The following is a 57,395-nucleotide window of genomic DNA, read 5'->3' as shown; positions in this document are numbered from 1 at the left end:
ACCCTCGCGCGTCAGTCGCTCGCCGCCGCCGCGCACGCGGCGCAGGAGATCGGCGGCGAAACCGGGGCCGCGCTGCTGACCGCCGCCAGAGTCGCGTTCGTCGGCGGTCTGCACTCCACGATCGTGGTGAGCGCGCTGCTGCTGGGCGCGACCGCGGCGCTCGTCACCCTGCTGCTCCCCCGTGGCACCGTCCCCCCTGAGCACGGTCACCACTGACGGGTTCCAAGACCGCGGGCCGGTGATCACCCGTCCGTCCGGCGGACCGGTGACCGCCCCCCTTCCGGCCGGGCCCCTCCGGGAGGGGAACAGTCCGGCCTGACGGCCCGCGGTCTCGGCCGTCACCCGCGGCAGCACGGCCCGGGGCCGGCTACGGCGTCCGGCTACGACATCCGGTCCGAGGTGTGGCGGCGCTCACCCTCCAGATCGCACCGCCACACCCGGCATACGGGGTGTCGTGTGACGGCCTGACCGTCCAGATCACCCCTGCTCTGTCGGCGGGATCCGCCGGTTTCCGTCCGCCGCGGCGCCGTACGGGCGTCTCGTGGCGCGGGCCACCCCCACCCCCGGGGCGGCCATGTGACCATGTGACGGCGCTCCCGAGCCGTCCAGCGATGTGTATGGCAGACGGTCGGGTGGTCGGATTGGAAGCATTCATTGCTGTTTTCTCCTTTCGGCGCGGGAGGGGTGCGCGGTCGTTTCTCCTCAAGGGTGCCTGAGAAGGACTCTTTCGGCAGCCACATGATTGCGACGATCTGTTCGCACATTGAGTTTCGGTTTCTGTAGGACGCACACAGGTTTATGTAGGACCGTGAAGGATTCTTCGCCGACGGCGCGAATATATTTCACAAATCCCACATAACAGGCAGCCTGCACAAGCCCTGACCTGCACGGGACCCGATACCACGGCGCGACCCCGGTCGAGCTTCGTTGATCACGTGCCGGTTTGCGGATAGGTTCCCCCTGACCGCGAAGCGCGAGAGAAAAACAAAGATATCCGACAATTAGAACATTGCCCACAAATCATAATTTGTCATTTATGCCCTTTTTCTTGCGCCGTCTGCCGCCGCGAACCCACCAGCGGAAGGACTCGCCTTGCTGGATCGCCTCCTGCCCTCCCTCGTCACGCCGGCCGCATTTCTCACCGTCTCGGCGATCGCCTGCGCAGCCGTCTGGGCCGGGAGCGCCGCGGCCGGGGACACGGGTTCCGTCGGCGACTGCGGTCCCTCCCTGACCTTCTCCGGCTCCGCGTTCGGCTACCTCGACAACGGCACGCTCAGCGCCGGGTTCTGCGTCAAGGGGAGGTCCCTGCGCCGGATCAACGTCGCCTACGACAAGGCGCGGGGAGGGGCGACGAACGTCCGGCTCGGCTACCAGCAGACGAACAGCTCGGGCGTCGGCATCAAGAGGCCCGTCTACGGCCCCGCCGTGACGGCGCGGGCGGGCGGCACCACCTTCAGGAGTTTCTCCCTCTCCCTTCCCTCCGGGTGTTACCACGGGATCATGCTGAACACCGCGACCCGTTTCCAGTACGTCACGAAGGTCTGGGGCGACTGCTGATCCCCCTGCCCGTCGAGGTCTTCCTCGCCAACCGTGACCTCTGGCTGCCGGTCGTCTGCCTGCTGACGGTCCTCACCGGACTGTGCGTCCCGCTGAGCCGAAGAGTCTCGGCGGTGTTCCGCGTGCGGCGGCCGACGGCGTTCCTCTGGCTGTTCTCCCTGGCCGTGATCCCGGCCCTCACGATGCCGACGCGTCTGACCACGCACGGCCTGGCCTTCTGCGCGACCAGCGGCCCGGCCTCCCTCACGGAGGCCCAGAACCTCCTCAACCTCCTGCTCTACGCCGCGCCCGCCCTGCTGGGGGTCCTCGTGACCCGCCGCCCGCTGGCGGTCGTGACGGGGCTGGCGGCGGCCTCCCTCACCCTGGAGATCACCCAGGCGTTCTCGGAGGGGCGTAGCTGCGACGCGGCGGACGTGCTCTTCAACGTCCTGGGCGCCCTCGCGGGAGCCGGGACGGCGCTGCCCGTCCTGCGAACGGCTCCCCGCTCCCCACGCGGAACGCCCGCGATCCCGGTCGAACGGCCGTCCCGGACGCCCGAGGGCACCGGGTAGCCGGGGACTTCAGCCGCGCGCGGCGGCCACGAACTCCCTGATGAGCCCGGCGTCCTTCACCCCGGGAGCGGTCTCGACACCGCTTGAGACGTCGACCCCCCACGGCTGGGCGGCGGCCACGGCCTCGGCGACGTTCGCCGGGCCGAGTCCTCCGGCCAGCATCCAGCGGCCCTGCGGGAGGCCGCGCACCGCCGCCCAGTCCCACGGCTCCCCCGAGCCCGGGCGGGGGGCGTCGACGATGAGCATGTCCTCGTCGAAGGCTCCGCAGCGCAGGTCGGCGCCCGCCGCCGCCCCGGCACGGACCAGTGTCAGGCCGAGGTCCTTGAGCGCGGTGAAGTCCTCGTGCGGATGGGCGCCGTGCAGCTGCACGGCCCGCACCCCCGACTCGGTCGCGGCCCGCCGTACCTCCTGCGGGGTCTCACCGGCGAAGACCGCGACGGTCAGCACATGGGCGGGCACCTCGGCGGCCAGCTCACGGGCGAGCTCCGGGGTGATCCGCCGGGGGCTCCGGGTCAGGACGAAGCCGATCGCGTCGGCTCCCGCCTCGACGGCGGCCGTGACGTGGCCGGGCTCTCGCAGCCCGCAGATCTTCACATACACCCCTGCACCCTAGCGGTGCCCGAACGGTTCAGGCTCCCTGCTGCATCGGGATGCCGACCCGGTCGACGATCGCGTCCTCCCCCTCCTGACGGGCGCAGTGCGCGCAGCAGAACCAGCTCCTGCCCACCTGGACCCCGTGGCCGACGACCTTCACCCCGCAGTGCTCGCACACCGGGGCCATCCGGTGGACCGCGCACTCGAAGCTGTCGAAGACGTGCACGGCCCCCTGCGCGTGCACCTCGAAGCTCATGTCGTAGTCGTTGCCGCAGACCTCACATCGCGCCATGTCTTCCCCCCGAAAAACTCACGGCGTACTCCCGGCTATGCCTACCCGCCGGGGGAGGGCTCAGACAGGTCAGCCGCCGGTTCCGAGGGCGGCCACCAGGGCCGCGACCAGGGCGAGGGTCAGCAGTACCGTCAGCCCCAGCCAGTACAGGCGGTCGCGGGCCGTGCGGGCCCGCGCGTCACGGTCCGCCTCGATCCACCCGGCCAGCCTCGGCCAGGCGTACGGCAGCGCCGGATCGGCCAGGCGGGCCAGGTCCCCCGCACGGACGACCAGCGGCCCGAACGCCTCGGCGATCCGTTCCTCGGCCTCCCCCGCGCCACGCGGTCCGCCGCGCCCGTCCGCCAGCCTGAGGAACATCGCCGAGGCGAACGGCCGGTCGGCCGGGTCGAGCGTGACGTAGGCGTCCTCCGCGACCGCGCCCAGTCCCGGGTCGTCGTACGGGGTCCGCAGCCTGGCCGCCATGGCGTCGCCCGCCGCCAGCAGGAAGTCCAGGGTGAGCGGCACGCGGGCGGCCAGCAGGGCGTCGGCGAGACAGACCCGCCCGCCGAGGACCGTCTCCGTGGTGAGCGGCGCCTCCGCGGTGAACGTCTCCGCCGCCCATCCGGGGATGTCGCCGCCCGAGGGCACGAGACAGGCCGCCGGCAGGCAGGCCGCGGTGGGGGAGGCGTGTGTGAGGCAGTCGGGGGCGAGGCAGGGGGCCTTGAGCCGGACGGTCGCGTCCGCGGAGACCAGGGCCCGCAACAGGTCCCGGGCCCCGGGCCTGCGCTCGGGGTCCTTGGCCAGGGAGTCGGCGACCAGGGCGCGCAACGGCTGCGGGATCGGGTCCAGGTCGGGATCGACCGACAGCACACGGTGCATGACCGTCCCCAGACTGGTGCCCTCGAACGCGTCCCTCCCCGTAGCGGCGTAGAACACGACCGCGCCCCAGGCGAACACGTCCGCGGCGGCGCCGGGCTCCCGTCCGGTGAACGCCTCCGGCGCGGTGTAGGCCGGGGCGTTCATGGCCAGCCTGGGCCAGGTCAGCGTCGTCTCCGTCGGGGAGAGCGGCCCGAACCCGACGACCCTGGGACCGTCGGGGCCCAGCAGCACGTTGTCCGGGGTGAGGTCACGGTGGACGACCCCGGCCTCGTGGAGGGCGGTCAGCGCGGTGGCCAGGGCCGCGGCCAGGTGGAGCAGGTCGGGCCCGGCCAGGATCCGCCCCGCCCCACGCAGGCTCGGCCCGGCCACGTACTCACTGACGACGTACGGCCGCGCCCCCACGCAGTCGGCGTCGATCACCTTGGCCGTGCAGGACGGCGCGGCGGCGCGGACCGCGGCCACCTCCCCGGCCAGTGGCCGCCACAGTTCGGGGTCTCCGTGCGGCACCTTCACCGCCACCCGCCGCCCTCCGGAGTCGTAGGCCTCGTAGACCACGCCCCGGCGGCCCGCCCCAAGACGGCCCGCCAGCCGGTAGTCCCCCAGACGGTGCGGGTCCCCCTCGATCAGCCTCGCCGCGACTCTCATACGGTGTTGGATGCGATCTCAGACCGGAAAGTTCTGGGTCATCGAGGGCATACATCACGGTACGGCGTCTCCCCCAGGTAGGTCCGCCACTCCTGCGCCGAGAGCGTACGGCCCGCCCTCGCGCAGACCGCGTTCGCCACGGCCTCCGGCTCCACCGGGTGCTCGGCCAGGACTCCCGAGGAGTCGGCGACGACCAGGCGCGTCCCGTCTCCGGTGAAGGCCAGCGCCTTCGGCTCTCCTGGCCCCGTCGCGATCGGCTCGCCGAGGCGGCGCCCGGTCTCGACGTCCCACAGCGCCACGGAGCCGCCGTCCACCCGGCCCGCGATCACGTCGCCGCGCGGCGAGTAGGTCAGCAGGGGGGTCTCGCCAGCCCCCGTCCTGACCGTCTCACCGACCTGCTTCCTCGACGAGGTCTCCCAGACCGACAGCCGTCCCGCCTGGTCGGCGATGGCGAAGCGGGAGCCGTCCCCGCCGAAGGCGAGCGAGAGGACGGGGACGCCGACGGTCGGCGAGCCGTACGAGGGGCCGAAGGGTTTGCCCGTGCGGGTGTCGAGCAGGCGCTGTTCACCGCCCGCGACCGCCAGGGCCCTGCCGTCCGGGGCGAAGCGGAGGCCGTCGGGGTAGCCCTGCTTCCTCGCCCAGCGGTGCCGGCCGCCCGGCACGTCCCACAGGTGGATCTCCCCGCCGTCCCCGGTCGGGGAGTCGGGGTAGGCGACGTATCCGGCGAGGGCGGTGCCGTCGGCGTTCACCGCGATGGCGGTCACGTTGCCCTGTTTCGGGGCGGTGACGGTCATGACCTTCTCGAACGTCCTGGTGTCCCAGATCTGCACCTCGCCCGCCATGTCGCCCGTGACGACCGCCAGCCGTCTCCCGTCGCCGCTGAAGGCCATCTCGAAGTAGCCACCGGGGTCCTGTGAGCCGACGTCCAGGGCCGCCGGGGACCTGCGTCCGCGCACGTCCCACAGGACGACCTTCCCCGGCCCCTCCCCCTTCGAGGCGAGCAGGCGGCCGTCGGGGCTGAGCGCCGCCCTGGCGAAGCCCGCCTTCCCCAGCGGCGCCGGGGCGGTCGCGAAGGCGATGTCGAGGCTGGTCACCGAGTCCTCCGACAGGTAGCGCAGGGTGCGCCCGTCGGGGTCGAAGGCGGCGACCGGCCTGAACGCGGCGACGGCGTGGGTGAACAACAGGGCACCGTCCGCGACGCGCCAGAGCCTGATGTTGCGCTCGCTCACCGACGCCAGGAACCGCCCGTCGGGGCTGAAGACCAGCGTGTCCGCGTCTCCCTCGTCGAACGAGCGCTGCACGTCGGCGTCGGTGAAGGAACGTTGCAGATCGGCGCCGGTCGAGGCGTCGTGGAGCCGGATGAGCGCTCCGGTGCGGACCGCGACGACCTTGCCGTCCGGGCTGTAGGCGACGCGCCGCACGCAGGTGCACCGCTGTCCGAGCGACACCTTGCGGCCGTCCGCGAGGGTCGTGACCGTCGCGTCCCCTCCGAGGTCGGCGACGGCGAGCCCGGTGCCGTCCGGCGAGGTGTCGAAGCCCATGCCCGCGGTGAACGGGGCCGCCTCACCGCCCGTCCGCCGGTTCCAGACCATCAGCCCCTCGCCCCTGCTGACCAGGACCAGGTCCTCCGAGCGGCCGAAGGCCACCTGGGATATGCCGTCGACGCCCCGGCCCCGGACGGTGAGGGTCGCACCGGTCGGCTTGCCGGTCGTCATGTCCCAGATCGTGAGTTTCGTCCCGCTGACCACGGCGAGCAGCCTGCCGCTCGGGCTCAGCGCGATCCCGGTCAGCTCGTCGCCTATCCCGTCGAACCCGCCGGCGCGTCCGCCGGTCCGCACGTCCCAGACGCGCGCCTGTCCGTCGCCGGCGCTGACGAGGACGCGCCCGTCACGGCTCAGCGCCCGCAGCGTGTGCACCCCGGCCGCCGGGTCGTGGAAGGCGGCCGTCTCACGCTGGGCCAGCGAGCCGGTCAGGGCGGCTCTCGCCTCGACCACCGGGTTCAGCCGCCAGGCGGCCACGCTGAGCAGCATGGCCCTGACCGGCTCGGAGACGCGCAGCGATTCGGCGGTCGCGGCGAGCTGACGGGCCTGCGCCTGGTCGCGCTGGTGCGCGATGGTGACGCTGCGCGCCTCGGCGACCCTGCCCTGCTGTACGGCCAGCACCCCGGCGGCCAGCGCGACCGCCAGCAGCCCGGCCAGCGTCACGGACAGCAGCCTGCCCCTGCGTGCGCGGCGCCTGGCCAGGGCGGCTCCCGCTTCCAGGAAGTCGCGTTCGACCGGACTCAGTGTGATGTTGCGCCGTCCCGTCGCCGCCCAGTTCATGGCGTTCTCCAGGTTGCTGCCCTGGAACAGGTCGCCGTCCCTGCGGCCCTGGCTCTGCCAGCGCCAGGCCGCGGTGAGGATGTGCCGGTGCACGACCAGGCCGTCGCGGTTGGCCCCGACCCACTGACGCAGCCGGGGCCAGGCCTGGGTCAGGGCGGGCCGCGAGAGCCACAGCGCCTGCTCGTCGCGGCCGACCAGATAGGTGAAGGCCGCGAGCACCCGGTGGACGGCGGCGATCTCCTCCTCGCCCCTTCCCTGGAGGAGTTCGGCCAGCTGGGCGCGCCGTACGGTGAGCTCTCCGTCGTCGGTCACGGTGACGAGCCGGAGGAACACCTCGGGGGCGATTTCCCGTTCGGCCTGCCCGAGCGCGCCGAAGGCCTCCTCGGCGAGGTCGCCGAGCGCGGGGTCGTTCGAGCCGGTGTGCATCCGGCCGCCCGTCTCGCTGCCCGCCGCGAGCAGCCGCCGGGTGTCGAGCGAGCCGCCCCCGCTGATCAGGGCGAGCAGCAGTTCCCTGGCGGCGGGCCTGGCCGTGGGGTCCTTGGCCAGGGAGGCGGCCACCAGCGGACGGAGCTGCTCGGGCAGTACGTCCAGCTGCGGCTGCACGGAGAGCACCCGGTGCATGACACCGCCCAGGCTCTCCGCCCTGAACGGGTCGAGTCCTGTGGCGGCGAAGACCATGACCCCGCCCCAGGCGAAGACGTCGACGGCCTCGGTCGCGCGCTCCCCCATGAAGATCTCGGGGGCCATGTAGGTGGGGGTCCCCGCGACCATCCCGGTCGCGGTCAGCGACATGTCGGCCATCCGGGCGACACCGAAGTCGATCACCCGGGGGCCGTCGGGGCCGAGCAGCACGTTGTCGGGCTTGAGGTCTCGGTGGATGACCCCGGCCTCGTGGATCGCGGTCAGCGCGGTGGCGACGGCGGTGGCCAGGCGGTGCAGGTCACCGCCGGTGAAACGGCGCCCGTCGACGACGGCCCTGCGCAGGCTCGGTCCCTCGACGTACTCGGAGACGATGTACGGCCTGGGCCCTTCGAGGTCGGCGTCCACCACGGCGGCCGTGCAGAAGGAGGCGATCCGCCTGGCGGAGGCCGCCTCGCGGCCGAACCGCTCGCGCAACTCGGGGTCGGCCGCCGCGTCGCCGTGCAACACCTTGACCGCGACCCGTTCGCCCCGTGCGTCGTAGGCCTCGTAGACCACTCCCTGTCCGCCCGCGCCCAACCGGCCCGCCAGCCAGTAGCCGCCGAGCCGTTGCGGATCTCCGTCGACCAGTCCGGTGCTCATTCCCGCCTCCGTTCACCGGCTTGTTGGACGCGCCGCTGGACACCATAGTTCGGCCGATGTCACACACTCAGGCGTTCCCCAGGTCAGCGGCGTCGTCCGGCCGCGATCAAACCGGTTGATAGGGCTCACCGGGGAGAACTAGGTTGGCAAGCGTGGGCGGGCTCCCGCCGACCCCCGGCCGGCGAGCCCGAGCAAGAGGAGGGACGAGCCATGCGTCACGCGAAAGTCGCCCGTTCGCAGCACCGGCGTCGCCGTACCCGCGCCTTCGACCTGGACCTTCGCACCCCGTCAGGCCGCAGGCTTCCCTACTGACGATCAGTTCTTTACGACGGTTTTACGGGACGATCTGTAGACATTTCGTGTAACGAAAGCGTCACGCGGGGGGCTCAATGAAGAGACTTGTGCTTGTGCCGCCGTCCGTCGCGCGGCTCAAGATCAGAGACATCCGGTCGGTACGGCGCCGCGGCGGCGCGTCCGACACCAAGGTCGTCGATCTGCGCGCCTACACAGGACGCAACGTCCTGCGGTTTCCGGCCACGAGCGGCCCCACTCCCGCGGCCTGACCGACCGCCCGGCCGGCCGGGAGGACCCGCGACCCGCGGGTCCTCCCGCATTATCCGGACACAGTGTCCACCTATACTCTGGGGGCATGGAGAGAGCAGACGCCGCGCGTAACCGGGCGCGCATCCTGGAGGCCGCGGAGCGGCTGTTCGCCGCCAAAGGGGCGCCCAACGTCACCATGGAGGACATCGCCAGGGCGGCGGGAGTCGGCCGGGGCACCCTGTACCGCCGCTATCCCGACCGGGCCGCGATCGCGACCGCGATGCTCGACGAGCACGAGAAGGCCCTGCAGCGCGAACTGATCGGAGGCCGGCCGCCCCTCGGCCCCGGTGCCACGCCCGCGCGGCGGCTGGCCGCCTTCTACGCCGCGATGGTCGGCCTGCTCGAATCCCACTCCCACCTGGTGCTCGGCGCGGAGACGGGCCGCTCGCGCTTCGCCACCGGCGCCTACGGTTTCTGGCGGGCGCACGTGCGCTCGCTGCTGGTCGCCGCCGACGTGCCCGACCCGGACGCGCTCGTCGAGATCGCGCTCGCCCCGCTCGCCCCCGAGGTCTACACCTTCCAGCGTGAGGGTCGCGGGCTCGGACCCGAGCGGATCACAGCCGCGCTGGAAGAACTCGCCCTGCGGCTTCTCGCAGGACACGCGCCACCCGCCGGGGATGGGTGAGCTGGGGGTAGTGCCCCGCTCCCTCGATCACGACGTCGGCCTCGCCCACCACGAGCGGGTCGGCCGCCCCCGTGACGATCGTCACCGGGACCTCGACCCGGCCGAGCGCCCGCCGCAGTTCCTCCCTGGCCGCGTAGCCCGCGCGCATCGCCCCGATCACCCGCCGGGCGGCACCGGGGCGGCGCAGGTCGGCGAGCGCGCCCTCGGGCACGCCGAGTCTGCCCGCCAGCCGCGCCGGGGACGTCCGGCGCAGTACGGCGGCGCCGAAGGCCGAGCGGGCCGGCCACCCCGCCGGAGCCTGCAGGAAGGCCGGGGCCAGGAGCACGACCGCGGAGATCCGCTCAGGACGTGCGAGCGCGTAGCGCAGGACGGGCCCGCAGGCGAAGGAGTGCCCGACCAGCACCGGGCGCGTCCCCGCCGGTTCGAGCAACGCCTCGGTCCACTCCCCCAGTGAGCGGGCGGGCGAGGAGCGGCCGAGTCCCGGCAGGTCGGCGGCCAGGACGGGACCGTCGAGCGACTCGCTCACCTCCGCCCAGGAGCGGGCGTCGAGCGGCAGCCCGTGCAGCAGCACGTACCGGGGACTCTCCCGCTCCCCCGCCACCCAGGTACGGCTGCCCGCCACGTCCCGGAACCCGTACGGCCCGCGTGGCGCCTCCCCCTCCCCGAACCCGGCGCCGACCAGCCCGTCCGCCCAGGTCCTGAGCATCTCCTCCACCGGGGGCATGCGCAGACCGGCCCGCTCGGCGAAGGCCAGGGCGGGGGCCGTGTCGTAGCGGTCGCCGGACATGAACGACAGCGTCTCCGGGTCGGCGCCGGTCAGGGCGCGGGGCAGCCGCCGTACGAGAGGGACCGGGATCGTCGCGCGCGGAGGGCGGACTCCCAGGTGGGCGGCCAGGAGCCCGGCCAGTTCCGGCAGGTTCGGCGTCCGGTCGTCGAGCACCCAGTAGGCCTCGCCCGCCGTCTCCTCGTGGCCGGGCACCTCCGCCATGAAGCGGGCCAGGTAGCCGATGTCCACGACCGGCAGGAAGGTCCTGCCGTCCCCGGGCAGCAGGGGCAGCCGGCCACGCCACAGGTCGCGCACCACCGAGGCGAGGCCGATGAACTGCCCCTCACCGGTGACCGAACTGGGGTTGACGACGGTCAGCGGGACGCCGAGTTCCGCGGCGCGGGCGCGCACCGCCGCGTCGCCCTCCCGTTTCGAGGCCTCGTAGGCCCCGTCACGGCGGTAGTCGGGAGGACCGCCGCTGACACGGTAGCCGCTGACGTGCACCAGGCGCCGCAGCCCCTGGCGGGTGGCCGCCCAGTCGGCCACGTTGACCGCCCCGGTCACGTTGGCCGCCCTCGCCTCGGCGATGCCCAGTCCGAAGGCGAAGCGTGCCGCGGTGTTGTAGACGTCGCGCACCCGCCCGAGGTCCGGCGCGGCGCCGAGCCCGAGCCCGGGGACGGCGATGTCGGCGGTCACGACGGTCAGCCGCGCGGTGTCCACGCCCTGCCCGGCGAGCCAGGAGGTCAGCCGGTCCGCCGGTCCGCGCAGGGCGGCGGCCACCACGCGCTCCCTGCGCAGGAGTTCGGCGACCAGGGAGCGGCCGATGAATCCCGCCGCGCCGAAGACGATGGAGTCGGGGGTCACGCGATCACCTCATAATAGATCGGTCTACATATTTCATGGGCATACGAAGGGAGCCGGGGAGGGGTCCTGGCGTTACGGCCTCAGCAGCGTGGCGATCCCGCGCGCCACCCGGTCGAGCGGCTCCCGGCTGCGATGCGCCCTGGCCAGCAGCAGCGCGCCCTCGATCAGGGCCAGGACCGTGGCGGCCGTGTCGGCGGGCTCCGGGTGCCCGTCCACGGCCAGCCGGTGACGCAGTGCCTCCTCCCACGAGCCGTAGACCTCGGCGCAGACCTCCTGGAGGGGGTCGCTGACGGCCGCCATCTCCAGCGCCACCGTGGCCACCGGGCAGCCCTTGCGCCACCCGGAGGCCTCAAGCCGGTCGCCCAGCAGTGCGAGCACCCCGGTGACCAGGCTCACGGCGTCGGGCGCGGACTCGGCAAGCTCCCGCACCATCCGGCCGACCTCGTGACCCGCCCGCCGTACGGACTCACCGACGAGCTGGTCCTTGCCGCCGGGGAAGTGGAAGTAGAGCGAGCCGCGCGGCGCTCCGCTGGCCGCGACCACCTGGTTCAGCCCGGCCCCGAAGTAGCCGCCGCCCTCGATCAGCTCCCGCGTCGCGTCGAGCAGCCGCGTCCTGGTCTCCTCACCCTTGCGTCCCATGGCCCAAAAAATAGACCGGTCTGCTTATTCTTGGCAACCCGGGGCGGTGAAGCGCGAGAGCTTGTCCGGATTCAGCACGGCCCGCACCGCCGTGATCCGCCCCTCCGTCACCTCGATCGCGAAGACCGCGACGACCACGTCCCCGGCCCACACCACGATCCCCTCCTCGCCGTTGACCTCGGTGTGGGCGAACCCACCCCCGGGGCCGAACTTGGCGGCGATCCCGGCCAGGAAGCGGACGACCTTGTCCCGGCCCTCCACGGGGCGCAGCGCGGCACCGACCCGGCCACCGCCGTCGGACCAGACGACCACGTCGACGGCGAGCAGCCGCTCAAGCCCGGCGAGGTCGCCGCCCCGCGCGGCGTCGAGGAACCGCTCGACGATCCTGCGCCGCTGCTCCCCGGGCACGTCGAACCTCCGGGGCTCGCCCATCCGCTTCCTCGCCCTGATCAGGAGCTGGCGGCAGTGGGTCTCCGAGAGGTCGAGCACCTCGGCGATCTCGCGGTAGCCGTACGAGAAGGCCTCGCGGAGCACGAAGACGGCGCGCTCCGGAGGGGTGAGGCGCTCAAGCAGCGTCAGGAACGCCATGGAGACCGCGTCACGTCGCTCGGCGGTCTCCAACGGACCGAGCGCCGCCGACTCGACGGGCTCGGGAAGCCAGGGGCCGACGTAGCTCTCACGGGTGGCACGGGCGGCGGTCAGCCGGTTGAGACAGAGGTTGGTGACCACCTTGGCCAGCCACGCCCCCGGCGTCTCCACGTTCCGCCTGTCGGCGGTATGCCAGCGCAGGTAGGCGTCCTGGACGACGTCCTCTGCCTCCGCGGCCGAACCGAGCATCCGGTAGGCCAGGCCGAACATCCGCCGCCGCAGTTCCTCGAACTCATCGACCATCCGTCCAGGGTCCCAGAGCTCAGCGGGCGCCCGGCTCACGGGGACTCCCTGAAGGCCCTGCGGTAGGCCGAGGGCGAGGTGCGCATCGTCCTGGCGAAGTGGTGCCTGAAGGTCACGGCGCTGTCGAAGCCCACCGCCGCCGCGACCTCCTCGATCGAGGCCGAGCCTGACTCCAGCGGCTCCAGGCTGGCCGCGATCCGCTGGGAGATCACCCAGCGCAGCGGGCTCGTCCCGGTCTGGCGGGCGAAGTGCCGCAGGAAGGTGCGTTGCGACATGCGGGCGGCCCCGGCCATCCCGGCGACCGTGATCGGCTCGGCCAGGTGCCCGAGCGCCCAGGCCATCGCGACGGCCACCGCGTCGTCCCCCTCCGCGGGCGCCACCGGGGCCTGGACGAACTGGGCCTGCCCGCCCTCCCGGTGCGGCGGGACGACCAGCCTGCGCGCGACCGAGTTGGCCACGCCGGGGCCGTGGTCGGTGCGGACCAGGTGCAGCAGCAGGTCGAGGCCCGCGGCGCTGCCCGCGCTGGTCAGCACGTCCCCGCCGTCCACGTACAGGACGTCGGGGTTGACCCTGACCAGCGGGAACCTCTCCCTCAGCAGGTCGGCGTACCTCCAGTGGGTGGTCGCCTCACGCCCGTCGAGCAACCCCGCGGCGGCCAGCGCGAAGGCCCCCGAACAGATCGACACGATCCTGGCCCCACGCTCGTGCGCCGTCCGCAGCGCCCTGACCAGCTCCGCGGAGACCTCCCCCCGCACGTCCGCGACCGCGGGCACGATCACCGTGTCCGCCGCCGCGGCCACGTCGAGCCCGTGCCCGGCCCGCATGGTGAACCCTCCGACGACCCGCAGGTCGGCCGGGGTCTCGGCGCAGACCGTCAGCTCGTACCAGGGGACGTCGAGTTCGGGCCTGGGAATGCCGAAGATCTCCACCACGCAGCCGAGTTCGAAGGGGGCCATGCCGTCGAAGGCGACGGCGGACACGGTGTGCGCCCGCCACGCCGGGAAGAGAAGCGACATGGCGGGATATTAGCGATAAGCGGCGTTCACGCCACTGGCCGGAGGGGCGCCGTGCGCGAAACCATGTCTCACGCACGGCACCGTTCTCCGAGAAAGGCATGTGATGTCCGCCCCCTCATCCGCCGTCACCGCGGTCCCCGCCGCCGGGAGCACCACGGCGATCGCCCACTTCGCCGCCCGGCTCGCCTTCGAGACCGACGTCTCCGACGTGGCCGCCGACCTGGCGGCCGGAGTCCCGGACGTCGTCGTGGTCGACACACGTGGCGTCCAGGCCTGGCTTCAGGGCCACGTCGCGGGAGCCGTACACCTGCCGACCGGCGAGATCGCCGCCCGCGCGGCCGAGGTGGTCCCCACGGGGGCGACCGTGGTGACCTACTGCTGGGGACCGGGCTGCAACGGCGCCACCAGGGCGGCCCTGGAGTTCGCCAGGCTCGGTCACCCCGTCAAGGAGATGATCGGCGGCTTCGAGTACTGGGCCCGGGAGGGCCTGCCCGTCGAGACCTCGGAGGGGGTCTCCCGGCGTGCGCCCGACCCGCTGACCGCCCCTGCCCTCGGCGTCTCCTGCGCCTGCTGACGCCCTCAGCCGTTCGCGGCGAGCAGATCGACGCCGTTGCCGTCGGGGTCGTGGACGATGGCGTACCGCTGCCCCCAGAACGCGTCCCAGGGCTCCTTGTGGCCCTCGTAGCCCAGGGAGACGAGTTCGTCGTAGGCGGCGTCCACCTCGGCGGGGGTGTCGAACTCGAAGGCGAACGCCGTCCGGGAGCCTCCGGTGGGCGGCCGCCAGCCCGGGTCGAAACCGTGGAGCGTCTCGACCGTGTCCCAGACGAGCTTCAGCCCCCCGGGCAGTTCCGCCTCGACGTGCGGCTCCCCGTCCGCCTCCGGCGGCAGGTCCAGGCCCAGCCGGCGGTAGAACGCCAGCGACCTGGCCATGTCCTTGACGACGATTCCCACGAAACTCAGACGTGCCCGCATATCAATGTCTTTCCGGTTGAGGTGCCGTGCTCGGTGCGCGCGTCCCGGGGCCGCGCACGGCCCAACCTAACCGGAGGTCACATCCACGGTCTTGCAGGAATCAGACGACTCACGCCTCGGCGGACGCCCTGAGCGCGGCGGCCAGCCAGAGGAAGGCCGCCACGGCCGGAGGGAACGGCGGGCGCCCGTTGATGGCCCCCACCAGCTGCCAGTACCGCTCGACCCGCAGGTCGCTGAACAGCTCCACCTGCTCGGCCAGCCGTACCCGCTCCTGTGCCCGGGTCTCCGGCGCGACGATCAGGTCGAGTACGGCCCTCCCCTCGGCCGAGTCCGGCGCGACCCCCGCCGCCTGGGCCGGGACGGCGTGCTCCATGACGGCCTGGTGGTCCAGCGGGTCTGCGGGGCTGTCCGCGTTCTGGCCCGCCACCACCATCTCCCTGACCCGGCGCTGGAAGTCCTCGTCCTCGACGAGTTCCGCCAGCTCCATCCAGGCGTCCACCTGCTCCGGGCTCGGCTCGTCCGGCAGTTCGGTGTTCACCTGCCGCATGCCGTTCGCGATGCCCAGCGCCGGGCCCTCGCCGGGGTCGACCCCGGCGAGGACGCGGTCCACGAAGTCATCGATGATCTGCTGCCGCTCCCGCGCGGACAGCCTGGCCAGTCTGTGCATCAGTGACACCTCCTCGATCGTGCTGCCGCGCTTGGCGACCGTGCTCAGCACGGCGCGGCGCAGCCGCAGGGTACGGATCTCCGCCTCAAGCGCCGCGACATGCGTCTCGGCGACCTGGGCGACTGTCGTGGCCCGGCACAGGACCTCCTCGACCGCCTCAAGACCGAACCCGAGTTCGCGCAGGGTCCTGACGAGGTCGAGCCGGGCGACCGCCCGCGCGTCGTAGAGACGGTAGCCGCCCGCGGACCGCCCGGTCGGCGGCACCAGACCGCTGTCCGACCAGAAACGGATCGTCCGCACCGGCAGTCCCGTACGGCGGGCGAGCTGCCCGATCGTGAAAAGCTCCGTGCCTTCGCTCACGGCACCACTGTGCCGTCTCCACTCACTGGAGACTCAACTCCCTTTTCCCGCGATGCTCCCTTTCCCCGCGATCGGGAGAGACGACGGGGAGCCGGTGAGCCATGTGGCTCACCGGCTCCCCGGTTCAGGCCGTGTCAGCTGCAGCCGCTGGTCGAGCCGCAGCCCTCGCAGACGTAGCAGCTGCCCGCGGGACGCATCTTGGTGCCGCAGGTCATGCACAGCGGCGCGTCGGCGGTGCGGCCCTGGTGCGACTCCAGGGAGCCCGCGGCGCGCTCGGGGGCGGCCACCTCGACGGTCTGGGCGCGGGTCTCGGAGCGGGGCTGGGGCCGCTCGATGGGCGCGGAGGTGGCCAGCTCGGCGATGACCTCGTCCGCGGCGATCGGGGCCGGGTCCTCGCCCCGCTGCTGGGCGGCGCGCTCGGAGGCCGAGAAGATCCCCAGGGCGGCCCGCTCGTCGTAGGGCAGGTGGTCGAGCGCCAGGCGGCGGAAGATGTAGTCCATCACCGAGGCGGCCATCCGGATGTCCGGATCGTCGGTCATGCCCGCCGGGTCGAAGCGCATGTTGACGAACTTGCCCACGTAGGTCTCCAGCGGCACGCCGTACTGCAGGCCGATGGAGATGGCCACGGAGAAGGCGTCCATGACGCCCGCCAGGGTGGAACCCTGCTTGGACATCTTCAGGAAGACCTCGCCGAGACCGTCGTCGGGGTAGGACGAGGCGGTCATGTAACCCTTGGCGCCACCCACCGTGAAGCGGGTGGTGGTGCTGGGCCGCTGGTTCGGCATCCGGCGCCTGGTCGGACGGCTGACCTCGACGACCTGGACCTCGGGCTCGGCCGGCTCGGCCTTCTCCTCGGTCTTCTTGCCCGCCGCCGACAGCGGCTGGCCGACCTTGCAGTTGTCGCGGTAGACGGCCAGGGCCTTCAGGCCGAGCTTCCAGCCCTCCATGTAGACCTGCTCGATGTCCTCGACCGTCGCGGACTCGGGCAGGTTGACGGTCTTGGAGATGGCACCGGACAGGAACGGCTGGGCCGCCGCCATCATCCGCACGTGGCCCATCGGCGCGATGGCCCGCTCTCCCATGGCGCAGTCGAACACCTCGTAGTGCTCGGGCCGAAGACCGGGGGCGTCCACGACGTGGCCGTGCGCGGCGATGTACTCGACGATCGCCTCGACCTGCTCCTCCTGGTAGCCGAGCTGGCGCAGCGCCCGCGGGATCGTCTGGTTGACGATCTGCATGGAGCCGCCGCCCACGAGCTTCTTGAACTTGACCAGGGCGAGGTCGGGCTCGATGCCGGTGGTGTCGCAGTCCATCATCAGGCCGATGGTGCCGGTCGGCGCGAGCAGCGAGGCCTGGGCGTTGCGGTAGCCGTTCTTCTCGCCGAGCTTGAGGCAGTCGGCCCACTGGCGGGAGGCCTCGGTGTGGATGACCCGGTCCATCCCGCCCAGGGTGCGCAGGTCGTCGTTGGCCGCGGCGTGCTTGCGCATGACGCGCTTGTGCGCCTCGGCGTTGCGGGCGTAGCCCTCGTACGGCCCGACGACCGCGGCCAGCTCGGCGCTGCGGCGGTAGGAGGCGCCGGTCATCAGCGAGGTGATGGCCCCGGCGATGGCCCGGCCGCCCTCGGAGTCGTAGGCGTGGCCGGTTGCCATGAGCAGCGCGCCCAGGTTGGCGTAGCCGATGCCGAGCTGACGGTAGGCCCGGGTGGTCCGGTCGATCTTCTCGGTCGGGAAGTCGGCGAAGGTGATGGAGACGTCCATCGCGGTGATGATCAGCTCGGTGAGCTTCACGAAGGCCGCGACGTCGAAGGTGTCGTCGTCCCTGAGGAACTTCAGCAGGTTGATGCTGGCCAGGTTGCAGGAGGAGTTGTCCAGGTGGAGGTACTCGGAGCAGGGGTTGCTCGCCGTGATGCGGCCGGTCTCCGGGCTGGTGTGCCAGTCGTTGATCGTGTCGTCGTACTGGACGCCGGGGTCGGCGCACTCCCAGGCGGCCTGGGCCATCTTCCTGAACAGGGACTTGGCGTCGACCTTCTCGATCACCTCGCCGGTGAGGCGTGCGCGCAGCCCGAAGTCACCGCCGTTCTCGACGGCCCGCATGAACTCGTCGGAGACGCGCACGGAGTTGTTGGCGTTCTGGTACTGGACGGAGACGATGTCCTTGCCGCCCAGGTCCATGTCGAACCCGGCGTCGCGCAGCGCGCGGACCTTGTCCTCCTCGCGCGCCTTGGTCTCGATGAACTCCTCGATGTCGGGGTGGTCGACGTCCAGGACGACCATCTTGGCCGCGCGGCGGGTGGCGCCGCCGGACTTGATGGTGCCCGCCGAGGCGTCGGCGCCGCGCATGAAGGAGACGGGGCCGCTGGCCGTACCGCCGCTGGAGAGCAGTTCCTTGGAGGAACGGATCCGGGAGAGGTTCACCCCCGAGCCCGAACCACCCTTGAAGATCACACCCTCTTCCTTGTACCAGTCGAGGATGGACTCCATCTGGTCGTCGACGGCCAGGATGAAACAGGCGCTGACCTGCTGCGGGGAGGCGGTGCCGACGTTGAACCAGACCGGCGAGTTGAAGCTGAAGACCTGGTTGACCAGGGCGTGCTTGAGCTCGTGGTCGAAGATCTCGGCGTCCTCCTCGGTCGCGAAGTAGCCCTCCTCGACCGCGGTCCTGGTGTAGACGCCGACCACCCGGTCGACGAGCTGCTTCAGGCTCCACTCGCGCTGCGGGGTGCCGACGGCGCCCCGGAAGTACTTGGTGGTCACGATGTTGGCGGCGTTGACCGACCAGGAGTCGGGGAACTCGACGCCCCGCTGCTCGAAGTTGACCGAGCCGTCCCGCCAGTTGGTCATGACGACGTCACGGCGTTCCCAGGTCACCTGGTCGTACGGGTGCACCCCGGGCGTGGTGAAGATGCGCTTCATCTTCAGTCCCTTGCGTGGCCGCTTGCCCCCGCGCGCGACCGCGCCGTTGACCGTCTCCGTCATGACTTCCCCCTTCCGAGGCTCCATGGAGCCCCCAGTCGGACCAGTTCAACACGCCGCGTACTCCCCCGGCGCCCGGGGACTGACTCAGTCGCGCCGCGCGGAACGCTCGGCGCGCAGCTGTTCGATCTCGGCCTCGAAGTCGGCCAGGGTCTCGAAGCCCCGGTAGACGGAGGCGAAACGCAGGTACGCCACCTCGTCGAGCTCGCGGAGCGGGCCCAGGATCGCCAGCCCGACCTCGTGGGCCGCGATCTCCGCGGCCCCGGTCGCCCGGATGCTCTCCTCGACCCGCTGGCCGAGCTGGGCCAGCGAGTCCTCGCTCACCGGGCGCCCCTGACACGCACGCCGGACACCGGCGATCACCTTGTCCCTGAAGAACGGCTCGGTCACCCCGCTGCGTTTGCTCACCATGAGCAACACCGTCTCCTGCGTGGTGAACCTGCGCCCGCACTCCGGGCAGGTGCGCCTGCGCCGGATGGCGCTGCCGTCCTCGGTCGACCGGCTGTCGATGACCCGCGTGTCAGGATGACGACAGAACGGACAGTGCACGCGTGTCGCCTCCCTGACTTGCCCAGCGGCTCATCTTCCTCGCGTTGCTCCGCCGGCTCTGCGATCTCCGTGTGGAGACGCTCACGCACGCCCTCGAATGGTCGAGATGCGGTAATAGAAACACAATCTATGGTGGAGCGGAATGATGAAGCCACTAGATGTTGTGGTCCAACCGTAGGAGTGTCGGACCATGAACGCAAGTTAGGAAGGGCCTGCCGAGCGAAGTCGCCGATCAGCGCAGCTCAAGGGCGTCAGCCGGGCGTGTCGCCCTTCCGGTACGGCCCCGCGGGCGCCGTCCGGACATGCGGCACCCCTCCCCGGGGCGTGCGAACGGGCTGATCGCCGAGGTCCATTATCGGGTGAGCCCGGGGCGCGTCGTCACGCTCCGTCGTCGGCGCCCCCGCCTGCCCCTCCTCGGAGCGCCCAGGATCCCCACTGGCCACAGGGCCCGCAGAGGCCTGTCGAGGCGCCCCGGAAAGCCTTCTAGGAGGCGAGGGCCGCGTCCAGGAGGGCACCCGCCCAGAAGGCCGCCAGAACGAGGAGCACGAGCGCCAGGACCGCCACGACCCTCCCCCTGCGGGTCAGCCTGACCGGGGCGCGCCTCCGCCGGACGGTCGCGTGCGCCACCCTCCCCCCGGCGACGGCCCGCCTCCGCGCAACCGCCGGAACCGTACGGCCCGCACGCCCCGCGGCGGTCCCACGGGGACGCGCGACGGGCCGCCCGCCCCCCGCCGCCCCACGGCCCGCGTCCTTGGCGGCCGTCTCCCCGGTGCCCCTGACCAGCGTCAACGTGGGCCTGGTTGTCCTCGTGGCCGCCTTCACGGTGCCCCCCATCTCTTCGACCTGGCCGAACACATGTCGAAGAAAGATCGGCGAATCGAACACGATGTCGATCGAACTCCCGTACGATGTTGTACACCACGCCGCCACCGATTTCGAGGACCATTCGAACAAATGTTTGAGTATGATCTTCGGCGGAGGTACGGTCGCTGTGTGCGACGCAACCAATACAGACCGGGAGCGAGGAGATCATATGAGTGAGCGCGACGAGAGCGGCGCGGCCGTCAGTGACCTGGCGGTGCGCAGGCGTGACTCCCTCGGCCTCACCCCCAGGCAGCGCAAGATCCTTGAGGTGATCCGCGACTCGGTGCAGCAGCGCGGCTACCCGCCGTCGATGCGCGAGATCGGCGAGGCGGTGCAGCTGACCAGCACCTCCAGCGTGTCGCACCAGCTGACGGCCCTGCAGCGCAAGGGCTACCTGCGCCGTGACCCGCACCGCCCGCGTGCCCTGGAGGTGCGCCTGCCCGGCGAGCCGGTGCTGTGGGTCGACCCCGACGCCAACGCCGAGGAGACCTCGGTCAACCGCCCGACCGCGGCCTACGTGCCGCTCGTCGGCCGGATCGCCGCCGGCGGCCCGATCCTCGCCGAAGAGAGCGTGGAGGACGTCTTCGCCCTGCCCAAGCAGCTCGTCGGCGAGGGCACCCTCTTCCTGCTCCAGGTCACGGGCGACTCCATGATCGACGCCGCGATCGCCAACGGCGACTGGGTGGTCGTCCGCCAGCAACCCGTCGCCGACAACGGCGACGTGGTCGCCGCGATGATCGACGGCGAGGCCACGGTCAAGACCTTCAAGCGCAAGGACGGCCACGTCTGGCTGGTTCCGCACAACACGAACTACGACCCGATCCCCGGTGACGAGGCCACCGTCCTGGGCAAGGTCGTGGCGGTGCTGCGCAAGCTCTGAGGCGCCCCGGCGGCATCTCTCCCGGAACGCGAGGAGTGACCCTCAAACCGAGGGTCACTCCTTTCTGCGTTCACGGTCAGGGAACGATGTTGACCAGCTTGGGGGCCCTGACGATGACCTTGCGGGGCGCGCCGGACAGGAAGGCCTGCACCTTCTCCGACGCCAGCGCCAGTGCCTCCAGGTCAGCATCGGAGATCTCCGGGGAGACCTCCAGACGGTCACGGACCTTGCCCGCGACCTGTACGACGCAGGTGACGGTCTCCTGCACCAGCAGCGCCGCCTCCGCGACCGGCCACCCGGCGGTCGCGACGGAGGCGGGGTGCCCCAGCCGCTCCCAGCCCTCCTCCGCCGCGTACGGCGCGACCAGGGACAGCATGACCGCCAGGGTCTCCGCGGCCTCGCGCACCGCCGGGTCGGCGGCACCGGGGCCCGAGTCGATGGCCCTCCTGGCGGCGGTCGTCAGCTCCATCATCCTGGCGATCGCGACGTTGAAGCGGTACGAGTCGAGCAGCTTGGTGACCTCGTCCACGGTCCGGTGGACGACCTTGCGCAGCTCCAGGTCACCGGTGGAGAAGTCGGCGCCGGGCGCGGAGCCCGCACCGGCCTCGGCCATGACGCGGAAGGCCCTGGCCAGGAACTTCTGCGACGCGGCCGGGGAGACGTCGGCCCAGTCGATGTCGTCCTCGGGCGGGCCGGCGAACAGCACGGTCAGCCTGACCGCGTCGACGCCGTAGGTGTCGATCTGCTGGCCCAGGTCGACCCCGTTGCCCAGCGACTTCGACATCGCCTTGCCCTGGTTGATGACCTGCCCCTGGTTCAGCAGGCGCAGGAAGGGCTCGGTGAAGTCGAGCATGCCCATGTCGTGCAGGACCTTGGTGAAGAAACGCGAGTACAGCAGGTGCAGCACCGCGTGCTCGACACCGCCGACGTACTGGTCGATCGGCCCCCACCTGCGGACCTTCTCCACGTCGAAGGGACCGTCCAGGTAGGTCGGATCCACGTAACGCAGGTAGTACCACGAGGAGTCGACGAAGGTGTCCATCGTGTCGGTGTCACGCTTGGCGGCTCCGCCGCACTTGGGGCAGGAGACGTTGACCCAGTCCTCGGCCGAGGCCAGCGGGGAGACACCCTTGGGCGCCAGCGCCTCACCACGCATGTCGGGCAGGGTGACGGGCAGCTGGTCGTCGGGGACCGGGACCTCGCCGCAGTCCGCGCAGTGGATGATCGGGATCGGGCAGCCCCAGAAACGCTGGCGGGACAGCAGCCAGTCACGCAGGCGGAAGTTGACCGCCGCCCTGCCGGTCCCGCGCCCGGCCAGCACCTCGATGATCCTGTGGATGGCCTCGGCCTTGGACAGGCCGTCCAGCGGCCCCGAGTTGACCAGGGTGCCCTCACCCGCGGTGGCGATCCCGGTCTCCCCCGGGTCGGCCATGCCGGTGTGGACGACGACCCGCACCGGCAGGTCGAAGGCGCGGGCGAAGTCGAGGTCGCGCTGGTCGTGGGCGGGAACCGCCATGATGGCGCCGTGGCCGTAGTCGGACAGCACGTAGTCGGCCGCCCAGACCGGCATGCGCTCGCCGTTGACCGGGTTGATCGCGTAGCGGCCCAGGAAGACGCCGGTCTTCTCCTTCTCGGTGGACAGCCGGTCGATGTCGGACAGCTTGGCGACCTCGGCCCGGTAGGTCTCGAAGGCCTTCCGCTGCTCGTCGGAGACGATCTCCTCGGCCAGCGGGGCGTCCGGGGCGACGACGAAGAAGGTCGCGCCGTACAGCGTGTCGGGGCGGGTGGTGTAGACCGTGACCGGCTCGTCGCGACCCTCGATCACGAAGTTGACGTCCGCGCCCTCGGACCTGCCGATCCAGTTGCGCTGCATGGTCAGCACGCGCTCGGGCCAGCCGCCCTCCAGCTGGGCCATGTCGTCCAGCAGCCGGTCGGCGTAGTCAGTGATCTTGAAGTACCACTGGGTCAGCTCCCTGCGGACGACCTCGGCGCCACAGCGCTCGCACCTGCCTCCGACGACCTGCTCGTTGGCCAGCACGGTCTGGTCGTTGGGGCACCAGTTGACCAGGCCGCCCTTGCGGTAGGCCAGGCCGCGTTCGAAGAAGCGCAGGAACAGCCACTGCGTCCACCGGTAGTAGGTGGCGTCGCTGGTGTGCAGGCGGCGGGACCAGTCGAAGGAGACCGCGTAACGCTTGTAGGAGGCCGCCTGGGTCTCGATGTTGGCGTAGGTCCACTCGGCCGGGTGCGCGTCACGCTTGATGGCGGCGTTCTCCGCGGGCAGGCCGAAGGAGTCCCAGCCGATCGGGTGCAGCACGTTGTAGCCGCGCTGGAACCAGTAGCGCGACACGATGTCACCGATGGCGAAGGCCTCGGCGTGACCCATGTGCAGGTCGCCCGAGGGGTAGGAGAACATGTCGAGCATGTAGCGACGCTCACGCGGGTCCGCGGGGTCGTCGGAGGCGTGGAACGGGTCCAGTTCCTCCCACCGCCGCTGCCACTTGACCTGCAGTGCCTGCGGATCGTAGTGCTGCTCGTCGCTGTTCACGTCGGCTCGCTCGCTCACGTCAATCTTCCCTCGGTATACGTCTGCTGCGATGATCTGACCCGTCCGGCCCAATAGAAAAACCCTCCGCTCATGCGAAGGGCAGCCGCACCGGCGGGCGTCTAACGCCGAGAAGGCCGATGCGGCCCGGTAAGCAGCAGGGTCGCGGCACGCATACGGCAAGACTATCGCAGTCCGCAAGCCGTATTCGTGGCCTGGGGAAACGAATTGGATCACGGTAAACGGAGGACGCCCGTCCGGCGATCCAGCACAATAAGAGCAATCACGTGCCTGGAGCGGGCCGAGACCTGATGGGGACACATCCGTTGTGACCTCGCATGTCCCGTCAGTTTACTCTTCTCACCGTGGCACACTCAGTCGAGCCGGGGCAGGGCCCGGATCCCTTGGAGGCCGGCCTGCCGATGCAGGATCCACCGACCGACCCCACAGGACTCCAGTTCAGGGGGGCGTTCTCCGGTTTCCCTGCGAACATCCCTGCCTCCCGTGAGACCATGCCGAATACCCATAATTCGGGCACCCGTGCGGAAGGTAAGGAAGCCATGGCCCCGGAGCAGCCCAGCCAGCCCCACCTGCCTCCGGCGTGGCCGGAGGCGGCGGAGACGACGTCCGGCTGGGCGAACGACTCCTTCGGCGCCTCGTCGCCACGACTTCCCCTCCCCCATGAGGAGCCGGCCTCGCCCGCCGACGGCCAGGGACAGCCGGGCGCCGGTTGGGAGCAGGCGGGGGCGAGCACGCCCGAATACGGCTGGAGCCAGCCGACGCCGTCCCAGACCCCCAACGGGGCTCCCAGCGGGTCCTCCAACGGCTCCGCGACTCTCGGCGGCGGCTGGGACCAGGCGCTGGCCTCCCCTTCGGGGGGCGCGCCCGACGACATGGAGACCCCCCGGCAGGGCGTCCCCACCCAGCCTCCCGTCACCGATCCGGCGTCCGGCTGGAACTCCCCGGCGGGGACCGGGTGGGACCAGGCAGCCCGTACGGCGCCCGCCGATCCGCGGGACCGCCCCGCCTCCAGCGCCACGACCAGTTGGAGCGACGCGTTCACCCCGCAGCCGAAGGACGCCCTCAGGCCGGACCCCGACCTGGCCGGCGGATACGGAGGCCAGCTTCCCGAGGCCGCTCCCGTGAGTGCCGAGCCCCGGTGGGACCCGCAGCCCCCGGCGGAGGCGGCACCCGCCGACAACCCGGTGTGGCCGCCCGCCACCGCCGAGAACACCGGGTGGCCGTCCGCCACCACCCCACAGGACGACGCCGCGCAGCCGCCCGCCACCGCAAACGCCTCCTGGCCGTCCGCCGCGCCGCAGGACAACGCCGTGTGGCCGCCGACGGCCCAGGCGAACGGCTCCGCCTGGCCGTCCGCCTCCGCCGAGAACACCGGGTGGCCACCCGCCGCTCCGGCCGCGGGGCCCACCGCGCCCGCGGGAGACCCGGCGCCCGGGGCAACCGCGTGGCCGTCGGCCGTGCCCGGGGACAACCCCGTGTGGCCGCCCTCCGCGGCCGAGGGAACCGTGCGGGACCCGCTGTCGCACACGTGGTCGACCCCTCCTCAGGAGGAGCCGAGCCGTGACGGCGCGCCCTTCGGCGAGGACGCAGCCCGGGGCAGCTTCGGGGTGCCGAACAACCCCGCCGTCTGGGCCCTCGCCGCGACGACCGCGCCCGAGCCCACCCCGCGCGCCGATCCGCTGAACGACCCGCTCAACGCCCCCCGCAACGCCCCGCCGGTCGACCCGTTGAGCGGCCCGCCGAACAACCCCCTGAACGACCCGCTGACGGCGCCCGCCTACGACGCGTCCGCGACACGGCATCCGGCCGACCTTCCGCTCCCGCCGCAGGCTCAGCCCTTCGGGCAACCGGGACAACCGGCATACCCGGGGCAGCCGGGGCAGCATGAGTTCGGCCACCCCGGGCAGCCCGGTCACCACCTGAGCCAGGACCCGTCCGACCCCAACAGGCGTTTCGTCACCGCGGGCCAGATCAGCGGCCCGAAGACCCCGCCGCCCGAACGTCAGCAGGAGCTGTGGGACACGGTCTTCGGCGACAACTACCAGGCCATGGGGAACGAGGACGACTTCGACGAGCAGGGCAGGCCGGTCTGGGTCTTCGCGCTGGTCGGGTCGGTGGTGATCGCGCTGGTCGGCGCGCTGCTGTGGGCGTTCATGGCCGGTCCGCTCGCCGCGACGAACGAGGCGGACCCCGCTCCCAGCGCCAAGCCCTCCGCCACGTCCAAGAAGCCGCCGAAGTCCCAGACGCTCGGCCGTCTTCCGCGTTTCCCCGGCAAGGCGTCGCCGGTCTCGGGCACCCTGGCCGACCAGGCGGCGGCGATCAGTGTGACACGGCTGGGCGGAGAGTGGCGGGAGGACCAGCGCAGGACCGTGCCCACGGTCTACGGTTTCACCACCCGCCAGTACGTCGCCGCGGGCACCGACTCCGCCGGTAGGACACAGTTCGCCCAGCTGATGTCGGGGGTGCTCCCGTCCCGGCTGAAGGACAAGTACACCTCACCGGAGAATCTCTCCCCCGTGACCAACGCGGTGGCCGCCTCGGCGCGCAAGAAGTTCTTCCCCGAGGACAACACCGCCCGCAAGACCGCCCAGCAGTCCCTGACCGTCAACGGCCTGCCCGGACAGCTGTCCGCCTACGAGATCACCACGGGCGACACCAAGACCACCATGGTCGTGGCGGCCGTGAGCACCGGCGCCGACCTTCCCTCGATCGTCTACATGTCGGTGCCCGACAGCAAGAAGGAGCTGCTGCCGGACATCAACACCGTCTTCACCTCGATCAAGGCGCTCTCCTCTTAGGACCCGCGTCCGGTCTCAGAAGTCGCACTCAAGGTGCTTGATGCCGTTGATGAAGCTGGAGCGCAGCCGGACCGGCTCGCCGACGGAGCGAATGTGCGGAAGCCGGGTGAACAGCTCACGGAACATCACGGAGATCTCCCTGCGGGCCAGGTGCGCGCCCAGGCAGAAGTGCGGTCCCGGGCCGCCGAAGGCCACGTGGGGGCCGCCCGCGCGCCGGATGTCGAAGCGCAGCGGGTCGGTGAAGACGGCCTCGTCACGGTTGGCCGCCCAGTAGTAGAGCAGCACCTTGTCTCCCTCGCGGTAGAGGTGGCCGTTCATCTCGTGGTCGCGGGTGAGGGTGCGGCGCATCCAGGCCACCGGTGAGGCCAGCCGGAGGATCTCCTCGACCGCGCCGGGCAGGCGGCCTTCGAGGTCGTCGAGGAGCAGCGCGCGCTGCTCGGGGTTGTCGGTGAACAGCTTCAGGCCGTGGGAGATGGCGTTGCGGGTGGTCTCGTTGCCCGCCACGACCAGCAGGATGAAGAACGAGCCGAGTTCACGCACGGTGAGCTTCTCGCCGTCGATGTCGGCGCTGGTCAGCGAGGTGATCAGCGGGCCACCGCCCTCGGCCGCCAGGGAGACGACGAGGTCCTGCAGGCACTGTCCCGCGCTGAGGAGCAGCTCGGCGGCACGGCTGACGTCCTCGATGAACTCGGGGTCGCCACCGGACAGGATGACGTTCGAGGCGTCGAACACCGTCTGGTAGTGCTCGGCGCCGATGCCCATCATGTCGCAGATGATCTTCAGGGGCAGCCTCGTCGCGACCTCGGTGACGAAGTCACAGCCCGGCCCCTTGACGATCAGGTCGTCCACGATCCTGGTGGCCTCGGCGCGCACGTCGGCCTCGAAGCCACCGATCATCCTGGGGGTGAAGGCCCGTGAGACGATCCGGCGGAGCCTGGCGTGCCGGGGATCGTCCATGTTGATCATCGATCCGAAGTACTCGCCGAACTCGGGACTCAGGTCGTGGATGGCCGTCGCCCCGCGTGCCGAGGAGAAGATCTCGGGGTTGCGGCTGGCCTCGACGATGTCGGCGTGCCTCACCAGCGCGTAGTAGCCCGTCCCCGGCAGGGCGAAGCTGATGTCGGGTTCGGTGAACCTCATCGGGGCGGGCTGGGCGCGCAGCAACGCGAAGGCCTCCTCCCGCTCGGCCATCGGACGCTCCCAGAAGGAGATTTTCGAGAGGTCGATGTCCGACAGTGAGACGGTCACCCCAGCTCCCCATTTGCCGATCCTGTCATGTGACTTTCCGTTCGAAGAGTGCTGAACGGGACCGTACGGATCGTGAAGGCCGGATGCTTCGATCACGGAGAACACACGCGCGCACACCGGGAGTCACGACTCGATCCCATGGCGGAACCTAACACCTGCCCCATGGTGTGGGCCGGGATTCCCCGCAGAATCCCCCGTGAATCGAAAAGGACCTCCGGGGGTCACGAACCTCCGGCGATCAGTTCGGCGGCCTTTTCCGCGATCATGACGGTGGGGGCGTGGGTGTGGCCCCGGTTGATCACCGGCATGACCGACGCGTCGGCCACGCGCAGCCCCTCGATCCCGCGAACCCGCAGGCTCGGGTCGACCACCGCGTCCGCGTCCTCGCCCATGCGGCAGGTCCCGACCGGGTGGTAGAGGGTCTCGCTGCGTTCACGGATCCAGCCGATGAGCTCCTCCTCGCTGTCGGCCCCCCGGTACGGGTCCATGGGGGCCCCCGCGAACGGCAGGAGCGCCGAGGTCGCGAACAGTTCCTTGGCCTTTCTCAGTCCGGCGACCTGTCTCCTGAGGTCGGCCTCCGCGGTGAGATAGGCGGGGTCGATGGCCACGTCACGCCCCTGGAGGAAGATCCGCCCCCTGCTCTCCGGCCGCAGGAGGATGGAGGCGATGGTCAGGCCGTGCGCGGGCGGCCGGGTGAGCCCGTGGTCGATGAAGGGCACGGGGGCGAAGATCAGCTCGATGTCGGGGGCCGGTTCGTCCGGCGAGGTCTTGATGAAGGCCACCGCCTCGCCGACGTTCGAGGTGAGCATGCCGTTCCTGCCGACCAGGAAGCGCAGCAGGTTGCCGACCGACTCGGCCTTGGCGAGCGTGACCGGTTCCGGGCAGTGCAGGATGACCCCGGAGGCGAGGTGGTCCTGGAGGTTGGCGCCGACCTGGGGAAGGTCGGCGAGCGGCTCGATGCCCTGGGCGAGCAGGTCGTCGGCGGCTCCGACGCCCGACAGCATCAGCAGGTGCGGCGAGCCGATCGCCCCCGCCGACAGGACGACCTCCCTGCGTGCCCGCACGACCGTGCCGCCGTCCCTGCCGCCTCCGTCGTTCGCGGGGGCGCACTCGACGCCCGTCGCACGCCCCTCCTCGATCAGCACCCTGCGCACCTGGCGGGAGGTCAGCACGGTGAGGTTGGGCCTCCTTACGGCCGGCCTCAGGTAGGCGTCGGCGGAGCTGCAACGGCGGCCCCTGTCCTGGGTGACGGGGGTCGGGGAGCAGCCCTCGTTCGAGGGGCCGTTCAGCTCGTCGAGGCGGGTGAGCCCGGCCTCCTCGCAGGCCTTCAGGAACACCGGGGTCAGCGGATTGGGGCTGCGCAGCTCAGAGATGCGGACCGGGCCCGCGGTGCCGTACACGTCGCCGCGGTTGGAGCCCACCCGGCCCTCGGCCCGGCGGAAGTACGGCAGGACCTCCTCGTAGGACCAGCCGGGCACGTCCCATCCGTCGTAGTCCGCCCGGTGCCCGCGCACCCACATCTGGGCGTTCATCGAGGAGGAGCCGCCGAGCATCCGGCCGCGCGGCCAGTAGAGCCGCCTGCCCGACAGGCCTGGCTGCTCGACGGTGGTGAAGTTCCAGTCGCAACCGGTCTTGAAGAGCCGGGCGAACCCGGCGGGCATCCTGACCTCCAGCTTGTCGGCCGGTCCGCCCGCCTCGATCAGCACCACCGTCGTCGCCGGGTCGGCGGACAGCCGGTTCGCCAGCACACACCCCGCCGACCCCGCCCCCACGATCACATAGTCGTACTCCACTGCGCACTGCCCCTTCGTCGCACGAACGGACGGCCCGCCTACCCTCGGTAAGCGGGCTCACATCTGCTTACCCTGAGGTGCTTTACGCGTCAATTCGTAACCATTGTTACCTACCGGTAGGTATCTCCGCCCTGAAAAGATGGCACGGGACAGATCCCGCCCTGGAGGAGGACGCCCATGCTCAATCTGTCGATCGTCCTGGAGGACAGTGCCCGCCAGCAGCCCGACCGCACCGCGATCGTCTTCGGCGACCTGCGGCTGCCGTACTCGCTGGTCGACACCATCGCCAACCAGGTCGCCAACCTGCTGGTCTCCAGAGGCGTCGGCAGAGGGGACCGGGTCGCGCTGGCCTGTCCGAATCTGCCCTACTTCCCCTTCGTGTACTACGGCATCCTCAAGACGGGCGCCACGGTCGTGCCGCTCAACGTGCTCCTGCAGCCCAGGGAGATCGCCTATCACCTGCGGGACGCCGAGGCCAAGGCCTTCTTCTGCTTCGAGGGCACGCCCGAACTGCCGCTGGGCGAGCGGGGCAGGGCGGGCTTCGAGGAGTCCGAGCCGACCGAGCACTTCATCGTCCTGCCCGCCACCGCCTTCGCCACCGAGTCCGAGCACGGCGAGACCCTGTGGGCGGCGCTTGACGGCGTTCCCGGGCAGTTCCAGACCGTGCAGACCGCACCGGACGACACCGCGGTGATCCTCTACACCAGCGGCACCACGGGGCAGCCGAAGGGCGCGGAGCTGAGCCACCAGAACATGCTGCTCAACGCCATGGTCTCGGACGAGATGTTCCCGCGCTCCGAGGGCGGTGACGCCTTCCTGGCCGCGCTGCCGCTGTTCCACTCCTTCGGCCAGACCACGGTGCTGAACCTGGGGTTCCGGCGCCGGGCGACCATCGTGCTCATGCCGCGTTTCGAGCCGGGTCCGGCGCTCGAACTGATGCGCGCGGAGAACGTCACGCTGTTCGCGGGCGTGCCGACGATGTACTGGGCCATGCTGACCAGGGTTCACGACGGTGACGCGGTCCCCTCCTCGCTGAGGGTCGCGGTCTCCGGCGGCGCCTCCCTGCCCGGTGAGGTGCTCAGGGACTTCGAGGCCACCTTCGGGATCGGCATCCTGGAGGGCTACGGCCTGTCGGAGACCTCCCCGGTGGCCAGCTTCAACCAGCTCGGCAGGCCGACCAAGCCCGGCACGATCGGCACGCCGGTCTGGGGCGTGGAGATGAGGCTGATCGACGGAGACTGGAAGACGGTCGAGGGCGAGGGTCCCGGGGAGATCGCCGTCCGCGGCCACAACGTGATGAAGGGCTACTACAACCGCCCCGAGGCCACCGCGGAGGTCATGAACGACGGCTGGTTCCGCACCGGCGACATCGCCGTGCGTGACGCCGACGGCTACTACACGATCATCGACCGGGCCAAGGACATGATCATCCGGGGTGGCTTCAACGTCTACCCGCGTGAGGTCGAGGAGGTGCTGATGACCCACCCCGGCGTCTCCCTCGCCGCGGTGGTCGGAGTCCCCCACGACTCGCACGGCGAGGAGGTCAAGGCCTATGTCATCCGCACCCAGGGGGCGACGCTCACCGAGGACGAGCTGGCCGCCTGGGCCAGGGAGAACATGGCGGCCTACAAGTATCCCCGTTTCGTCGAGTTCCGTGAGACCCTCCCGATGACCGCGACCGGCAAGATCCTCAAGCGTGAGCTGAGGTAGGGGGCCCGGCCCTCCATCGCCTCCAGGGCCGTTCCGAACCCGGAAGGCCGCGGCCCGCACCCCGGTGGATGCGGGCCGTGGCCCCTGGTGATGAGTCCGGTACGAGGCCCCCGCGAAGAGACCGGTTGAGATCAGGGCCAGTCGAGAGCCGGACGCAGCGGCACACCGGCCACGCCCTTGTCGTCGAGTTTCACGCCCAGGACCTGGTGGAGCTGGACCTTGTTGCGCTCGAAGCCGACCACGCACCCGGCCATGTAGAGCCGCCACACCCTGGCCGTCCCCTGTCCGACCTCCTCGACCGCCTCGTCCCAGTGGTCGTCGAGGTTGGCGCACCAGTGGCGCAGGGTCTGCGCGTAGTGCTCACGCAGGTTCTCCTCGTGGCGGATCTCGAAGCCGAGGTCCTCCATCTGGCGAATGAGGTGGCCGACCGACTCAAGCTCACCGTCGGGGAAGACGTAGCGGTTGATGAAGCCGCCCGCGTTGATGGTCTTCTCCACGCCGGTGGGCCTGGTGATGCAGTGGTTGAGGATGCGCCCGCCGGGCACCAGCTTGCCGTACAGGAACTTGAAGTAGAACGGCAGCTGGTCCTTGCCGATGTGCTCGGTCAGACCGATCGAGCTCACGGCGTCGAAGCCGCTCTCCTGGACGTCCCGGTAGTCCATGTGACGGACCTCGGCCAGCTCGCTGAGCCCCGCCTCGGCGATGGCCTTCTGCGCCCATTCGGCCTGCTGACGCGAGAGGGTGACCCCCAGCGCCTTCACGCCGTACTCACGGGCGGCGTGCATGACCATGCCGCCCCAGCCGCAGCCCACGTCCAGCAGCCGCATGCCCGGCTTCAGGCCGAGCTTCTTGGCCACCAGGTCGAACTTGGCGTACTGCGCCTCCTCAAGTGAGGACTCCTCGGTCGGGTAGACCGCGCAGGTGTAGGCCATGGAGGGGCCGAGCACCCAGGAGTAGAACTTGTTGGAGACGTCGTAGTGGTGGTGGATCGCCTCGGCGTCACGCTGCTTGGCGTGCCGGCTGCCCATCTTCGCGAGCATGCTGCGCCGTACCTCCTGGGGGGGAGGCGGCACCCGCATCATCAGGGGTTTGACGCCGAGCGCGCGGATCGCGGCGAGCTTCTGCGCCGTGGTGATGTCGTTGATGGTGAGTGACCACATGCGCGCCAGCAGGGAGTACATGTCCCCGTCGACGTCGAGGTGCCCCGAGACATACGCCCTGGCCAGACCCAGCTCACCCGGAGCCTGGGCTAGATAGGCCACAGCGATCGGAGACTTGACCTCGACACCGATGTCGGCGCTGTCCGGACCCGCCTTGCTGCCGTCGTACGCTCTGAAACGAATCCCCGCCTCCGAGCCGACGACCATCTCGAAGATCTCTGCGAGCTTCACAGATTCAACCTCCTAACGCCCCCGCACACACTTGTCGTAGAGGTCGAGCAACCGGCCACCCGCGTCGTATGCCCGCTTTACTGGCCAGTAGGCCGTTCCGTTATAGAACTGCCAGAACTCGTCCTCCCCGTAGAACGACGTCGAGTACAGCGACTTGTGCCCCTCCAGCTCGTGCACCCTGCGTTCGATGAGACGGTTGTAGTAGCCGTCGAACTGCCCTCTGGGCAACGGCACCGTACCCCAGAAGCCGAAGTTGACATACAGTCGCCCCGGCTCAAGGGGGTAGAGCGGCCACTGCCCGGTCGCCTTCAGGGGGCACATCCACACCGGCTCCATGCCGACCTTGTCGTGGAAGAACTCAAGGAACTCGGCTCCGCGCTCGACGGGCACCTCGATGTCCTGGATGACCGACTCCTGCAGCGGACGGCCACGCCAGCGGTCGATCCTGGCGATCACGCCGTACTTGCGGTCGAGGCCCACGAGCCTGCGGTAGACGTCCGAGCGCATCCACTTGCGCGGCATCAGCGAGCGCACCAGCGGCTCCTGCACGCCGAAGGCCCGCGAGCACCAGAACCAGTCGGTGTCCCAGCGCCAGATGTAGTCGCGGACGGTCAGCCAGTCACGGGTCCTGGTCTGGATCGACCGGTAGTAGATACGCATGCCCGTGTAGTCGGACAGATAAGGCGCCTTCTCCGCGAAGCGCCCGACGGTGATGTAGAGCTCGCCGGGGCCGAAGAACGTGCCGTCCACGAAGTCGACCGGCTCGCCGTCGTGCTCGCCGCGCTCGCAGATCTCCTTCATGGCGATCATGCACTTGTCGGCGTCGGTGAAGGGGATGTGGGTCAGCCGGACGTAGGGCTGCACACGCTTGAGCTTGATCCGGATCCGCAGCGCGTAGCCCAGCGTGCCGTAGGAGTTGGGGAAGGCGTGGAACAGGTCGCTGTGCTCGTTGTCGGCACGCGCGACGACGACACGGCCGTCACCGGTGAGGATCTCCAGCTCCTCGACCGACTCGTGCGGGAGCCCGTCGCGGAAGCTGGTCGACTCGATGCCCAGCCCCGTCACCGCCCCGCCCAGCGTGATCGTCTTGAGCTGCGGCACGACGTACGGCATGAGCCCGTGCGGGAGGGTGGCGTCCACCAGGTTCTCGTAGGTGGTCATGCCCTGCACCTCGGCGGTCATCGCCACCGGATCGACCTCGATGACCCGGTCGAGGTCACGTGCGGACAGGCGCGCCCCCTGCGAGCCCTCCCTGAAGCGGAACAGGTTCGTGGTCGCCTTCGCCAGCCGTGGCGCGGAGCCGCCGGGAATCGCGGCGTAGGAGTCCCTGATCTGCTCAACGGCACGCCGATGTGCCGACATCTGTGTCATCTGTTCCACAGGTCCTCACCCCCAGGGCTCCCACAGTAAAGATCGCCTCTAGCACGTTATATCTCTGATGTCCCGGGAGCCATGCGGGACACGTTAAACGCGTGGAAACTCTACGGGGGTCCCGTCCCCGGCGTCTCTCCGGCCACCGGCCCGCTCCGCCGTCACTCGCCTCCGCGCGGGTGGAAGCTGTCCATGACCTGGTTCATCAGGCCGGTTCCCGCCTTCCACTCGGAGGCCACGGTGGTCCAGCTCACCACCATGACCGTGTCACCGACGCCGATGAACCGGCTGATCTCGTGGTAGGTGGTCCCGGGGGTCGCCCACGGCACACCGCCGACGTCCCTGGCCGTCCAGGTGAACTCCCACTGCAGGCCCGCGCCGTACTTCAGGGGGATGCGCGCCGTACGGTCGGTGCCGATGTCGCTCCACTGCGCCGTGTTCTCCTTGACGGTCCGCTGGAGCGTCTCCAGGCTTCCCAGTTGCCCGGGAAGCACCTCGACCGCCATGTGGGCCCGGCCGTCCGAGCGCAGCCACTGGGTGTAGCCGGTCTCCGGGGCGTAGTCCCCCTTCCAGCCCGCCGGGTAGCCGATGGACCAGTTCTCCGGGGACCTGGCCCGCCAGGTGCGCAACCGGGAGGCCGGGGCGGCGGTCCTGGTCTTGACGGGGGTCGGGACGGGAGTCGCGGACGGCGAGGTCGTCTCGGCGCTCACCTCGGCGACCGGCGAGGGGTCGCCGGAGCCCGCCGGCTCAGGGAACTGCGCCTTCACCGGTGAGACCGTGACGGTGTTCGCGTTCGCCATCGCCACCGCCACGGCGCTGCCTCCGGCGACGAGAACCACCGCGGCGGTGATCAGCGCGGTCTTGCCGCCGCCCACGCCGACCTGCCGCCTGCGCCGCCGCCTCGCGGGGGGCTCGGGTGCTTCAGGGATCTCGGTGGTCGCCGAGGTCGTGTGCTCGGCTCGCACGGCGCGGCGCGGCATGGTCCCCGAGGGGTCGTTGATCGCCTCGGTCAGCAGCAGGTCGGCCTGCTCGGCGCCCAGCCTGCGCGCCGGATCACGCTGGAGCAGCCCGGTCAGCACCTCGCGCATCGCCCGGGGCACCCGGTCGAAGTCGGGTTCCTCGGTGAGGAGCGCGCCGAGGGTGGCGATGGCGTCACGGCGTTCGAAGGGGCCGTGGCCGATCAGCGCGGCGTACAGGGTGGCGCCCAGCGCCCACAGGTCCGACCAGGGCCCGACGTCGCCGTTCGCGGCGCGTTCCGGGGGCAGGAAGCTCGGCGAGCCGGTCACCATGCCGGTCTGGGTGAGGGAGGTGTCACCCTCGACGGTGGCGATCCCGAAGTCGGTGAGCACGGCCCGGCCCTCGGCGTCCAGCAGGATGTTGCTCGGTTTGACGTCACGGTGCAGGATGCCCGCCTCGTGCGCCGCCCTGAGGGCGGACAGCACCTGACGACCGACCTCGGCGACCTGCCGGACCGGCAGGATGCCCGCCTCGTCGAGCCCCCGCGCCCTGACGAGTTCCATGACGATCCAGGGACGCCCGTCCTGCTCGGCGACGTCGTAGACCGCCACGATGTTGCGGTGGTTGAGCCTGGCGGCGGTCCTGGCCTCGCGAGAGGTGCGGGCGAGCTGGCGTTGGTGCTCCGCGGGGGCGAGATTGGGCGGCAGGAGAACCTCCTTGACCGCGACCGGGCGGTCCAGGAGGGTGTCGTGCCCCTCCCACACCACCCCCATGCCCCCGCGGCCGAGCTCTCTCAGCAGCCGATAACGCCCAGCGACCACCCGTTCACTGTGCGGATATGTCATCGCACGACCCCTGTCCCATCCAGATAGGGCGCAAGTTTCCCATATCACTCGGACACCGCGCGGGCCACCGAGAGATGTCTTGCCAGCGAAAGCCGAACGTTGTTCTACTTGCCGGAAGGAGACTCTGGGACCTTACCAAGGGACCACCGGTTGCGACGGACCGAACATGAGGAGGACGCCCCGGTGGAGCACGTCACCAGGACCGGGCCGCTGACCGGAGTGCGTGTGCTGGAGCTGGCCGGGCTGGCTCCCGGGCCGTTCGCGGGGATGATGCTGGCCGACCACGGCGCGCGGGTGCTGCGGATCGAACGCGTCGCCGTGGTCACCGCCGAGGCGGACACCCCCCGGCGCCAGGTCATGGACCGGGGCAAGCGGACGATCGGTCTCGACCTGAAGTCCCCCGAGGGCGTGGCGGCCTTCAGGCGCCTGGCCCGGGAGGCGGACGTGGTCATCGAGGTCTACCGGCCGGGGGTCGCCGAGCGGCTCGGCATCGGCCCCGCCGACCTGCACGCGGTCAACCCGCGCCTCGTCTACGGGCGGATGACCGGCTGGGGCCAGGAGGGGCCGCTGGCGCGGACCGCCGGGCACGACATCGACTATCTCGCGGCCTCCGGCGTGCTCTCGGCGCTCGGCCGCGAGGGGGAACGCCCCCTGCCGCCGGTCAACCTGCTCGGCGACTTCGCGGGCGGAGGCCTCATGCTCGCCTACGGCGTACTGCTCGCGCTGCTCGAACGCGAGCGCACAGGACGGGGACGGGTGGTCGACGCCGCCATGGTCGACGGGGCCGCGGCGCTGTTCGCGATGTTCTACGACCGGGTCCAGGACGGCTCGTGGGGTCCGCGCGGCACCAATCTGCTCGACACCGGAGCCCCCATGTACGACACCTACGAGACCGCCGACGGCGGGTTCGTCGCGGTCGGCGCGCTCGAACCGCGGTTCTGGGCGGAGCTTGTCTCCCTGATGGGCCTGACCGGCCTGCCCGACCGGAACGACCGGGCGAACTGGCCCGAGCTGCGGCGCAGGCTGACCGAGGCGTTCCTGTCCAGGACGCGCGCGCAGTGGCAGGAGGTGTTCGAGGGCTCCGACGCGTGTGTGTTCCCGGTGCTCGACACGGCCGAGGCGGCCCGGCATCCGCACAACAGGGCCCGCGGCACCTTCGTCGAGGCCGGGGGCGTCCTCCAGCCCGCTCCCGCGCCACGCCTGCTCGGTGTCCCCGAGCAGGATCTCTCGCCCGCGACCCGGCTCACCGACCTGTCGTCCTGGGGCCTGCCCCCGGCCGAGCAGGCCAGGCTTCGCGAGGCCGGGGTGCTCGCCTAACCCGCGGGGCGTATCGAGGGGAAGACCGCGACGTAGAGGTCGGCGCCCTCGGCGTGGTGGATCTCCAGGTCGGTGGTGAAGGCGCGGGCGGGCGAGCCGCCGGACTCGGTGTGCTTCCACACCTGCTGCCAGGCCTCAAGGAGCGCCCCCGGCATGGGGCCGCGCGCCTCGACCTTCAGCGCCTGGACGCCGGGCACCCGTACCGCGACCATGCCCTCGGGCAGCGCGGCGGCGCTGCGCACGGCCACCCCGACGACCTGCGTGTAGGCGCCGTGATGGTCGCTCTCGTAGTCGGTCAGCACGGCGTAGAGGTTCTCGTCGATCCGTCCCGGCACGTGCGCGAAGGCCCCGGGAACACTCGCCCGCGCCCACAACGCGCCAAGCCGTCCCCGCCCCTGCTCCAGTTCCTCCGCGTTGGAGGTCCGTACGGCATGGCCGACGACAAGCATTTCGGACCGATCGACAACGATCACAGCGCCTCCTTACGGCCATCCAGTGAACTCCGCTCAAACCGGATCTTAGTGCCCTCCCAGAGTGCCGGCTCCTCTTTGAGATCTTCAAAAGCGGGAAGGCCTATTCGTAACCATTCATCGGAGTATTTACCGGATCATTCACCGGAACAGGATGGAAGAACGTGAAATTTCTCAACGAGATGGTGCCTGCTCATGAGCTGACCTACAGCGATGTGTTCATGGTGCCGTCACGCTCCTCCGTCGGCTCCCGGCTGGCCGTCGACCTCTCGACCCACGACGGCACGGGAACGACGATTCCGGTCGTGGTGGCCAACATGACGGCCGTCGCGGGACGCAGGATGGCCGAGACCGTCGCCCGGCGCGGCGGGATCGCGGTGATCCCCCAGGACATCCCCAGCGAGGTCGTCGCCGACGTGGTCGACTGGGTCAAGAAGCGCGATCTGGTGCACGACACCCCGCTCACCCTCACCCCGCACGACACCGTCGGCAAGGCCCTGAGCCTGCTGCCCAAGCGGGCGCACGGCGCGATCATCATCGTCAACTGGGACAACCGCCCCGTCGGCGTGGTCACCGAGGGAGACTGCGCGGGCGTGGACATGTACACCCAGCTGTCCCAGGTGATGTCGGATCACCTGCTCACCCTGCCCGCCGGTCTCGACCCGCGCGAGGCCTTCGACCGTCTCCACGACGGACGGCACAGACTCGCCCCGATCGTGGACGAGGAGGGCCGCCTGGTCGGCATCCTGACCAGGACCGGCTCGCTGCGGGCCACGCTGTACCGGCCGGCGACCGACGCCGCGGGCAGGCTGCGCGTCGCCGCGGCGGTCGGCGTCAACGGGGACGTCGCGGCCAAGGCCAAGGAGCTGCTCGAAGCCGGGATCGACTGCCTGGTCGTGGACACCGCCCACGGGCACCAGGAGAAGATGATCGGCGCCCTGCGGGCGGTCCGCTCGCTCGGTCCCGGCGTGCCGGTCGCAGCGGGCAACGTCGTCACCGCGGAGGGGGTGCGCGACCTGGTCGAGGCCGGGGCGGACATCCTCAAGGTCGGGGTCGGGCCGGGGGCCATGTGCACGACCCGGATGATGACCGGGGTCGGGCGCCCGCAGTTCTCCGCCGTGCTCGAATGCGCCGCCGAGGCCCGCCGTCTCGGCCGGCACGTCTGGGCCGACGGCGGTGTCCGGCATCCCAGGGACGTCGCCCTGGCCCTGGCCGCGGGGGCGGCGAACGTGATGATCGGCTCCTGGTTCGCCGGCACCTACGAGTCTCCCGGCGACGCGAGGACCGACGCCGAGGGACGCAGGTACAAGGAGAACTTCGGCATGGCCTCCGCCCGCGCCGTGAAACTGCGAACCGCGGAGGACTCCCCGTTCGAGCGGGCCCGCAAGGCGCTCTTCGAGGAGGGGATCTCCACTTCGCGGATGTATCTCGATCCGGCCAGACCCAGCGTCGAGGACCAGATCGACGCCATCGTGGCGGGGTTGCGGTCTTCGTGCACCTACGCGGGCGCCTCGACCTTGGAGGAGTTCCACGAGCGCGCGGTGATCGGGGTCCAGAGTTCGTCGGGCTACACCGAGGGCATGCCCCTGCACCAGAGCTGGTGACCCGGCCGCCACGAGCCGCTTTCGCGCCGGAGCGCCCTCGCCCCGGCGCGAAAGAACGTCACCTGCGGTAACGCGGCTGCAACACGCGCTCCGCCCGGTCCTCCAGCTGCATCCGCCTGGCCGGATAACGGGTGAGCCTGCACAGCGCCATCAGCCCCGCCAGGGCCAGCACTGCTTCGATCATCATGATGAATGCGATCATTTCGGGTTCCTTCGCGGACCTGGCGCCGACGATCCCTGCCCACCCGCCGTCTGCGCCACTCGTAAGAACCTTAACAGTGGATCAGGGGATTTGTCCCTCGATGTCCACTTTCGTGGGAAAAGTTTTCACTTGGAAGCTTTCTCGCAGACTACCAGGGGCTGACAAGCCATGACCAGGTCGAACGCATGTCCCCCTCCTCACGGGGTAGCCGACGGCCCGAATCCCCGACCACACAAGGGAAGGCGAACGGACATGGCACGGTTATCGACCACCCCGGACACCCCCGTCGTCGTCGACCGCAGGGTTCTCGTCGGCTACGACAACTATCCAGCGGCCCAGCGAGCCGTGGACGGGCTCTCCGACGCCGGGTTCCCCGTCGAGTACGTGACGATCTTCGGCAGCGACCTCCGTCTTGAGGAGACCGTCACCGGCAGGATGACGAACGGCAAGGCCGCCCTCACCGGGGCCGGCGGCGGCGCGGTCTTCGGCGCCGTCGTGGGGATGTTCCTCGGTGTCTTCACCTCGACGACGATGTCGTTCGTGGTCCTGGTGCTCTGGGCGGCGCTCTGGGGCACGGTGACGGGGGCGGCCTTCGGCTTCGTCAACCACTTCTTCACCGGCGGCAGGAGGGACTTCGCCTCACGCAGCGCGATCGTGGCGGGCCGCTACGACGTGCTGGTCGCCGCCTCCCACCTCGACCACGCCCGCGCCGTCCTCGACGGCGGCCCGCGGCCTGCGGACACGGTGGTCGTCGAGCCCGCTCCGTCGGCCGGGCCGTACGAGCCCGGCCTGCCCCGCCAGGAGGGCCCCTCCTCCCGGCAGCGGACCTGAGCCCGTTACGAGGACGACCTCACGACGAGCCTTGTCGGCATGACCAGCGGCTCGGCCGGGTCCCCCTGGATCAGGCCGAGCAGCAGCCGGACCATGGCGGCCGCCTGCTCGGCGTGCGGGCTGTGGACACTCGTCAGCGGTGGGTCGGTGTAACGCGCCGCCTCCACGTCGTCGTAGCCGACCACCGCGACGTCGTCGGGAACACCTCTGCCCGCCTCGCGCAGGGCCCGCATCGCGCCGATGGCCATCAGGTCGTTGGCGGCGAACACCGCGTCCAGGAGCGGGTCGTCGGCCAACAGCTGGCGCATGGCGACCGCGCCCGACTCCCTGGTGAAGTCGCCGACCGCGATGATCGAACGACGGTCGGAGTCACGCAGCGTCTCGCGGTAGCCGGTGAGCCGGTCCTGCCCCGCGGTCATGTCCAGCGGCCCGGCGATGGTCGCGATCCGCCGTCTGCCCCGTTCCAGCAGGTGCCCGACCGCCTGTTTCGCGCCGCCCACGTTGTCACCGTCCACGTACGGCACGGCGACCGGCGCGGCGGGCCTGCCGTACGAGACGACCGGGACGCGCAGCCGGGTGAGCGCGCCGGGCAGCGGGTCCGCTCCCCGGCCGGACACGAGCATGACCCCGTCGACGTGGCCGCCCGCCACGTACTTCTCCACCCTCGCGTGGCTCTCCGGCGATCCGGCGGGCAGCAGCACGACCTGCTTGCCCGCGGTCTCCAGTTCCAGGCTCGCCGCCCGGATGACGGTGGAGAACATCGGGTCGTCGGAGAAGGCCCGGTCCGGGTGCTCGGAGACGACCAGCGCGACGGAGTTGGTCCGCTGGGTCACGAGGTTCCTGGCCGCGCCGTTGGGGACGTAACCCAGTTCGTCGACCGCCCGCATCACCACGTCGCGGATGTCGGGGGTGACGGTCGGCTGGCCGTTGACCACGCGGGAGACGGTCGAACGGGACACCCCGGCACGGGCGGCGACCGCCTCCAGGGTGGGTCTTCTCATCTGTTTTCCCCCGCTTGTCGACACCACGGCGTAATGCCCTCGGGTGGCGAGTCGGGCGCGCGAGGTCGCGCGGGTCCGCGCCGGTCTCCCGGCCTGCTCGGCATTATCCGGCATTATGCGTCAGCCGCCTGAACGGACGGCCCGGAGCGCCCGCCCCCACGCCGATCGCGGCGCGCACGGCACACCGTTGGCCGTCGCGGCACCTCCCGCCGAGGTCACGGCGATGATCGCGAGGTGTCCGTCCCCCCGCATCTCATATGTCGGCCGGACCCCGTAGAGTCGTTCGGCCGACCGGAAAGCGGCCGGCGTGCATCAACCGACGCGCACCCAACCAAGGAGACCAACGTGGCACTGGAGAAGCCTGAGATCGACTTCCCGGAGGGCGCGCCGCCCGCGGAACTGCAGATCGTCGATCTCATCGAAGGAGACGGTCCTGAGGCCAAGTCGGGCCACCAGGTCAGCGTGCACTATGTCGGCGTCGCCTTCTCCACCGGCGAGGAGTTCGACGCCTCCTGGAACCGTGGCGAAGCCTTCCAGTTCCCGCTCGGTGGCGGCCGGGTCATCGCCGGCTGGGACCAGGGCGTCGCGGGCATGAAGGTCGGCGGCCGCCGCCGTCTCACCATCCCGCCGCACCTCGGCTACGGCAACCGCGGCGCGGGCGCCCGCATCAAGCCGGGCGAGACGCTCATCTTCGTCGTGGACCTGCTCGGCGTCAGCTGACCCCACACGAACCCGTGAACGGGCCGTCCCCTTCCGGGGCGGCCCGTTCCCATGCCGGCCCGGGCTCCGGTCGCGTGCGGGGAGGCCTCGGCGCGCCGAAAAGGCCGGACCCGCGTCGGTGAAATGTCACCGGTGGCTCATAGGCTGAACCCGTGCTGCTGATCGACCTTGTCCGCACCTCCGCGGCGGTGTCCGCCGACCCCGCCAGGCTCGCGAAGATCCGTCATCTGGCGGAGTTTCTCGGCAGGACCGGTCCCGGCGAGGCGGAGATCGCCATCGCCTACCTCTCGGGAGAGCTGCCCCAGCGCAACGTCGGCGTCGGCTGGGCGAGCCTGCAGGATCCGCCCGACCCGCGCCTGGCGGCGACCGCGACCCTGCGGCAGGTGGACGGCCTCCTCGACCGCATCAAGGCCCAGGCGGGCCCCGGCTCCCAGTCCGCGCGCAGGGCCCTGGTCACCGAGCTGTTCGGCGCCGCCACCCGCCAGGAGCAGGCGTTCCTGTCCCGGCTGCTCCGCGGTGAGCTGCGGCAGGGCGCGCTCGACGGGGTGATGGTCGAGGCGATCGCCAAGGCGGCCGAGGTCCCGGCCACGGAGGTCAGGCGGGCGCTGACGCTGCGCGGCTGGCTGCCCGCCGTCGGGGCCGCCGCCCTCGGCGGTGGGGTCGAGGCGCTGCGCGCCTTCCGCCTGGAGGTCGGCCGCCCGGTCGCACCGATGCTGGCGCAGAGCGCCACCTCCGTGGCCGCCGCCCTCGGCAGGGTCGGCACCCCCGCCGCCGTCGAGTGGAAGCTGGACGGCGTACGGATCCAGGCCCACCGTTCCGGCGACACGGTGTCCGTCTTCACCCGGACGCTCGACGACATCACCGCCCAGGTTCCCGAGGTGGCCGAGGCGGTCGGCGCTCTGCCCTCCCAGGACCTGGTGCTGGACGGCGAGGTCATCGCGCTGCGCCCCGACGGCCGTCCCGAGCCCTTCCAGATCACCTCGGGCCGCGTCTCCAGCCGCACCGACGTCGCCGCGGTGCGCGGCAGGACCCCGCTGAGCGTGTTCTTCTTCGACGCGCTGCGGGTCGACGGCGCCGACCTGCTCGACCAGCCCGGCCAGATCAGGCACGCGGCCCTGGCCGGGGCCCTCCCCCCGGAGCTGGTGACCCCCCGGCTGGTCACCGAGGACGCCGAAGGCGCCGAGGAGTTCTACCGGGACGTGGTCAGGGGAGGCCACGAGGGGGTGGTGGTCAAGTCTCTGCTGGCGCCGTACGCGGCGGGCAGACGTGGGGCGGGCTGGGTCAAGGTGAAGCCCCGGCACACCCTCGACCTGGTCGTCCTGGCCGCCGAGTGGGGGCACGGCCGGCGTGAGGGGCGGCTGTCCAACCTGCACCTGGGGGCCCGTGACCCCGTGACGGGCGGGTTCGTCATGCTCGGCAAGACCTTCAAGGGGCTGACCGACGAGCTGCTCGCCTGGCAGACCGAGCGCCTCCTCTCACTCGCCGACGGCCCGGCGGACGGCTGGGTGGTTCCGGTCCGTCCCGAACTGGTCGTCGAGATCGCCTTCGACGGCGTCCAGCGGTCCAGCCGCTATCCCGGGGGGATGGCGCTGCGCTTCGCCCGGGTCCTGCGTTACCGCCCGGACAAGGGCGCCGCCCAGGCCGACACGGTGGAGACCGTGCGCACCCTCATGTTCTGAGACGACGTCCCGGCGCGTTCCGGTCTTCGGCGGCTTTCCGTCGTTGCGTTCACGGTCGTCGCCGTGTGCCGTTTCCGGCCCGTGAGTCATCGGATCCGGGCCCCGTTGGGACGTGACGGGATTTCCCGGGGCACCGGATCCGGGCCGCTCATTCAGGCGTGGTGGGATTTCCGGGACACCGGAAAACCTTTGTTGCGCAAGAGGCCGATGGAACGACCGCGTTTCCTGTGGTTTCCCTGCCCCCACTTCTCGTACCGCCTGACATGGGCTCCCACCAGGGACGACGCGGTGATCATTTATCTTTTCCCAGCCTGGGAAGGTCATTCGATAGATCACCGGGCCCGGAGACCGTCGTGGATCACGATTCCGCCCCGATTCCACCCCCGCACGCCCAGAAACGGCGATCATCAGCACTTTCATTATCATTTAGCATAGAAAGTGACATAAATCACTTTATGTCCCATTAACGTGGCTTTACTTCCTCTTTGTCGCATATGGTCGGCCCACGTCACGGCGGGAAGCACCCCCTGCACCCCGCCGACGGGACCGGCCGGTGCGCTCCCCCGCCCCCTCCGCCCCCGTACGGTCCCCTGCCCTGCTCCCTACCTTGGACCGTGGTTTCCCTTGGGCCTGCACTCACACACCCCCTCCCCCACTCCCCCGAAGAGCCCTCCTCACAACAGACGGCGGATCGCCGCCCTGGCGGCGGGCGTCACCGTGGTCGCCGTGATCTCCGCGACCGCATGGGCGGTCTCCAGCGGAGACGACGCCCGCCTGGCGACGACCGTCGCCCTCACCGGTGTCCGGCAGAGCGCCCCTCAGCCCCAGGACACCCCCCGACCCCCTGGAACCGCCCCCGCCGGCACCGCCCCCTCCCCCGGCGCCCCCGGTGCCTCCCCGGCCGCCCCTGACGCGTCCCCCTCGGGCCCCGCCGTACCCCCCTCCGACACAGCGACCGCCCCTCAGGGCTCGCCCTCCCCCGGCTCCCCCGCCGAGGGGACGAGCACGTCACCTTCCCCCTCCCCCACCGCCGCCCGGGTGACCGACAGCGCCCCGAGAAGAACCAAGAAGGCCGCGAAACCCAGGACTCGTGTGATCTCAAGCGGGTCCTGTGGCGCGTCCTACTACGCGGAGGGACAGATGACCGCCAGCGGTGAGCGGTTCAACCCGAACGCGATGACCGCCGCGCACAAAACCCTCCCCATGGGCAGCAGGGTCCGGGTCACCAACCCCGCCAACGGCGAGTCGGTCACGGTCAGGATCAACGACCGGGGTCCCTACATCGGCGGGCGCTGCCTCGACCTGTCAAGGGCCGCCTTCTCCGCGATCGGCAGCGTCAACGCCGGAGTCATGCGCGTCAGATACGAGGTGCTGGCCAGGTGAGCCCGGCCGTCTACCTCACCGGCCGCATCGTGAACGGATAGTGGAAACCGCCCTCACCCAGCGCCGCCATGCCTCCGATCACCGAGAGCACCATGCCCCCGAGCCAGACCACCGGCAGCAGGACCGTGCCCACGACCGTGATGGCCAGCAGCACGGTCACGCCGAGCAGGGTGAGCTGGAAGTTGAGCGCCTCGACCGCGTGCCTGCGGACATAGGGCGAGGTCTTGCCCGCGGTCAGCATCATGATCAACGGGCCGATCGCGAGCAGGCCGGTCAACGGGAGCAGGTGCGCGGCCGCCGCCCCCAGCCGGTCTCCTCCCGTGAGTTCCCCTGCCCGGTGGTGGACCGGCGCCGCCTGCGTGAACGGATACGGCGCGGGCATGGGCGGGCGTGAGCCGTACAGCTCGTGCATGATCGGCATGAGGTCGGCGTGGACGCGGGCCGTCATCGCCCGCCCCAGCCTGTCGTCGAACTCGATCTTGTCAAGACGTCCCTCGGCGTAGGCGGCCTTGAGGTGCTCGACCACCTGTTCCCGGTCCCGGTTGCTCACCCGGAGCCCGGCGTGCTCGAATCCGGGGCTGGAAAGGGGTGCGCCGCCGTGCCATGGGCCCGCCGCCGGTGTCACTGTGCCTGTCATAGAACCGACATACCTTTCGTTTCAGCCGTCGATCCAATATTCAGTGACAACTTTTGGCTGGTCCATCCGGGTGAACCCTTGGATGTCCCTTAGAGTCCACCCTGGGCTTTCACCATGAAAGGACCAGGGGATGTATACAAGGAGGCATGAGATGGCGTGATCGCTATGGTTTAAGGCGTCTGCGTGGGCCGAAGATCGCCAAGTTCGACCGAGAGGCAACCGACTCCGACGTCGAGGCGCTCATCGCCTTCGCGAAGTCACGCCAGGGTGTCGAGTTCTATGTCGAGCCCGAGACATTCGCGACCGACACCACCGCGATGGCGATCGCGGACGACGGCGAGTGGACACGCCGCCGGGTCGGCTCGCCCGCGGTGATCAAGAAGGTGGCCCGCGACCTCGCCCTCCCGGTCTACGACGTGCAACTGACCGGCTATCCCGCCCGGATGCGGGCCTACAACGAGCGGCGCAAGCGCGCCGAGGGTTGAGCGGGTCACTCCGCGGAGACCTCAGGCTCCTCCAGTAACGCGATCATCGGCAGCAGCCAGGCCATGCGGGGAGCCCCCATCTCTCTGTCGAGTTCCTGCGGGCCGGGCATCCTCTCTCTGAGCACCCGTGGTGGAAGCATGTGCCGTAACGCGCACATGAGCAGATTGGCCATCGAGTAACCCGGGTCGATCTCACACGCGCGGGAGAGTGCGATGCCCGCCAGAGCGGAGTCGCCCCGGCACCAGGCCGCGGCGCCCAGCAGGGACGCGACCGGAGGCACGAACCTCGGCTCCAGCCTGCGGGTGAGGTCACGCCACAGCCCGGCACAGGCGTCGGGGACGCTCATCGGGGCGCCCGGCGGGACGGCCGCGGCGTGGTCGGTGATCAGCGCCCACGCCTCGTCGCGGATCCGGACCACCGCGAGGGCGAAGCCCAGCCTGACCGCCTCCTCGTCGGACAGCCGCCCGCCGGAGGCGTGCAGGGCGATCGCCGAACGCACCCGCGCCACCCCGTCGGCGACGAACTCCGCGGCGAGCCCTCCGGGGTCGTCGCTCCCGGTGAGCGCGGCCCTCAGCTCCCGCGTGACGCGCGCGGTCGCGCGGCGTACGGCCAGGCGCGCCGCACCGTCCACGGGGTCGAGGGAACGCTCCAGGGTCTGCCTGTCGGGCAGCGCGACCAGGCCGTGCACGATCGCCTTGGTCGCCACGACACCCGTCTCGCGGTCGTACGGCGTGCCGTCGGCGGGACAGCAGCCGGCGCGGGAGCACGTGTAGGACCAGTAGCGGCCGTCCTCGGCCCGCAGCGCGTCGACCACCGTGACGCCCGACCGGCGAAACAGCCCGACGGCCAGGTCCACGGCCGGGGTCACCAGCGTGCCGGGGCCGTACCCGACGACGATGACCTGGGTGATGCCCTCCTCCGCCAGCAGCGGCAGGAGCCTGCCGGGACCGGGAGGGGCGAGGGGCAGGTCCCAGCGGACGGTGAGATGCAGCCTGCAGCGGGGAGGCCTGCCCTTCAGCCCGATGACGACCAGGCTGTCCGAGGGGTGGAAGCCCACGAGGTAGGGCACCGCGCCGAGGACGTCCTGCGTGGAGGCGAGCAGGAGGCCGGGCGTCGGGGAGGAGGGGGTGGGCGGAGCGGGAACGTCGGTTGTCATGGCGGAAAGCATCGTTCGCTTCCCGCCCCGCCAGGCGACCGAACGCGGTTCTGTGGACAACGAGAGGGTGGCCGCCGGTTGTCCACAGGCCCCGTTATCCCGTTTGAGCAGAAAGCCAGGGTTGCGCCGCCACGGCCTCCGGCCGAGCGGGCTCAGACCCCGGGTTCAGGCCCTCTCGTGGATCTCCGGAGCGCCCGTGGCGGGCCCCGACACGCCCAGTCGTGATCTGACCATGACCGCCGCGCCCGCCACCGCCGCGGGCATCGCCACGACGGAGGCCAGCGGGATGAGGAAGATCAGGAAGATCAGCACGCCGAACCCGAGGGCGCGCATCTTGTTCCGGCGCAGGACCGCGAAGCGCTCCTTACGCGCCATGCCCCTGCGCTCCATGGCCAGCGCGGTCAGTTCCACGGTCAGGAAGAAGCCCGAGACCAGGGCGCCGAGCACCGGCACGACCGTCTGCCCGACCACCGGGACGAAACCGAGGAAGAACAGCGGAACGGTGAACAGCAGCACGTACCACAGGGTGATGAGGCTGTCCCTGATCGACCTGGGGATCGTCTTCCACAGCGGAAGGTCGGGCCCGGCGGGCAGGTCGCCGTAGGACAGCTCGACCCGCTCGGAGAGCTTCTCGTAGAAGGGTTCACCGACGATCAGCGTCACCGCGGTGAAGGTCACCACGAACAGGACCAGCCCGGCGCCGAAGATCGCCAGGCCGACCAGGGTCCGCAGGGCCGTCTGCGCCGCGTGCGCCCATCCCGAGGCGAACGGCGTCGCCCATTCGGCGATGTCGGTGGCGTGGGTGCCGAGCCAGTAGAGCCCCACCGCGTAGAGGATGAAGACGATCAGGGCGGGGATCAGCCCGAACAGCCACCAGCGGGGGTTCCTCGCGACCCAGCGCAGTCCCTGGAAGAAGAACCCGGCACCGTCCACGAAGGAGCGGAAATGACCCATGCCGGAAGATTAGCGGCATCGGCGGATCACCGCGCGACGCTTCCGGCTCAGAGAGGGATCAGGACTGCCAGAGGGTGGGAACGGAGACGCCGAGTTCGCCGAGAAGGCGGCGCAGGAGGGGCAGGGAGATGCCCAGGACGTTGCCGTGGTCGCCGTCGATGCCCTCGACGAACCAGCCTCCCGGACCGTCCAGCGTGAAGGCGCCCGCCACCCGCAGAGGTTCGCCGGTGGCCACGTAGGCGGCGATCTCCTCGTCGCCGGGGTTCCCGAAGCGCACGACGGTCGCCCCCACCTCCGCGACCTGCCGGCCGTCGGAGGCGTCGATCACGCAGTGGCCGGTGAGCAGCCGCCCCTGACGGCCGCGCATGGACTTCCAGCGGGCGACGGCCTCCTGCGGCGAGGCCGGCTTGCCGTACGCCTGACCGTCCAGTTCGAGCACCGAGTCGCAGCCGACGACGAGGCCGGAGGTGAGGTCACGCGCGACGACCGACGCCTTGGCCACGGCCAGGGCCAGACAGAGTTCGGCCGGGCTGTCCGCGGTCACGGCCTCCTCGTCCACCCCGCTGACGATCACCTTGGGGTCGAGCCCGGCGCTGCGGAGCAGGGCGAGGCGGGCGGGAGAGGCGGAGGCGAGAACGATCCGGGTCACGCCGACCGAGCCTAGCGTCCCGCGGGACGTCCGTTACTTCGGCCTGATGGAGGAGACCGCGGTGTTGATGTCGCGCCAGTAGGCGCGCTGGGTGTCGGGGACGGTCACGAAGACCATGGCGGGCCGTGGGCCGGAACCCCGCGTCACGGCGACGGCGGCCACCGAGAAGCGGGCCTTGCCCTTGACCTTGTACTTCACCTTGTAGGCGAGCAACCACCCCTTCTTGATCGGCTGCGAGGCGAACCAGGAGATCCTGGAGCCCTTGGGGTGGTGGTTGAGCGTCCATCGGGCGGCCAGCAGCGCGGTGTCCTTGGCGTGGCGCTGCGCCTGGATGGGCACCGGGCAGCTGACGAGCATCGCCCTGACGGGCGCCCCCTTGACCTTCGGCAGGACCTGCTTGGTCGAGAACGGCGCGGCCCCGAAGATCTTCCACGGCTTGCCCAGCCTGGCGAGCCAGACGCCCGCCCTGCGGTCCTTCAGCAGACGCTTGCCCTTGTGGGCCTTGCCGGGCAGCCGGGCGAGCTTCTTGTTGCGCGGCAGGTCGGGGACGCGGTGATCGGCGAGGGCCGCCACGACCGCGCTCCGGTCACGCGCGACCTCCTCCAACGCGGTCGGCGAGGACATCGGCGAGGACGAGGACAAGGGAGAGGGCGACGCCGTCGAGGTCTCCGCGGCCGAAGAAGAGGCGGAAGGAGAGGCCGAGGGAGAGGCCGAGGCGACGGTCCCCTCACCGGCCAGGACCGCCGGGGAGGCGACCGGCGAGGCCTGCGGGGAGCTGGAACCGGGCGAGGGCGTCGCGGCAGGTGGCGCGGCGACCTGCCCCGACCGCTCCTCGCCCGGTCGTTCGGAGGTGCCGGAGAGGACCAGGGCGGCCACGACGGCCACGACGGTGACGACCACCACCACGGCCACGGCCAGCATCCGGTAGACGACGCGCATCGACAGGTCGCCGATGCGGGAGCGCTTCGGCGGCCTCGGCGGGCCGGGGACGGACGTCCTCCGCGGCTCTGACGGGTCCGTCCCGTCGGTCGCACGCGTCGGCACGGCACCCGTTTCCCGGGTCACCTCAGTCCCACCCACCCCATCGAGCACGATCGGGAGCGTACGACAAATCCGGTTTTCTCGTGCACGATCCCCATCACACTTAGGGAACGAGTACCCTCCCGCTCTTCAGTCCGATATGCCCCTTCTTGCACCTTCCTGCCATGATGCCACCGTGCTTGCAGAACGCCGGGTAGAACTCCGTTTCCATGTCACCTCCCGTGACGCGAGGACCCACACGAACCTGTCCGCCGTCCGCTCCGACGGCACGGGCCTCTGGCTCGCGGGTGACGAGACCGCGACCCTGGAGTACCTGACCCTCCGTGAGGGCCGCTACGACGACCAGCGCACCTACGCCCTGGCCGACTTCGTCGACCTGCCCGCGGGTCCCGACGACGAGGCCGACATCGAGGGACTGGCCAGGGCCGACGGCTGGTTGTGGGCGATCGGCTCGCACAGCCTCAAGCGGAAGCGTGTCAAGCGGGACCACCCCGTCGGCAAGTCCCTGCGCAGGCTCGGCAGCCTCGTACGCGAGGAGAACCGCTACGTCCTCATGCGGTTGCCGCTCGTCGGTTCGCGGCCGGTCCGCGCGGACGGCGCCCGCACCGCGGCGATCCTGTCGGGACGCGGCAGGAACCTGGCCGACCTGATGGCCGACGACCCCTACCTCGCTCCCTTCCTGAAGATCCCGGGCAAGGACAACGGCCTGGACATCGAGGGCATCGCGGTGCTCGGCGAGCGCGTCTTCGTCGGCCTGCGCGGGCCCGTGCTGCGCGGCTGGGCCGTACTGCTCGAGATCCGTCCCGAGAGCGACCCGCGCCGCCCCGAACGGCTGCTGCCGGCTCTGATCGACGGCGAGCCGTACCGGATGCACTTCCTGAACCTCGGCGGTCTCGGCATCCGGGACCTGTGCCCGCACCAGGGGGACCTGATGATCCTGGCGGGGCCGACCATGGATCTCGACGGTCCGGTACGGCTGCTGCGCTGGACCCCGGGGGAGACGCCGTCCGTCGAGCACGATCCCCGGCTGGTGATGGACCTGCCCTACGGCGACGGCGACGACCACGCGGAGGGGATGACCATGCTCGACGACGAGCACCTGCTGGTGGTCTACGACAGCCCGGCGGCTTGGCGGCTGACCCCCGAGGGGGGTGTGCTCGCCGACGTCGTCAGGCTGACCTGAGAGGGCCGGAGGCGGCCGGGCGGAAGCCTTCCCCGCGTAGCCACGGCGCGTCCGCGACGACCGTGCACGAGCCGGGCGCGATCTCGGTGAACCCGGCGTCCCTGACCGTGGGCAGGCCGGAACCGGTCAGCCCGGCCCACCGCCCGGTCTCGGCGGTGCGCACCGCACAGGTCAGGCCCCGCTCACGCCAGGACCGTCTGGCCGCCTCGTCGCTCCCCCACCAGGCGAGCTGGGCGGCGTGTCCCACCTGGGCCATGGTCTTGCCCGCCGACATCTCCAGGGTGGGATTGACCCAGAGCAGCGCGTCCCCGTCCGGCGCGGGGCCCGGCTCCTCGGGGTCGGTCAGGTCGGTGCCGGAGACCTGGAGCCTGGACAGGTCTCTGGGCCAGTCGTCGAGCGGGACCGGAGGGTGGACCCGGACCTCCGCGGTGCCCGAGGTGACGGTGATGCCGGGCAGGTCGAGCACCCGGCGCCACTCGGCGCCGCGGGCGCGCCGTACGACCTTCCTGATCCCGAGGGTCTCCCACGCCTTGACCTGTTCGGCCCACTCGCCGCCGTCCGCCGCGCGGGGGTCGTCGAGCAGCGTGAGCACGGCGAGCGCCGCCGCCTCAAGGGCGTCGGTGCGCCGTGGCGGGTCAGCCCGCTCGATCCGCACCACCAGCGGGAGCACCCTCTGACCGCTCACTTCCGTCTCACTCACCCTCCAAGCATGCCCTCTCCGCTCCCTAGACGGAGACGGTGTTCCTCTCGGAGGCCCTGGCGGCCACGACGGAGACCGACATGAGGGCGGCGACCAGGCACAGGGCACCCGCGACGTACCAGGCGAGGTCGTAGGCGCCGAACAGGTCGCGAGTGAGTCCCGCGCCCACCGCGGCGATGGCCGCGCCCACCTGGTGGGAGGCGAAGACCCAGCCGAAGACCACCGGGGCGTCGGCCCCGTAGACCTGGCGGCACAGCGCGACCGTGGGCGGCACGGTCGCGACCCAGTCGAGGCCGTAGAAGATGATGAAGACGAGCATGCTGGGCTCGGCCGTCGCCGAGAACAGGCTGGGCAGCACCATCAGTGACAGTCCGCGCAGCGCGTAGTAGACGCCGAGCAGGACTCTGGAGTCCACCCGGTCACTCAGCCAGCCCGAGGCGATCGTCCCGACGACGTCGAAGATCCCGATGACCGCGAGCAGTCCGGCCGCGACCGGTTCCGACATGCCGTGGTCGTGGGCCGCGGGGATGAAGTGCGTGCCGACCAGGCCGTTCGTGCTCATCCCGCAGATCGCGAACCCTCCGGCGAGCAGCCAGAAGGACCGGGTGCGGGCCGCTCGTCCCAGTACGGCCAGGGCCCGTGCCGCGGCCCCGCCCCTGGTCGTGGGACCGGGCACCGGAGCAGGGTCCCGGGGGTCGGCGCCCAGGGCGGTCGTGCCCGCCTCCGCCGGGTGGTCGCGCAACAGGAACCACACGAGGGGGACGACGACCAGGGCCGCCCCGGCCACCGTGGCCGAGGCCGTACGCCATCCCGAGGTCTGGGCCAGGGAGGCCAGGACGGGCAGGAAGACGAGCTGCCCGGTCGCGCCGCCCGCGGTGAGGACGCCGGTGACGAGACCCCGGTGACGGACGAACCAGCGGTCGGTGAGCGTGGCGGCGAAGACCAGGGCCATCGAGCCGGTGCCCAGCCCGACCAGCACGCCCCAGCACAGGACGAGCTGCCAGGGGGCGTTCATCAGGATGGTCAGGCCGCTGCCCGCCGCGACGAGCAGCAGCGCGCACGACACGACCCTGCGCATGCCGAAGCGGTCCATGAGGGCGGCGGCGAAGGGAGCGGTGAGGCCGTACAGCATGAGGTTGACCGAGACGGCCAGCGAGATCGTGCCGCGTGACCAGCCGAACTCCTCCTGCAGGGGGGTGATCAGCACGCCGGGGGTCGCTCGGAACCCGGCGGCGCCGAGGATCGCTACGAACGCGACTCCCGCCACGATCCAGGCGCGATGCACCCCACGCGTGCGCGTGCGAAGAGGGGTGGTTGTCATGTGGCCCATCATGGAGGGTGGTTTGTCGGACCCACGAGTGGCCCAAGAGCCAATATCCGCAAGAATCAGGCCATAAGAGAGATGACCTGTCTCAGATGTACAACACCCGGCTCGTCCCACTTGTCGGAAATATGGGATGGTGTTCAGCTTTGCTCGACCGAGGTCGGCGAGCGAGCGCGCCGGGCTACTAAGGAGTTCTAGCGTGTTCCATGCGCGGAGGTCTGGCAGGTTCCTGTCAGCGCTGGTCGGGGGGATGCTCGTGCTGGGCGCCTGCGGAGTCGGCGACTCCGGACCGGCCACCTCGGAGCCGGTCTCTTCGGGGGCCAGGAGCATCACCTATGCCTATGAGCAGGAGTTCCACTCCTACAACAACAACACCGCCGCCGAGAACGCCACACGCAACGCCGGACCGCTGCAACGTGTCCTGACCGGCTTCTGGTTCTACGGGGAGAACGGCGAGATCACCCCCGACAGGGACTTCGGCCGCTACGTCAAGACCTCGGACGACCCGCTGACGGTCGAGTACACGATCAGCGACAAGGCCGTCTGGTCCGACGGCACCCCGATCGACTGCGACGACGTACTGCTGTGGTGGGGGTTCAAGTCCGGGAAGATCAAGGGCTTCTCCACCTCCGGCACGACCGGCGTCGAGGACACCAGGCTGCCCGCGTGCGAGAAGGGCGGCAGGAGTTTCTCCCTCGTCTACGACAAGCCCTTCGCCGACTGGATCGCGGGCGGGCCCGGCGCGACCGAACTGCTGCCCGCCCACGTCGTGGAGAGGCAGGGCGGCCTGTCCGAGGACGAGTTCATCGCGGCCGTCAAGGCGCGTGACGCGAAGAAGCTCGAAAAGGCCATCAAGTTCTTCAACGACGGCTGGGTCTCCGAGGTCTCGCTTCCCCCCGCCGAGCTGATCCCGTCCTCCGGCCCCTACAAGCTCTCCAAGATGGACACGGGACAGTCCCTGACCCTCGTCGCCAACGACAGGTGGTGGGGCGCCCCGGCGGCGACCCCGACCATCATCGAGCGCTTCATCACCCTCGACGAGCAGGCCGAGGCCCTGCACGACCGAGAGGTCCAGATCATCGAGCCGCAGCCGGGACCCGGCGTGCTCAAGGAACTGAGGCAGATCAAGGGCGTCAAGGTCAACGTCGCCGACCAGTACACCTACGAACACCTGGACTTCAACGTCGACTCAAGCCCCTTCAAGGACAAGAGACTGCGCCAGGCCTTCGCCAAGTGCGTGCCCAGGCAACTCATCGTCGACAGCCTGATCAAGCCGGTGATCCCGAACGCCAAACCCCTGGAGATCCGCAACGTGGCGCCGTTCCAGGCCAACGCCGCGGCGGTCATCGCCGCCTCGGGCGGTGCGGGGGTCTACGGGAAGCAGGACATCGAAGGCGCCAGGGCCCTGGTGGCCGAGGCGGGCAAGACCGGGGTGGAGGTCAAGATCGGCTACCAGACCCCGAACCCGCGGCGCACGGTCGAGGTGCAACTGATCATCAACGCCTGTGACAAGGCGGGCTTCAAGGTCGTCGACAAGGGATCCGACGACTTCTTCGGCACCGTGATGCCCGCCAACGGCTACGACGTCGCGCTGTTCGCCTGGTCGGCTTCGGCCCTGGTCAGCGGCTGGGCCTCCACCTACACCACGCCCGTGAGGTGCGACGGGGAGAGCAAGGGCAACAACAACGGCTGTTATTCGAGCAGAAGGGTCGACCGGCTCATCAGGAAGCTGAACGCGACCGTCGACCTGAACGCGCAGATCCCCATCATCGGAGAGATCGAGAAGCAGTTGTGGGAGGACGTGGCCACCATTCCGCTCTTCCAGCACGCGAGCCTGAGCGCGTGGGACGAGAAGATCGGCAACGTCGTGCCGAACCCGGCCCAGTCGACCATCACCTGGAACATGGACCGGTGGAGCCTGTCCTGACCCACGGCGTCATAGCTGACAGAAGATGACAGGTACGGGCGGCACGATGGGGACCGTACCTCGGACGAGCAAGGAGATCCCCATGCCCCGCGCGGACGGCACATTCACTCTGGACAGCTGGGAGCCGGAGACCTACGACGAGGCCGAGGGCGCGACGCTCTCCCTCGTCCACGTGACCAAGACCTTCTCCGGAGACCTTGTGGGCACCAGCACCACCGACATCATCACGGCGGTGGCCCGGGTCGAGGACTCGGCGGCCTACGCGGGCTTCGAACGCTTCAGCGGAACCCTGCACGGCCGCAAGGGCACCTTCGTCCTGCACCACAACGCCACGGCGCACGCGGGAGAGTCCGCCCTGACCTGGGACGTCCTGCCCGATTCGGGCACCGGCGAACTGACGGGCGTCCGCGGCACAGGAGGCATCGTCAACAGGGACGGCGTCCACTCCTACCACCTCGACTACGAGCTCGGCTGAGGTCTCCGGTGAGACGAACTCACATGCGTGTGAGCCGTACGACCATGTGATCGTCTCACCGAAGACGGTGTGATGGTGTCATGAGCCAAGCACCGATTCTCGTCCTGGGCGGCCGCGGCAAGACCGGCCGCCGTGTGGTCGCCCGCCTGCGCGACCTGGAGATTCCCGTACGCGTCGCCTCCCGCACGACCGGCACCCTGTTCGACTACGGCGCTCCGGAGACCTGGGGTCCCGCGCTGGACGGCGTGCGGGCCGTCTACCTCGTCCCGATGGCCGAGTTCGTCGACCCGGCCGCCGTCACCGCCTTCGCCCACCGCGCGGCCGAGGCGGGCGTCCGGCGGATCGTCCTGCTGTCGGCGCGCGGGGAGGACGGCCGGGCGCACCCGGAGCAGGAGGCGTTCGAGAAATCGGTGCGCGACGCGGTCCCGGAGTGGACGATCCTGCGGGCGGCCTGGTTCGCGCAGAACTTCAGCGAGGACTTCCTGCTCGAACCGATCATGTCCGGTGAGCTCGCGCTGCCCGCCGGTGAGGGCCGTGAGGCGTTCGTCGACGTGGCCGACATCGCCGACGTCGCCGTCGCCGCGCTCACCGGTGACGGGCACGCCGGTCAGACCTATGAGCTGACCGGCCCCGAGGCGCTCTCCTTCGGCGACGTCGCCGCCACCGTCTCCCGCGTGTCGGGCCACCGGGTCCGCTATGTCCCGGTCAGCCGGGAGACCTACGCCGCCGCGCTGGCCGGGCAGGGATACCCCGAGGGGACCGTCGAGGCCGTCGCCGACCTGATGGAGGAGCTGGCCCGCGGGGCCGGCGAACGCGTCGCCGACGGCGTGTACCGCGCCCTGGGACGGACACCGCGTTCCTTCGGTGACTTCGCCGAGGAGGCGGCCGCCGCCGGAGCGTGGAGGTCCTGAACGGGGTCAGGAACGGCGCGCCTCGGCCAGGAGGGCGCCGGGTGAACGGCCACGGACGCGCTTGAAGGCGTTGCTGAACGCGAACCCGTCGGAGTAGCCGACGCGGCGGGCGACCGACGCCACGCTCGCGCCGTTCTCGCGAAGCATGTCGGCGGCCAGGGTCATCCGCCACTCGGTCACGTACGCCATGGGCGGCGTCCCGACCAGTTCGGTGAACACCCGGGCGAACGCGGCCCGTGACAGCCCGGCCTCCCCCGCCATGCTCGCGACCGTCCAGGGACGGCCGGGATCGTCGCGCAAGGCGCGCAGCACACGCCCGACACGCGGATCGGCCAGCGCACGGTATCCGGCGGGGGGTTCGGCGTCGGGGCGGGCGAACCAGCAGCGCAACGCCTTGACCAGCAGCGTGTCGAGCAGCCGGTCGAGGACGATCTGCTGCCCCGGTTCCTCACTGACGATCTCGACGGCCAGCAGGCCGAGCAGCGGCGCCAGGTCCTGGCCGCCCTGGACGATCGCCAGGTCCGGCAGGGAGCGCAGCAGCCGGTCACCGACGTCGCCCCGGATCGGATACCCGGCGACGACGAACGTGCCGGTCGCCTCGGCGCTGAGCCCGCAGGTCCGGGGACCGAGGACGAGATCGTCGGCGTCCAGCACCGGCCCGTCGCCGACCGTGTGACAGGTGGTCTCGTCCTCGATGACGATCTGGGGTGGGGTGGCCGGGTCGTCGGCGACGGAGAACGGCCTGCCGCCCCGGACCAGCGCGACGTCCCCCCTGCGTAGCGGCTCCGGCGCTGAGCCGTCCATGAGGATCCAGGCGTCCCCGGTGAGCACGGTGACCAGGCCGAGCGGGACCGGCCCGGTGAACCGGACGTTCCACGGCGGCTCGACCACCGAGCGGCAGAACACCGCTCCTCGCGCCCGCACACCCCCGAGATAGTCGTCAAGGAAGTCCATGACGAGACGATCTCACATGCGCATCGGTTCTACGGCCACGAACCGTCCAGAGCGCCATGGACATCGCACCGGCGAATTGACGAGGCCGATTCCGCCGTGAAAGACTGACCCCGGCAGAGAGGTTGACGCTCATAGTAAATGTGGCGTCCCGTTTGTCATTTGCGCTATTCTGCTGCCCTCGCGCTGTCCGCTCACGTCCCCGGATCTTTCCGGGGCGTTTGGCATGCGCGCAGTCGATTCCATCCGTGCTTCCCGGAAGGACATCTGTTGGCAGCCTCGCGCAACGCCTCCGCCGTACCCGCTGGTCCCCGTCGCGTGTCGTTCGCACGTATTCAGGAGCCGCTCGAA

Annotated in this window: 50 protein-coding genes (1 of these 50 running past the window's edge); 20 read left to right on the top strand and 30 right to left on the bottom strand. The window is 70.7% G+C overall.

The genetic code is table 11. From position 1 onward, the window contains the following. The 3 genes from ABZ470_RS38470 to ABZ470_RS38460 all read left to right on the top strand — a co-directional run. Positions 1-216, top strand: partial view of an MFS transporter gene (locus tag ABZ470_RS38470; RefSeq protein ID WP_362917775.1) — the end only. The gene continues 1,332 nt to the left of window position 1, outside the view; only the last 216 of its 1,548 coding nucleotides appear in the window; its start codon lies beyond the left edge, outside the window; the stop codon is at positions 214-216. An 876-nt stretch (positions 217-1,092) separates the two neighbouring features. Continuing rightward, complete coding sequence (locus ABZ470_RS38465; protein ID WP_352015893.1) at positions 1,093-1,557, top strand: hypothetical protein; 465 nt, start codon at positions 1,093-1,095, stop codon at positions 1,555-1,557. Beyond that, positions 1,485-2,108, top strand: coding sequence for a VanZ family protein (locus tag ABZ470_RS38460; RefSeq protein WP_362917772.1), 624 nt, complete (start codon positions 1,485-1,487; stop codon positions 2,106-2,108). The genes ABZ470_RS38465 and ABZ470_RS38460 overlap by 73 nt, the downstream gene beginning before the upstream one ends. A 9-nt stretch (positions 2,109-2,117) precedes the next feature. Here the strand turns inward: ABZ470_RS38460 and ABZ470_RS38455 are convergent, their stop codons facing one another. From ABZ470_RS38455 to ABZ470_RS38440, 4 genes are all read right to left on the bottom strand, one after another. Beyond that, positions 2,118-2,708 (bottom strand): phosphoribosylanthranilate isomerase, encoded by a 591-nt coding sequence (locus ABZ470_RS38455; protein ID WP_362917770.1) that lies wholly within the window; start codon positions 2,706-2,708, stop codon positions 2,118-2,120. Between the two features lie 28 nt (positions 2,709-2,736). Beyond that, a complete protein-coding gene (locus ABZ470_RS38450) occupies positions 2,737-2,994 on the bottom strand; it encodes a hypothetical protein (RefSeq protein ID WP_362781762.1) in 258 nt (85 codons plus the stop codon). A 69-nt stretch (positions 2,995-3,063) separates the two neighbouring features. Next, positions 3,064-4,497 carry a serine/threonine-protein kinase gene (locus tag ABZ470_RS38445; RefSeq protein ID WP_362917768.1) on the bottom strand — a complete coding sequence of 478 codons (1,434 nt, stop codon included), beginning with the start codon at positions 4,495-4,497 and terminating at the stop codon, positions 3,064-3,066. A gap of 38 nt (positions 4,498-4,535) precedes the next feature. Then, positions 4,536-8,099: a serine/threonine-protein kinase gene (locus tag ABZ470_RS38440; RefSeq protein WP_362917766.1), complete on the bottom strand. Its 3,564-nt coding sequence runs from the start codon at positions 8,097-8,099 to the stop codon at positions 4,536-4,538. A 389-nt stretch (positions 8,100-8,488) separates the two neighbouring features. On the opposite strand from ABZ470_RS38440, the gene ABZ470_RS38435 reads away from it, so the two are divergent. Further along, positions 8,489-8,662: a hypothetical protein gene (locus ABZ470_RS38435; RefSeq protein ID WP_352015899.1), complete on the top strand. Its 174-nt coding sequence runs from the start codon at positions 8,489-8,491 to the stop codon at positions 8,660-8,662. 86 nt (positions 8,663-8,748) lie between these two features. Beyond that, positions 8,749-9,327 carry a helix-turn-helix domain-containing protein gene (locus ABZ470_RS38430; RefSeq protein ID WP_352015900.1) on the top strand — a complete coding sequence of 193 codons (579 nt, stop codon included), beginning with the start codon at positions 8,749-8,751 and terminating at the stop codon, positions 9,325-9,327. Here the strand turns inward: ABZ470_RS38430 and ABZ470_RS38425 are convergent. The 4 genes from ABZ470_RS38425 to ABZ470_RS38410 all read right to left on the bottom strand — a co-directional run bounded on the left by ABZ470_RS38425 (position 9,257) and on the right by ABZ470_RS38410 (position 13,503). Then, positions 9,257-10,957, bottom strand: coding sequence for an alpha/beta fold hydrolase (locus ABZ470_RS38425; RefSeq protein WP_362917764.1), 1,701 nt, complete (start codon positions 10,955-10,957; stop codon positions 9,257-9,259). The two genes, ABZ470_RS38430 and ABZ470_RS38425, sit on opposite strands and share 71 nt — an antisense overlap. A 72-nt stretch (positions 10,958-11,029) precedes the next feature. Beyond that, complete coding sequence (locus ABZ470_RS38420) at positions 11,030-11,596, bottom strand: TetR/AcrR family transcriptional regulator (RefSeq protein WP_362917762.1); 567 nt, start codon at positions 11,594-11,596, stop codon at positions 11,030-11,032. A gap of 24 nt (positions 11,597-11,620) precedes the next feature. After that, positions 11,621-12,487 carry an RNA polymerase sigma-70 factor gene (locus ABZ470_RS38415; protein WP_362917760.1) on the bottom strand — a complete coding sequence of 289 codons (867 nt, stop codon included), beginning with the start codon at positions 12,485-12,487 and terminating at the stop codon, positions 11,621-11,623. Between the two features lie 35 nt (positions 12,488-12,522). Then, positions 12,523-13,503, bottom strand: coding sequence for a helix-turn-helix domain-containing protein (locus ABZ470_RS38410; protein WP_362917758.1), 981 nt, complete (start codon positions 13,501-13,503; stop codon positions 12,523-12,525). A gap of 103 nt (positions 13,504-13,606) precedes the next feature. Here ABZ470_RS38410 and ABZ470_RS38405 point away from each other — a divergent pair, with 103 nt between their 5' ends. Continuing rightward, complete coding sequence (locus tag ABZ470_RS38405; protein ID WP_362917756.1) at positions 13,607-14,077, top strand: rhodanese-like domain-containing protein; 471 nt, start codon at positions 13,607-13,609, stop codon at positions 14,075-14,077. A 5-nt stretch (positions 14,078-14,082) separates the two neighbouring features. Here ABZ470_RS38405 and ABZ470_RS38400 read toward each other — a convergent pair whose 3' ends face one another. From ABZ470_RS38400 to ABZ470_RS38380, 5 genes are all read right to left on the bottom strand, one after another. Beyond that, positions 14,083-14,475 (bottom strand): VOC family protein, encoded by a 393-nt coding sequence (locus tag ABZ470_RS38400; protein WP_352015906.1) that lies wholly within the window; start codon positions 14,473-14,475, stop codon positions 14,083-14,085. A gap of 109 nt (positions 14,476-14,584) precedes the next feature. Next, positions 14,585-15,502, bottom strand: coding sequence for a MerR family transcriptional regulator (locus ABZ470_RS38395; protein ID WP_362917753.1), 918 nt, complete (start codon positions 15,500-15,502; stop codon positions 14,585-14,587). A 134-nt stretch (positions 15,503-15,636) separates the two neighbouring features. Next, a complete protein-coding gene (locus tag ABZ470_RS38390) occupies positions 15,637-18,477 on the bottom strand; it encodes a vitamin B12-dependent ribonucleotide reductase (RefSeq protein ID WP_352015908.1) in 2,841 nt (946 codons plus the stop codon). Between the two features lie 84 nt (positions 18,478-18,561). Further along, positions 18,562-19,023 carry a transcriptional regulator NrdR gene (gene nrdR, locus ABZ470_RS38385; protein ID WP_184715543.1) on the bottom strand — a complete coding sequence of 154 codons (462 nt, stop codon included), beginning with the start codon at positions 19,021-19,023 and terminating at the stop codon, positions 18,562-18,564. 483 nt (positions 19,024-19,506) lie between these two features. Further along, entirely contained in the window at positions 19,507-19,857 is a 351-nt protein-coding gene (locus ABZ470_RS38380) for a hypothetical protein (RefSeq protein ID WP_362917751.1), read from the bottom strand. Positions 19,858-20,056: 199 nt separating this feature from the next. On the opposite strand from ABZ470_RS38380, the gene lexA reads away from it, so the two are divergent. Next, complete coding sequence (lexA, locus tag ABZ470_RS38375) at positions 20,057-20,767, top strand: transcriptional repressor LexA (protein ID WP_362781739.1); 711 nt, start codon at positions 20,057-20,059, stop codon at positions 20,765-20,767. Positions 20,768-20,843: 76 nt separating this feature from the next. Here the strand turns inward: lexA and leuS are convergent, their stop codons facing one another. Then, on the bottom strand, positions 20,844-23,330 hold the full coding sequence (leuS, locus tag ABZ470_RS38370) for a leucine--tRNA ligase (RefSeq protein ID WP_362917748.1): 2,487 nt from the start codon (positions 23,328-23,330) through the stop codon (positions 20,844-20,846). A 539-nt stretch (positions 23,331-23,869) separates the two neighbouring features. Here leuS and ABZ470_RS38365 point away from each other — a divergent pair. Then, a complete protein-coding gene (locus tag ABZ470_RS38365) occupies positions 23,870-26,128 on the top strand; it encodes a hypothetical protein (RefSeq protein ID WP_362917746.1) in 2,259 nt (752 codons plus the stop codon). Between the two features lie 15 nt (positions 26,129-26,143). Here the strand turns inward: ABZ470_RS38365 and ABZ470_RS38360 are convergent, their stop codons facing one another. Together ABZ470_RS38360 and ABZ470_RS38355 are read right to left on the bottom strand one after the other, a co-directional pair. After that, positions 26,144-27,319: a cytochrome P450 gene (locus ABZ470_RS38360; protein ID WP_362917830.1), complete on the bottom strand. Its 1,176-nt coding sequence runs from the start codon at positions 27,317-27,319 to the stop codon at positions 26,144-26,146. Between the two features lie 278 nt (positions 27,320-27,597). Continuing rightward, on the bottom strand, positions 27,598-29,169 hold the full coding sequence (locus tag ABZ470_RS38355) for a GMC family oxidoreductase N-terminal domain-containing protein (RefSeq protein ID WP_352015914.1): 1,572 nt from the start codon (positions 29,167-29,169) through the stop codon (positions 27,598-27,600). A 177-nt stretch (positions 29,170-29,346) separates the two neighbouring features. Between ABZ470_RS38355 and ABZ470_RS38350 the strand changes: the two genes are divergently transcribed. Further along, positions 29,347-30,879, top strand: a complete 1,533-nt coding sequence (locus tag ABZ470_RS38350) for a long-chain fatty acid--CoA ligase (protein WP_352015915.1) — start codon at positions 29,347-29,349, stop codon at positions 30,877-30,879. A 131-nt stretch (positions 30,880-31,010) separates the two neighbouring features. On the opposite strand, the gene ABZ470_RS38345 is transcribed toward ABZ470_RS38350, so the two are convergent. The 3 genes from ABZ470_RS38345 to ABZ470_RS38335 form a co-directional block, all read right to left on the bottom strand. Next, complete coding sequence (locus tag ABZ470_RS38345) at positions 31,011-32,270, bottom strand: cyclopropane-fatty-acyl-phospholipid synthase family protein (RefSeq protein ID WP_352015916.1); 1,260 nt, start codon at positions 32,268-32,270, stop codon at positions 31,011-31,013. Between the two features lie 12 nt (positions 32,271-32,282). Continuing rightward, complete coding sequence (locus ABZ470_RS38340; protein ID WP_352015943.1) at positions 32,283-33,641, bottom strand: FAD-binding oxidoreductase; 1,359 nt, start codon at positions 33,639-33,641, stop codon at positions 32,283-32,285. Between the two features lie 161 nt (positions 33,642-33,802). Next, positions 33,803-35,443, bottom strand: coding sequence for a protein kinase (locus ABZ470_RS38335; protein WP_362917744.1), 1,641 nt, complete (start codon positions 35,441-35,443; stop codon positions 33,803-33,805). Positions 35,444-35,593: 150 nt separating this feature from the next. On the opposite strand from ABZ470_RS38335, the gene ABZ470_RS38330 reads away from it, so the two are divergent. After that, entirely contained in the window at positions 35,594-36,760 is a 1,167-nt protein-coding gene (locus ABZ470_RS38330; RefSeq protein ID WP_362917742.1) for a CaiB/BaiF CoA-transferase family protein, read from the top strand. Here the strand turns inward: ABZ470_RS38330 and ABZ470_RS38325 are convergent. Next, entirely contained in the window at positions 36,757-37,233 is a 477-nt protein-coding gene (locus ABZ470_RS38325) for an effector binding domain-containing protein (protein ID WP_362917740.1), read from the bottom strand. The genes ABZ470_RS38330 and ABZ470_RS38325 overlap by 4 nt on opposite strands. A gap of 161 nt (positions 37,234-37,394) precedes the next feature. Here ABZ470_RS38325 and ABZ470_RS38320 point away from each other — a divergent pair, with 161 nt between their 5' ends. Then, positions 37,395-38,834, top strand: coding sequence for a GuaB1 family IMP dehydrogenase-related protein (locus ABZ470_RS38320; protein WP_352015920.1), 1,440 nt, complete (start codon positions 37,395-37,397; stop codon positions 38,832-38,834). Positions 38,835-38,892: 58 nt separating this feature from the next. On the opposite strand, the gene ABZ470_RS38315 is transcribed toward ABZ470_RS38320, so the two are convergent. Then, positions 38,893-39,036 (bottom strand): hypothetical protein, encoded by a 144-nt coding sequence (locus tag ABZ470_RS38315; RefSeq protein WP_362917738.1) that lies wholly within the window; start codon positions 39,034-39,036, stop codon positions 38,893-38,895. Between the two features lie 252 nt (positions 39,037-39,288). On the opposite strand from ABZ470_RS38315, the gene ABZ470_RS38310 reads away from it, so the two are divergent. Then, positions 39,289-39,867 carry a general stress protein gene (locus ABZ470_RS38310; RefSeq protein WP_352015922.1) on the top strand — a complete coding sequence of 193 codons (579 nt, stop codon included), beginning with the start codon at positions 39,289-39,291 and terminating at the stop codon, positions 39,865-39,867. A 5-nt stretch (positions 39,868-39,872) separates the two neighbouring features. On the opposite strand, the gene ABZ470_RS38305 is transcribed toward ABZ470_RS38310, so the two are convergent. Beyond that, the gene (locus ABZ470_RS38305; protein ID WP_352015923.1) at positions 39,873-40,868 is read right to left on the bottom strand and encodes a LacI family DNA-binding transcriptional regulator; all 996 of its coding nucleotides are present in this window, start codon (positions 40,866-40,868) and stop codon (positions 39,873-39,875) included. Between the two features lie 345 nt (positions 40,869-41,213). On the opposite strand from ABZ470_RS38305, the gene ABZ470_RS38300 reads away from it, so the two are divergent. The 3 genes from ABZ470_RS38300 to ABZ470_RS38290 all read left to right on the top strand — a co-directional run bounded on the left by ABZ470_RS38300 (position 41,214) and on the right by ABZ470_RS38290 (position 44,650). Next, complete coding sequence (locus tag ABZ470_RS38300) at positions 41,214-41,588, top strand: FKBP-type peptidyl-prolyl cis-trans isomerase (RefSeq protein ID WP_352015924.1); 375 nt, start codon at positions 41,214-41,216, stop codon at positions 41,586-41,588. Positions 41,589-41,740: 152 nt separating this feature from the next. Further along, positions 41,741-43,267 carry an ATP-dependent DNA ligase gene (locus tag ABZ470_RS38295; protein ID WP_362917736.1) on the top strand — a complete coding sequence of 509 codons (1,527 nt, stop codon included), beginning with the start codon at positions 41,741-41,743 and terminating at the stop codon, positions 43,265-43,267. A 624-nt stretch (positions 43,268-43,891) separates the two neighbouring features. Next, the gene (locus ABZ470_RS38290; RefSeq protein ID WP_362917734.1) at positions 43,892-44,650 is read left to right on the top strand and encodes a septal ring lytic transglycosylase RlpA family protein; all 759 of its coding nucleotides are present in this window, start codon (positions 43,892-43,894) and stop codon (positions 44,648-44,650) included. 10 nt (positions 44,651-44,660) lie between these two features. Here the strand turns inward: ABZ470_RS38290 and ABZ470_RS38285 are convergent, their stop codons facing one another. Then, complete coding sequence (locus ABZ470_RS38285; RefSeq protein ID WP_362917732.1) at positions 44,661-45,287, bottom strand: DUF1707 and DUF4870 domain-containing protein; 627 nt, start codon at positions 45,285-45,287, stop codon at positions 44,661-44,663. A 146-nt stretch (positions 45,288-45,433) separates the two neighbouring features. On the opposite strand from ABZ470_RS38285, the gene ABZ470_RS38280 reads away from it, so the two are divergent. After that, positions 45,434-45,772: a hypothetical protein gene (locus tag ABZ470_RS38280; RefSeq protein ID WP_352015928.1), complete on the top strand. Its 339-nt coding sequence runs from the start codon at positions 45,434-45,436 to the stop codon at positions 45,770-45,772. A gap of 5 nt (positions 45,773-45,777) precedes the next feature. Here the strand turns inward: ABZ470_RS38280 and ABZ470_RS38275 are convergent, their stop codons facing one another. From ABZ470_RS38275 to ABZ470_RS38260, 4 genes are all read right to left on the bottom strand, one after another. Next, the gene (locus ABZ470_RS38275) at positions 45,778-46,929 is read right to left on the bottom strand and encodes a DUF4192 domain-containing protein (protein WP_362781721.1); all 1,152 of its coding nucleotides are present in this window, start codon (positions 46,927-46,929) and stop codon (positions 45,778-45,780) included. A gap of 165 nt (positions 46,930-47,094) precedes the next feature. Further along, on the bottom strand, positions 47,095-47,883 hold the full coding sequence (locus tag ABZ470_RS38270) for an EI24 domain-containing protein (RefSeq protein WP_362917730.1): 789 nt from the start codon (positions 47,881-47,883) through the stop codon (positions 47,095-47,097). Positions 47,884-47,941: 58 nt separating this feature from the next. Then, positions 47,942-48,532: a nucleoside triphosphate pyrophosphatase gene (locus ABZ470_RS38265; RefSeq protein WP_362917726.1), complete on the bottom strand. Its 591-nt coding sequence runs from the start codon at positions 48,530-48,532 to the stop codon at positions 47,942-47,944. A 33-nt stretch (positions 48,533-48,565) separates the two neighbouring features. Beyond that, positions 48,566-49,576: a hypothetical protein gene (locus tag ABZ470_RS38260; RefSeq protein WP_362917724.1), complete on the bottom strand. Its 1,011-nt coding sequence runs from the start codon at positions 49,574-49,576 to the stop codon at positions 48,566-48,568. Between the two features lie 172 nt (positions 49,577-49,748). Between ABZ470_RS38260 and ABZ470_RS38255 the strand changes: the two genes are divergently transcribed. Then, a complete protein-coding gene (locus tag ABZ470_RS38255; protein WP_362917722.1) occupies positions 49,749-50,756 on the top strand; it encodes a DUF3616 domain-containing protein in 1,008 nt (335 codons plus the stop codon). Here the strand turns inward: ABZ470_RS38255 and ABZ470_RS38250 are convergent. Further along, complete coding sequence (locus ABZ470_RS38250) at positions 50,743-51,456, bottom strand: aminoacyl-tRNA hydrolase (RefSeq protein WP_362781714.1); 714 nt, start codon at positions 51,454-51,456, stop codon at positions 50,743-50,745. The two genes, ABZ470_RS38255 and ABZ470_RS38250, sit on opposite strands and share 14 nt — an antisense overlap. A gap of 25 nt (positions 51,457-51,481) precedes the next feature. Further along, positions 51,482-52,777, bottom strand: a complete 1,296-nt coding sequence (locus ABZ470_RS38245; RefSeq protein ID WP_352015935.1) for an MFS transporter — start codon at positions 52,775-52,777, stop codon at positions 51,482-51,484. A 202-nt stretch (positions 52,778-52,979) separates the two neighbouring features. Here ABZ470_RS38245 and ABZ470_RS38240 point away from each other — a divergent pair, with 202 nt between their 5' ends. The 3 genes from ABZ470_RS38240 (at position 52,980) to ABZ470_RS38230 (ending at position 56,093) form a co-directional block, all read left to right on the top strand. Then, a complete protein-coding gene (locus tag ABZ470_RS38240) occupies positions 52,980-54,707 on the top strand; it encodes an ABC transporter family substrate-binding protein (protein ID WP_362917720.1) in 1,728 nt (575 codons plus the stop codon). Between the two features lie 82 nt (positions 54,708-54,789). Continuing rightward, positions 54,790-55,182 (top strand): DUF3224 domain-containing protein, encoded by a 393-nt coding sequence (locus ABZ470_RS38235; protein ID WP_352015937.1) that lies wholly within the window; start codon positions 54,790-54,792, stop codon positions 55,180-55,182. An 80-nt stretch (positions 55,183-55,262) separates the two neighbouring features. Then, on the top strand, positions 55,263-56,093 hold the full coding sequence (locus ABZ470_RS38230) for an NAD(P)H-binding protein (protein ID WP_362917719.1): 831 nt from the start codon (positions 55,263-55,265) through the stop codon (positions 56,091-56,093). Between the two features lie 6 nt (positions 56,094-56,099). On the opposite strand, the gene ABZ470_RS38225 is transcribed toward ABZ470_RS38230, so the two are convergent. Continuing rightward, positions 56,100-57,047: an AraC family transcriptional regulator gene (locus ABZ470_RS38225; RefSeq protein ID WP_362917717.1), complete on the bottom strand. Its 948-nt coding sequence runs from the start codon at positions 57,045-57,047 to the stop codon at positions 56,100-56,102. Positions 57,048-57,395 lie beyond the last annotated feature (348 nt).

Origin of the sequence: Streptosporangium sp. NPDC020072 (genome assembly GCF_040631445.1) — a bacterium.
Taxonomy (GTDB): Bacteria; Actinomycetota; Actinomycetes; order Streptosporangiales; family Streptosporangiaceae; genus Streptosporangium.
This window is presented reverse-complemented; position numbering and strand designations above follow the sequence as displayed.

Excerpts from the sequence above, each read along its gene's own strand:
- ABZ470_RS38450 (WP_362781762.1), bottom strand. The coding sequence starts at position 2,994 with ATGGCGCGATGTGAGGTCTGCGGCAACGACTACGACATGAGCTTCGAG.
- ABZ470_RS38445 (WP_362917768.1), bottom strand. The coding sequence starts at position 4,497 with ATGAGAGTCGCGGCGAGGCTGATCGAGGGGGACCCGCACCGTCTGGGG.
- ABZ470_RS38440 (WP_362917766.1), bottom strand. The coding sequence starts at position 8,099 with ATGAGCACCGGACTGGTCGACGGAGATCCGCAACGGCTCGGCGGCTAC.
- ABZ470_RS38435 (WP_352015899.1), top strand. The coding sequence starts at position 8,489 with ATGAAGAGACTTGTGCTTGTGCCGCCGTCCGTCGCGCGGCTCAAGATC.
- ABZ470_RS38430 (WP_352015900.1), top strand. The coding sequence starts at position 8,749 with ATGGAGAGAGCAGACGCCGCGCGTAACCGGGCGCGCATCCTGGAGGCC.
- ABZ470_RS38420 (WP_362917762.1), bottom strand. The coding sequence starts at position 11,596 with ATGGGACGCAAGGGTGAGGAGACCAGGACGCGGCTGCTCGACGCGACG.
- ABZ470_RS38415 (WP_362917760.1), bottom strand. The coding sequence starts at position 12,487 with ATGGTCGATGAGTTCGAGGAACTGCGGCGGCGGATGTTCGGCCTGGCC.
- ABZ470_RS38410 (WP_362917758.1), bottom strand. The coding sequence starts at position 13,503 with ATGTCGCTTCTCTTCCCGGCGTGGCGGGCGCACACCGTGTCCGCCGTC.
- ABZ470_RS38405 (WP_362917756.1), top strand. The coding sequence starts at position 13,607 with ATGTCCGCCCCCTCATCCGCCGTCACCGCGGTCCCCGCCGCCGGGAGC.
- ABZ470_RS38400 (WP_352015906.1), bottom strand. The coding sequence starts at position 14,475 with ATGCGGGCACGTCTGAGTTTCGTGGGAATCGTCGTCAAGGACATGGCC.
- ABZ470_RS38390 (WP_352015908.1), bottom strand. The coding sequence starts at position 18,477 with ATGACGGAGACGGTCAACGGCGCGGTCGCGCGCGGGGGCAAGCGGCCA.
- ABZ470_RS38380 (WP_362917751.1), bottom strand. The coding sequence starts at position 19,857 with ATGGGGGGCACCGTGAAGGCGGCCACGAGGACAACCAGGCCCACGTTG.
- lexA (WP_362781739.1), top strand. The coding sequence starts at position 20,057 with ATGAGTGAGCGCGACGAGAGCGGCGCGGCCGTCAGTGACCTGGCGGTG.
- ABZ470_RS38365 (WP_362917746.1), top strand. The coding sequence starts at position 23,870 with ATGGCCCCGGAGCAGCCCAGCCAGCCCCACCTGCCTCCGGCGTGGCCG.
- ABZ470_RS38360 (WP_362917830.1), bottom strand. The coding sequence starts at position 27,319 with ATGGCCGAGCGGGAGGAGGCCTTCGCGTTGCTGCGCGCCCAGCCCGCC.
- ABZ470_RS38350 (WP_352015915.1), top strand. The coding sequence starts at position 29,347 with ATGCTCAATCTGTCGATCGTCCTGGAGGACAGTGCCCGCCAGCAGCCC.
- ABZ470_RS38340 (WP_352015943.1), bottom strand. The coding sequence starts at position 33,641 with ATGACACAGATGTCGGCACATCGGCGTGCCGTTGAGCAGATCAGGGAC.
- ABZ470_RS38335 (WP_362917744.1), bottom strand. The coding sequence starts at position 35,443 with ATGACATATCCGCACAGTGAACGGGTGGTCGCTGGGCGTTATCGGCTG.
- ABZ470_RS38315 (WP_362917738.1), bottom strand. The coding sequence starts at position 39,036 with ATGATCGCATTCATCATGATGATCGAAGCAGTGCTGGCCCTGGCGGGG.
- ABZ470_RS38310 (WP_352015922.1), top strand. The coding sequence starts at position 39,289 with ATGGCACGGTTATCGACCACCCCGGACACCCCCGTCGTCGTCGACCGC.
- ABZ470_RS38305 (WP_352015923.1), bottom strand. The coding sequence starts at position 40,868 with ATGAGAAGACCCACCCTGGAGGCGGTCGCCGCCCGTGCCGGGGTGTCC.
- ABZ470_RS38285 (WP_362917732.1), bottom strand. The coding sequence starts at position 45,287 with ATGACAGGCACAGTGACACCGGCGGCGGGCCCATGGCACGGCGGCGCA.
- ABZ470_RS38280 (WP_352015928.1), top strand. The coding sequence starts at position 45,434 with ATGAGATGGCGTGATCGCTATGGTTTAAGGCGTCTGCGTGGGCCGAAG.
- ABZ470_RS38275 (WP_362781721.1), bottom strand. The coding sequence starts at position 46,929 with ATGACAACCGACGTTCCCGCTCCGCCCACCCCCTCCTCCCCGACGCCC.
- ABZ470_RS38270 (WP_362917730.1), bottom strand. The coding sequence starts at position 47,883 with ATGGGTCATTTCCGCTCCTTCGTGGACGGTGCCGGGTTCTTCTTCCAG.
- ABZ470_RS38245 (WP_352015935.1), bottom strand. The coding sequence starts at position 52,777 with ATGACAACCACCCCTCTTCGCACGCGCACGCGTGGGGTGCATCGCGCC.
- ABZ470_RS38235 (WP_352015937.1), top strand. The coding sequence starts at position 54,790 with ATGCCCCGCGCGGACGGCACATTCACTCTGGACAGCTGGGAGCCGGAG.
- ABZ470_RS38230 (WP_362917719.1), top strand. The coding sequence starts at position 55,263 with ATGAGCCAAGCACCGATTCTCGTCCTGGGCGGCCGCGGCAAGACCGGC.
- ABZ470_RS38225 (WP_362917717.1), bottom strand. The coding sequence starts at position 57,047 with ATGGACTTCCTTGACGACTATCTCGGGGGTGTGCGGGCGCGAGGAGCG.